This window comes from Pseudomonas sp. FH1 (assembly GCF_000510895.2).
Taxonomy (GTDB): Bacteria; Pseudomonadota; Gammaproteobacteria; order Pseudomonadales; family Pseudomonadaceae; genus Aquipseudomonas; species Aquipseudomonas azotoformans_A.
This window is the reverse complement of record NZ_AOHM01000058.1, coordinates 170,476-227,083: the sequence shown is the minus strand read 5'-3', so window position 1 is coordinate 227,083 and position 56,608 is coordinate 170,476. Positions and strand designations below refer to the sequence as shown.

Annotated in this window: 57 protein-coding genes (2 of these 57 running past the window's edge); 6 read left to right on the top strand and 51 right to left on the bottom strand. The window is 60.5% G+C overall.

The features are described 5' to 3' along the window. The 3 genes from H096_RS18985 to H096_RS18975 form a co-directional block, all read left to right on the top strand. Window positions 1-1,231, top strand: partial view of an acetyl/propionyl/methylcrotonyl-CoA carboxylase subunit alpha gene (locus H096_RS18985; protein WP_033900804.1) — the 3' portion only. The gene continues 653 nt to the left of window position 1, outside the view; only the last 1,231 of its 1,884 coding nucleotides appear in the window; the start codon falls outside the window, past its left edge; it ends in the stop codon at window positions 1,229-1,231. Between the two features lie 73 nt (window positions 1,232-1,304). After that, a complete protein-coding gene (locus H096_RS18980; protein ID WP_033900803.1) occupies window positions 1,305-1,847 on the top strand; it encodes an exonuclease domain-containing protein in 543 nt (180 codons plus the stop codon). Window positions 1,848-1,910: 63 nt separating this feature from the next. Further along, the gene (locus H096_RS18975) at window positions 1,911-2,195 is read left to right on the top strand and encodes a pyrimidine/purine nucleoside phosphorylase (RefSeq protein ID WP_010208796.1); all 285 of its coding nucleotides are present in this window, start codon (window positions 1,911-1,913) and stop codon (window positions 2,193-2,195) included. Window positions 2,196-2,261: 66 nt separating this feature from the next. Here the strand turns inward: H096_RS18975 and H096_RS18970 are convergent, their stop codons facing one another. Together H096_RS18970 and H096_RS18965 are read right to left on the bottom strand one after the other, a co-directional pair. Next, on the bottom strand, window positions 2,262-3,068 hold the full coding sequence (locus H096_RS18970) for an MOSC domain-containing protein (protein WP_033900802.1): 807 nt from the start codon (window positions 3,066-3,068) through the stop codon (window positions 2,262-2,264). A gap of 39 nt (window positions 3,069-3,107) precedes the next feature. Then, the gene (locus H096_RS18965; RefSeq protein ID WP_010208794.1) at window positions 3,108-4,043 is read right to left on the bottom strand and encodes a chemotaxis protein CheV; all 936 of its coding nucleotides are present in this window, start codon (window positions 4,041-4,043) and stop codon (window positions 3,108-3,110) included. Between the two features lie 540 nt (window positions 4,044-4,583). Between H096_RS18965 and H096_RS18960 the strand changes: the two genes are divergently transcribed. The 3 genes from H096_RS18960 (at window position 4,584) to H096_RS18950 (ending at window position 6,941) form a co-directional block, all read left to right on the top strand. Continuing rightward, window positions 4,584-5,033: a hypothetical protein gene (locus tag H096_RS18960; protein ID WP_191983013.1), complete on the top strand. Its 450-nt coding sequence runs from the start codon at window positions 4,584-4,586 to the stop codon at window positions 5,031-5,033. Between the two features lie 361 nt (window positions 5,034-5,394). Next, window positions 5,395-6,285 (top strand): sensor histidine kinase, encoded by an 891-nt coding sequence (locus tag H096_RS18955; protein ID WP_033900800.1) that lies wholly within the window; start codon window positions 5,395-5,397, stop codon window positions 6,283-6,285. Continuing rightward, entirely contained in the window at window positions 6,282-6,941 is a 660-nt protein-coding gene (locus tag H096_RS18950) for a response regulator transcription factor (RefSeq protein ID WP_033900798.1), read from the top strand. Before H096_RS18955 ends, H096_RS18950 begins: the two co-directional genes overlap by 4 nt. On the opposite strand, the gene yegS is transcribed toward H096_RS18950, so the two are convergent. The 49 genes from yegS to flgG form a co-directional block, all read right to left on the bottom strand. Next, window positions 6,900-7,820 (bottom strand): lipid kinase YegS, encoded by a 921-nt coding sequence (gene yegS / locus H096_RS18945; protein ID WP_033900797.1) that lies wholly within the window; start codon window positions 7,818-7,820, stop codon window positions 6,900-6,902. The two genes, H096_RS18950 and yegS, sit on opposite strands and share 42 nt — an antisense overlap. Before the next feature lie 791 nt (window positions 7,821-8,611). Further along, window positions 8,612-9,004, bottom strand: a complete 393-nt coding sequence (locus H096_RS18935) for a DUF2802 domain-containing protein (protein ID WP_033900790.1) — start codon at window positions 9,002-9,004, stop codon at window positions 8,612-8,614. After that, window positions 9,005-9,487 (bottom strand): chemotaxis protein CheW, encoded by a 483-nt coding sequence (locus H096_RS18930; protein WP_010564003.1) that lies wholly within the window; start codon window positions 9,485-9,487, stop codon window positions 9,005-9,007. It abuts the gene before it with no gap. Window positions 9,488-9,567: 80 nt separating this feature from the next. Continuing rightward, on the bottom strand, window positions 9,568-10,365 hold the full coding sequence (locus H096_RS18925; protein ID WP_033900788.1) for a CheW domain-containing protein: 798 nt from the start codon (window positions 10,363-10,365) through the stop codon (window positions 9,568-9,570). Then, complete coding sequence (locus tag H096_RS18920) at window positions 10,365-11,153, bottom strand: ParA family protein (protein ID WP_028617310.1); 789 nt, start codon at window positions 11,151-11,153, stop codon at window positions 10,365-10,367. Before H096_RS18920 ends, H096_RS18925 begins: the two co-directional genes overlap by 1 nt. Before the next feature lie 51 nt (window positions 11,154-11,204). Further along, window positions 11,205-12,092 carry a flagellar motor protein MotD gene (gene motD, locus H096_RS18915; protein WP_033900786.1) on the bottom strand — a complete coding sequence of 296 codons (888 nt, stop codon included), beginning with the start codon at window positions 12,090-12,092 and terminating at the stop codon, window positions 11,205-11,207. 15 nt (window positions 12,093-12,107) lie between these two features. Then, window positions 12,108-12,848, bottom strand: a complete 741-nt coding sequence (locus tag H096_RS18910) for a flagellar motor protein (RefSeq protein WP_033900785.1) — start codon at window positions 12,846-12,848, stop codon at window positions 12,108-12,110. Beyond that, window positions 12,848-13,978 (bottom strand): chemotaxis response regulator protein-glutamate methylesterase, encoded by a 1,131-nt coding sequence (locus H096_RS18905; protein WP_033900783.1) that lies wholly within the window; start codon window positions 13,976-13,978, stop codon window positions 12,848-12,850. Before H096_RS18905 ends, H096_RS18910 begins: the two co-directional genes overlap by 1 nt. Window positions 13,979-14,026: 48 nt before the next feature. After that, a complete protein-coding gene (locus H096_RS18900) occupies window positions 14,027-16,219 on the bottom strand; it encodes a chemotaxis protein CheA (RefSeq protein WP_033900781.1) in 2,193 nt (730 codons plus the stop codon). A gap of 11 nt (window positions 16,220-16,230) precedes the next feature. Further along, entirely contained in the window at window positions 16,231-17,019 is a 789-nt protein-coding gene (locus tag H096_RS18895; protein WP_033900779.1) for a protein phosphatase CheZ, read from the bottom strand. An 18-nt stretch (window positions 17,020-17,037) separates the two neighbouring features. Beyond that, window positions 17,038-17,412: a chemotaxis response regulator CheY gene (locus H096_RS18890; protein ID WP_015885173.1), complete on the bottom strand. Its 375-nt coding sequence runs from the start codon at window positions 17,410-17,412 to the stop codon at window positions 17,038-17,040. 167 nt (window positions 17,413-17,579) lie between these two features. Continuing rightward, window positions 17,580-18,320, bottom strand: a complete 741-nt coding sequence (fliA, locus tag H096_RS18885; RefSeq protein ID WP_016976604.1) for an RNA polymerase sigma factor FliA — start codon at window positions 18,318-18,320, stop codon at window positions 17,580-17,582. Continuing rightward, window positions 18,317-19,150: a flagellar synthesis regulator FleN gene (fleN, locus tag H096_RS18880; protein ID WP_003192912.1), complete on the bottom strand. Its 834-nt coding sequence runs from the start codon at window positions 19,148-19,150 to the stop codon at window positions 18,317-18,319. Before fleN ends, fliA begins: the two co-directional genes overlap by 4 nt. A 105-nt stretch (window positions 19,151-19,255) precedes the next feature. Beyond that, window positions 19,256-20,572 (bottom strand): flagellar biosynthesis protein FlhF, encoded by a 1,317-nt coding sequence (flhF, locus tag H096_RS18875; protein WP_033900777.1) that lies wholly within the window; start codon window positions 20,570-20,572, stop codon window positions 19,256-19,258. Between the two features lie 12 nt (window positions 20,573-20,584). Beyond that, a complete protein-coding gene (gene flhA, locus H096_RS18870; RefSeq protein WP_033901079.1) occupies window positions 20,585-22,714 on the bottom strand; it encodes a flagellar biosynthesis protein FlhA in 2,130 nt (709 codons plus the stop codon). A 144-nt stretch (window positions 22,715-22,858) separates the two neighbouring features. Then, a complete protein-coding gene (locus H096_RS18865) occupies window positions 22,859-23,062 on the bottom strand; it encodes a cold-shock protein (RefSeq protein ID WP_033900775.1) in 204 nt (67 codons plus the stop codon). Window positions 23,063-23,415: 353 nt separating this feature from the next. Further along, complete coding sequence (gene flhB, locus H096_RS18855) at window positions 23,416-24,552, bottom strand: flagellar biosynthesis protein FlhB (protein WP_033900771.1); 1,137 nt, start codon at window positions 24,550-24,552, stop codon at window positions 23,416-23,418. Between the two features lie 3 nt (window positions 24,553-24,555). Then, the gene (fliR, locus tag H096_RS18850) at window positions 24,556-25,341 is read right to left on the bottom strand and encodes a flagellar biosynthetic protein FliR (protein WP_033900769.1); all 786 of its coding nucleotides are present in this window, start codon (window positions 25,339-25,341) and stop codon (window positions 24,556-24,558) included. 4 nt (window positions 25,342-25,345) lie between these two features. Beyond that, window positions 25,346-25,615 (bottom strand): flagellar biosynthesis protein FliQ, encoded by a 270-nt coding sequence (fliQ, locus tag H096_RS18845; RefSeq protein ID WP_010208761.1) that lies wholly within the window; start codon window positions 25,613-25,615, stop codon window positions 25,346-25,348. A gap of 4 nt (window positions 25,616-25,619) precedes the next feature. Further along, complete coding sequence (fliP, locus tag H096_RS18840; protein WP_016976565.1) at window positions 25,620-26,363, bottom strand: flagellar type III secretion system pore protein FliP; 744 nt, start codon at window positions 26,361-26,363, stop codon at window positions 25,620-25,622. Further along, window positions 26,363-26,806, bottom strand: a complete 444-nt coding sequence (gene fliO, locus H096_RS18835) for a flagellar biosynthetic protein FliO (protein ID WP_033900767.1) — start codon at window positions 26,804-26,806, stop codon at window positions 26,363-26,365. The genes fliP and fliO overlap by 1 nt, the downstream gene beginning before the upstream one ends. Window position 26,807: 1 nt before the next feature. After that, on the bottom strand, window positions 26,808-27,275 hold the full coding sequence (gene fliN / locus H096_RS18830) for a flagellar motor switch protein FliN (RefSeq protein WP_033900765.1): 468 nt from the start codon (window positions 27,273-27,275) through the stop codon (window positions 26,808-26,810). 34 nt (window positions 27,276-27,309) lie between these two features. Beyond that, window positions 27,310-28,278 (bottom strand): flagellar motor switch protein FliM, encoded by a 969-nt coding sequence (fliM, locus tag H096_RS18825; protein WP_027603859.1) that lies wholly within the window; start codon window positions 28,276-28,278, stop codon window positions 27,310-27,312. 9 nt (window positions 28,279-28,287) lie between these two features. After that, the gene (gene fliL / locus H096_RS18820; protein ID WP_033900763.1) at window positions 28,288-28,788 is read right to left on the bottom strand and encodes a flagellar basal body-associated protein FliL; all 501 of its coding nucleotides are present in this window, start codon (window positions 28,786-28,788) and stop codon (window positions 28,288-28,290) included. Between the two features lie 237 nt (window positions 28,789-29,025). Continuing rightward, complete coding sequence (locus tag H096_RS18815; protein WP_033900762.1) at window positions 29,026-30,366, bottom strand: flagellar hook-length control protein FliK; 1,341 nt, start codon at window positions 30,364-30,366, stop codon at window positions 29,026-29,028. Between the two features lie 755 nt (window positions 30,367-31,121). Next, window positions 31,122-31,469: an Hpt domain-containing protein gene (locus tag H096_RS18810; protein ID WP_033900760.1), complete on the bottom strand. Its 348-nt coding sequence runs from the start codon at window positions 31,467-31,469 to the stop codon at window positions 31,122-31,124. A 30-nt stretch (window positions 31,470-31,499) separates the two neighbouring features. Further along, window positions 31,500-33,218: a fused response regulator/phosphatase gene (locus H096_RS18805; RefSeq protein WP_033900758.1), complete on the bottom strand. Its 1,719-nt coding sequence runs from the start codon at window positions 33,216-33,218 to the stop codon at window positions 31,500-31,502. Then, window positions 33,215-33,520 (bottom strand): STAS domain-containing protein, encoded by a 306-nt coding sequence (locus H096_RS18800; RefSeq protein ID WP_033900756.1) that lies wholly within the window; start codon window positions 33,518-33,520, stop codon window positions 33,215-33,217. The genes H096_RS18805 and H096_RS18800 overlap by 4 nt, the downstream gene beginning before the upstream one ends. 65 nt (window positions 33,521-33,585) lie before the next feature. After that, window positions 33,586-34,035, bottom strand: a complete 450-nt coding sequence (fliJ, locus tag H096_RS18795) for a flagellar export protein FliJ (protein WP_016975640.1) — start codon at window positions 34,033-34,035, stop codon at window positions 33,586-33,588. A 3-nt stretch (window positions 34,036-34,038) separates the two neighbouring features. Beyond that, the gene (gene fliI / locus H096_RS18790) at window positions 34,039-35,397 is read right to left on the bottom strand and encodes a flagellar protein export ATPase FliI (protein WP_010208746.1); all 1,359 of its coding nucleotides are present in this window, start codon (window positions 35,395-35,397) and stop codon (window positions 34,039-34,041) included. After that, the gene (gene fliH, locus H096_RS18785) at window positions 35,387-36,151 is read right to left on the bottom strand and encodes a flagellar assembly protein FliH (RefSeq protein WP_033900754.1); all 765 of its coding nucleotides are present in this window, start codon (window positions 36,149-36,151) and stop codon (window positions 35,387-35,389) included. The genes fliI and fliH overlap by 11 nt, the downstream gene beginning before the upstream one ends. A 10-nt stretch (window positions 36,152-36,161) precedes the next feature. Then, window positions 36,162-37,181: a flagellar motor switch protein FliG gene (fliG, locus tag H096_RS18780; RefSeq protein ID WP_010563975.1), complete on the bottom strand. Its 1,020-nt coding sequence runs from the start codon at window positions 37,179-37,181 to the stop codon at window positions 36,162-36,164. Continuing rightward, a complete protein-coding gene (gene fliF, locus H096_RS18775) occupies window positions 37,174-38,952 on the bottom strand; it encodes a flagellar basal-body MS-ring/collar protein FliF (RefSeq protein ID WP_033900752.1) in 1,779 nt (592 codons plus the stop codon). The genes fliG and fliF overlap by 8 nt, the downstream gene beginning before the upstream one ends. A gap of 16 nt (window positions 38,953-38,968) precedes the next feature. Further along, the gene (gene fliE / locus H096_RS18770; protein ID WP_015885194.1) at window positions 38,969-39,298 is read right to left on the bottom strand and encodes a flagellar hook-basal body complex protein FliE; all 330 of its coding nucleotides are present in this window, start codon (window positions 39,296-39,298) and stop codon (window positions 38,969-38,971) included. 132 nt (window positions 39,299-39,430) lie between these two features. After that, the gene (locus tag H096_RS18765) at window positions 39,431-40,807 is read right to left on the bottom strand and encodes a sigma-54 dependent transcriptional regulator (protein WP_033900750.1); all 1,377 of its coding nucleotides are present in this window, start codon (window positions 40,805-40,807) and stop codon (window positions 39,431-39,433) included. Between the two features lie 7 nt (window positions 40,808-40,814). Then, window positions 40,815-42,026, bottom strand: a complete 1,212-nt coding sequence (locus H096_RS18760) for an ATP-binding protein (protein ID WP_033901078.1) — start codon at window positions 42,024-42,026, stop codon at window positions 40,815-40,817. Window positions 42,027-42,136: 110 nt separating this feature from the next. Further along, window positions 42,137-43,612: a sigma-54 dependent transcriptional regulator gene (locus H096_RS18755; protein WP_033900748.1), complete on the bottom strand. Its 1,476-nt coding sequence runs from the start codon at window positions 43,610-43,612 to the stop codon at window positions 42,137-42,139. A gap of 168 nt (window positions 43,613-43,780) precedes the next feature. Beyond that, window positions 43,781-44,077 carry a flagellar protein FliT gene (gene fliT / locus H096_RS18750; protein ID WP_033901076.1) on the bottom strand — a complete coding sequence of 99 codons (297 nt, stop codon included), beginning with the start codon at window positions 44,075-44,077 and terminating at the stop codon, window positions 43,781-43,783. Window positions 44,078-44,102: 25 nt separating this feature from the next. Further along, window positions 44,103-44,507: a flagellar export chaperone FliS gene (gene fliS, locus H096_RS18745; protein ID WP_033900747.1), complete on the bottom strand. Its 405-nt coding sequence runs from the start codon at window positions 44,505-44,507 to the stop codon at window positions 44,103-44,105. Between the two features lie 113 nt (window positions 44,508-44,620). Then, window positions 44,621-46,012 (bottom strand): flagellar filament capping protein FliD, encoded by a 1,392-nt coding sequence (gene fliD, locus H096_RS18740; protein WP_033900746.1) that lies wholly within the window; start codon window positions 46,010-46,012, stop codon window positions 44,621-44,623. Between the two features lie 80 nt (window positions 46,013-46,092). Then, a complete protein-coding gene (locus tag H096_RS18735) occupies window positions 46,093-46,446 on the bottom strand; it encodes a flagellar protein FlaG (protein ID WP_033900745.1) in 354 nt (117 codons plus the stop codon). Between the two features lie 75 nt (window positions 46,447-46,521). Then, a complete protein-coding gene (locus H096_RS18730; RefSeq protein ID WP_033900743.1) occupies window positions 46,522-47,922 on the bottom strand; it encodes a flagellin in 1,401 nt (466 codons plus the stop codon). A 264-nt stretch (window positions 47,923-48,186) separates the two neighbouring features. Further along, on the bottom strand, window positions 48,187-49,116 hold the full coding sequence (locus H096_RS18725) for a ketoacyl-ACP synthase III (RefSeq protein ID WP_033900741.1): 930 nt from the start codon (window positions 49,114-49,116) through the stop codon (window positions 48,187-48,189). A 275-nt stretch (window positions 49,117-49,391) separates the two neighbouring features. Beyond that, the gene (locus H096_RS18720; RefSeq protein WP_033900740.1) at window positions 49,392-51,005 is read right to left on the bottom strand and encodes a flagellar hook-associated protein 3; all 1,614 of its coding nucleotides are present in this window, start codon (window positions 51,003-51,005) and stop codon (window positions 49,392-49,394) included. A gap of 14 nt (window positions 51,006-51,019) precedes the next feature. Continuing rightward, complete coding sequence (flgK, locus tag H096_RS18715) at window positions 51,020-53,074, bottom strand: flagellar hook-associated protein FlgK (RefSeq protein WP_033900739.1); 2,055 nt, start codon at window positions 53,072-53,074, stop codon at window positions 51,020-51,022. Window positions 53,075-53,084: 10 nt separating this feature from the next. Further along, complete coding sequence (gene flgJ / locus H096_RS18710; protein ID WP_033900738.1) at window positions 53,085-54,356, bottom strand: flagellar assembly peptidoglycan hydrolase FlgJ; 1,272 nt, start codon at window positions 54,354-54,356, stop codon at window positions 53,085-53,087. A 4-nt stretch (window positions 54,357-54,360) separates the two neighbouring features. Further along, on the bottom strand, window positions 54,361-55,449 hold the full coding sequence (locus tag H096_RS18705; RefSeq protein ID WP_033901075.1) for a flagellar basal body P-ring protein FlgI: 1,089 nt from the start codon (window positions 55,447-55,449) through the stop codon (window positions 54,361-54,363). 27 nt (window positions 55,450-55,476) lie between these two features. After that, a complete protein-coding gene (gene flgH, locus H096_RS18700) occupies window positions 55,477-56,172 on the bottom strand; it encodes a flagellar basal body L-ring protein FlgH (protein ID WP_033900737.1) in 696 nt (231 codons plus the stop codon). A gap of 53 nt (window positions 56,173-56,225) precedes the next feature. Next, window positions 56,226-56,608, bottom strand: partial view of a flagellar basal-body rod protein FlgG gene (gene flgG / locus H096_RS18695; protein ID WP_005790105.1) — the 3' portion only. The gene runs 403 nt beyond the window's last position; 383 of the gene's 786 nt are visible here — the last part of the coding sequence; the start codon falls outside the window, past its right edge; the stop codon is at window positions 56,226-56,228.

The following is a 56,608-nucleotide window of genomic DNA, read 5'->3' as shown; positions in this document are numbered from 1 at the left end:
CAGCCACGGCCACCTCATTTACCTCGGCGAGCGCGACTGTTCGATCCAGCGCCGCCATCAAAAGGTCATCGAAGAAGCCCCCTGCCCTGTCATGACGCCCGAGTTGCGCCAAGCCATGGGCGAAGCCGCGCTGAAGGCTGGACGTGCGGTGAACTACGTCGGCGCTGGCACCGTGGAGTTCCTGCTCGACCGCCACGGCCGTTTCTACTTCCTGGAAATGAACACACGCCTGCAAGTGGAACACCCAGTGACCGAACTGATCACCGGCCTCGACCTGGTGGACTGGCAGCTGCAGATCGCCGCCGGCCAGCCGCTGCCCCTGACACAAGCCGACGTCACCCTCAGTGGCCACGCCATGGAAGTGCGCCTGTACGCCGAAGACCCGACCCAGGGCTTCCTGCCGCAAACTGGCGATGTAGTGCGCTGGGAGCCAGCCACTGGCGTGCGTATCGACCACGGCGTGATCGAAGGCCAACGCATCAGCCCGTTCTATGACCCGATGCTGGGCAAGCTCATCGCCCATGGCGCCACCCGCGAAGAGGCGCGTCGCAAATTGCTCCGGGCGGTGGAAGACACGGTGTTGCTGGGCGTCGCGACCAATCAGCCGCTGCTGGTGAGTTTGCTCAAGCATCCGGACTTTGTTGGCGGCGATTTCAGTACCGGGTTTATCGCTGAGCACTTCAGCGATATCCCAACCCTGACGCCGTTACCCGAACAACTCGCCCTGGCCGCCGCGCTGTTTTACCAGCACAGCGCCAACCAGCATCCCCAAGGCCTGGCGGGGTGGCGCAACAACGCCAGCGCGCCTTGTATTTATCGCTTGGAGATCAACGGAGACATCCACACCGTCAGTGCCGAACCCCTGCAACTCACCACCGACGGCCGCCACGCCACCCTGGTATTCAACGGTATCCGCCGCCGCACCGCCTATCACCTTGACGGCAACCAACTGTGGCTACCCGGTCTCAGGGTGATCGACTGCACCCAGCAAGTCGCCAGCCGCCAGGCCGACGCCAGCAGCGGCACAGTCAAGGCGCCGATGGACGGCGCAATCGTCGATGTGCGGGTCAGCGCCGGCGACAGCGTGACCAAAGGCCAACTGCTACTGGTGCTCGAAGCCATGAAAATGGAGCATCCGCTGACAGCCGGTATCGACGGCGTGATCAAAGGCGTGCAAGTGATTGCCGGTGATCAGGTGCGCAATCGTCAGGTTCTGCTGGAGATCGTCTGACCCCTAGGCGGAACTACAGGGCCGGGCTACGCTCTATCCCCAACAGAAAGGGAAGAGTACGGGAACCTGCACGATGCCTCATTGGCTGATTATTGACCTTGAAGCCACAACGGATGAAGGCGGCTGGCCCGTGACGGAGATGGAAGTCATCGAGATCGGCGCGAGCCTGGTCAACCGCCAGGGCCGCGAACTGGACCACTTCCAGCGCTTCGTGCGGCCGCTGCGCCGGCCATTGCTGACGCCCTTTTGCCGCCAACTGACGCACATCACCCAGGCCAACATCGATGGTGCGGCGCCGATTACCGAGGTGTGGCCGCTGTTCGAGCGCTGGCTGGGCCAGCATCAGCCGCGCCTGGAAGGCTGGGCCAGCTGGGGCGACTATGATCGCCGGCAGCTGGAACTGGAATGGCAACGCCATGGCCTGGCCAGCGCCCTCGCCACCACGCCCCATGTGAACCTCAAGCAGCGCTTCGCCAAGGCTCGGCGCCTGGACAAGCCCCTGGGGCTCAATGGCGCCCTGCAATTGGCGGGGATGCAGTTCCATGGCCAGCAACATCGGGCGCTGGAGGATGCACGCAATACGGCGCGCCTGCTGCCGCTGATATTGCCGGTCTAGGCAGCTTCCCTGCCCTTGGGCATACTGGCCGACCTTTCCAGACCCTTTTCCGAGGAATCGCCCATGTTTAAAGTCAACGAGTACTTCGACGGCACCGTCAAGTCGATCGCTTTCGGCACCGCAGAAGGTCCGGCGACCATCGGCGTCATGGCCCCCGGCGAATACGAGTTCGGCACCGCCCAGCGTGAAATCATGCACGTGGTGTCCGGCGCCCTGACCGTCAAACTGCCGGATGCCAGCGAGTGGGAAACCTTCGCCGCCGGCAGCCAGTTCAACGTGCCGGCCAACAGCAAGTTCCAGCTGAAGGTTGCCGTGGACACCGCTTACCTGTGCGAATACCGCGGCTAAGGGTTTCCCGGAAGCAAAAAAATGCCCGTCTCGCAGGAGACGGGCATTTTTTATGCGTGAAGAAAACTATTCCAGGATCGTCACCGGCATCCCGACTTCCAACTGCCCAATGCCATCGTTGACCAGGTTCTGGCCGAAAATCGCGCCGTCTTCGGTCTTGCGGTAAGCCTCCAGCGTGGCGAAGGGTTCGCGGTCTGCGCTGCGCTCGCCGGTTTGCGGGTCGATGGTGGTGAGGATACAGCGCGAACACGGCTTGACCGCACGGAACTCCACGTCGCCAATGCGCAGGCGCTTCCAGCCATCTTCGGCGAAGGCTTCACTGCCTTCGATGACCAGGTTGGGACGAAAGCGCAGCATTTCCATGGGACGACCGATGCGCTGGGAAAGGTCGTCCAGCGACGCCTGGCCGATCACCAGCAGCGGGTAACCGTCGGCAAACGCGACCTGGTCGTCGTCCTTGCCGTAACCGGCCTGGGTGGTGCGAGCGCGTTCGACGGGGATTTGCACCAGCCGCGTCGGTTTGCCAATAAAGTCGCTGACCCAAGCGGCGGCCGCGTCGCCCGCGTCGGGCACGCGCAAGGTGTCGCGCCAGATAGTCACGCCACGCAACTCGGCGTCGTTGCCGGGCAGCGCCACGTCCAGCGGCGTGTAGCCCGGCGAGCTCAAGGTGAGGCCGCCGCTGCTGTTCCACAGCGCCGACAGTTGGCTCATCTTCGCCACGGCACGCTGCGTGAGGAAACGCCCACTGCCTTCATCCACCAGCATCCAGCGTCGGTCCCCGTCCACCCCGAGCTTATCCAGGCCGACCTGTTGCAGGGTTTCGGCCTTGCCGGACTTCAAGGGGTAACGGTACAACGCGCTGAGACGAAGCATGGGCCTGCATTCCTGAGGGGCAAAGCCATCACCCTAAGGTCAAGCGGGCACTTCGTCCAGCATCAGACGCTGACGCACCACATCCACCAGTTTGTCGGGCTGGAATTTGGACAGGAAATTGTCGCAACCGACCTTCTTCACCATCGAGTCGTTGAAGCTGCCCGACAACGAGGTGTGCAGCACCACATACAGGCCACGCAGGCGCGGGTCGTTGCGGATCTCGGTGGTGAGGCGATAGCCGTCCATCTCAGGCATTTCGGCGTCGGTGAAGATCATCAGCAGCTTGTCGGTCATCACCTGGCCGCTGTCGGCCCAGGCCTTGAGCATGTTCAGCGCCTTGAGGCCGTCGCTGGCGATGTGCATCTTCACCCCCAGTTGACCGAGGGTGTCGCGCAGTTGCGAGAGAGCCACATTGGAGTCATCCACCAGCAGCACTTCGCGGCCACGGGCACGCTCCAGCACCGGGTCTTCGAGTTTTTCACGGGAGACCTTGGCGTTGTACGGCACGATCTCGGCCAGGACTTTTTCCACGTCGATGATTTCCACCAACTGGTCGTCGACTTTGCTGATGGCCGTGAGGTAATGCTGGCGACCGGCGCTGGTCGGCGGCGGCAGGATGGCTTCCCAGTTCATGTTGACGATGCGGTCCACGCCACCCACCAGGAACGCCTGCACCGAGCGGTTGTACTCGGTGACGATAATGGTGCTGTTGGGGCCCGGCACCAGCGGGCGCATGCCGATGGCCTGGGACAGATCGATTACCGGCAAGGTCTGGCCCCGCAGGTTGACCACGCCACACACGAACGGATGGCGCTGTGGCATCAAGGTCAGCTTGGGCAGTTGCAGCACTTCCTGCACCTTGAACACGTTGATCGCGAACAGCTGACGCCCGAACAGGCGGAACATGAGGATCTCCAGGCGATTCTCACCCACCAGTTGCGTGCGTTGATCTACCGTGTCGAGAATGCCGGCCATTAAAAGCTCCTGATGCGCTAAGGGATTGTGCAGCTCACTTAAGGCTTGTTATCGGCGGCAAGCGCCAGACCTTGACCCGTGTAAAATGCCACGTAAACTCATTGATGTCACACTGACATCATGGTTTACTGCGCTGGCCTCTCCAGAGAGGGGTACAGCGACGTTGCGCGACATTCAATTCGACGCAAGGTTCCGCCATGTAAGGGATTCCCCTACGCACAATCAGGCCCAACCTGATATTCGCAATATCTAATAGCCATTAATGTGACGCCATTCTCAATGCATGAATGGAGTCAGGCTTTTGTTTGCCATCCCAAGCCCTCGGCCCACGGGCCTTCCAGACATTCAACTGTCGGCAATTGAAGGTGTGCAATTGACCCCGTTCATGAGGGCCGCGCACAGCCGTCGCCATCACTCTAATAAGCTTCCTACTGATTATTCAGAAGCGACCTACAGATTCCAGTCATATTTCAGCGCTAGTTTTAAGCCATTCACCCGGTGCGACATCTCATCACCCGACCTTATGTTGTGGAGACTTGCATGATGAACGACGGTAACGAGTGGCAACTTGCACTTCCCGAATTCCTTCAGGAAGCTGAAAAGCTGCTGATCAAATCGGAAGAGTGCCTGAGCCACCTGCATTTGATCCGAAACGACAGTGACGCTATCGACTGCATGAAAATCAGCCTGATCAAGCTCGCCGAAAGAGCAGATTGCCTTGCCCTGCAGGCCATCAGCGAATTCTCGCGGCACATCCAGTACCTGATCGCCAATGCCGAAAGCCCGCTGCAACTGAATGATCAAGCCTTGGACGCCTTGGAAGAATGCCTGAAGTTACTGGCCTGGCAGTTGGAGTTGATTGATGTAAAGACAGGCCAACTGGCATTGGATGAAGCGGAGCAAACGACATTGATCGCCACAGTGACACTGCATATTCCGCAGAAAGACTTCGCCTTTAAACCGCAGCAGCGGGTGCATCACGTGTCTTGAGCGGATATCAGGTCGCATTTAAATCAAAAGTTATCTGAAAACGACTCATCCAGTGGAATTGAATCACGCAGGCAAAGATATCAATTAGCCATTAACGGTAATAACGATACAACCGAACAGAAATAATATAACTACCCCACTCCATGAACTCTGGGAATACCGCCCGGAGCATTTGCGCGGCTAATAACCCAGTCGGACACAGCACCAGGCGACCAACGGTAATAGTGGTGGTACTATGCCCCGCTCGAAGTGACTCAACTTCATCATGCATAAAAACGATTCGATAACGCATTCCAAACAGAGCCCTGTCAGCGGCCGTGACCGGACTTCCCGCAGCGAACCTTCATTGGCTCCATCCGCTATGTACGCCTACCTCAAGACACTCATCGCAAGGTCCGCGTCCCGCAGCAATGCACGCCGTCTGATCCTCGCCCTGTGCCTTGGCTCGCTGCTGCTGAGCCTGTGGGCCTACAGTTTCTCCGCCGCCTTGCCGTTGCTGGTGCTGCTCAACCTGGCCACGCTGCTGGTGGTTGGCCTGCAACAGTGGCACTCGCGCAAATCCATCAAGTTCCAGCCTCAGGAACTGGCCGATCGCCTGTTGCAAGTGCAGGAAAACGAACGCCACCGCCTGAGCCGTGAGCTGCATGACGATATCGGCCAACTGCTCACCGCCGCCAAGCTGCAAAGCGAATGGCTCAAGCGCCGCCTGCCCGAAGACCTGCAAAGCCAGTGCACAGTGCTGTGCAACACCCTGAATGAAACCCTGGCCAAGGTGCGTGACGTCTCGGCCATCCTCAACCCTCGCCAGCTGGCCAGCCTGGGCCTGGAAGCCAGCCTGCGCGCGCACCTGCTCAAGACCCTGGAAAACACCCCGATTCACTGGAGCCTGGAATGCCAACAGCGGCTGACCGGCATCCCGGAAGAAATGGCCGTTGCGGCCTTTCGCATCACCCAGGAAGCGGTGACCAACATGCTACGCCACGCCCAGGCGCGCAATCTGTTGGTACGCCTGCAACGCCTGCCCGAGGGCCTGTCGCTGAGTATCTGCGATGACGGCCAGGGTTTTTCGCCGGCCATCAACCCTGGCCTGGAAGGCCAGCGGGGCATGGCCGGCATGTCAGAGCGGATTGATCAGCTTGGCGGTTCGTTATCCGTCAACAGCCAACCAGGCAAAGGGACACGGATCGACGCGCTTTTCCCCTGGGCGCCACGCGCCCTCGAACGGGCCAGTTCCCCTAAGGTTCTCGAGTGACCTGCACATTACTCCTGGTGGATGACCATGCACTGATCCGGGCCGGCGTACGCGCGCTGGTCCAGGACATTCCCGGCTACACGGTGGTCGGTGAGGCCAGCGATGGCGCACAGTTGCTGGAGCAGTTCAGCACCCTGCTGCCCGATATCGTGCTGTTGGACCTGTCGATGAAACACACCGGCGGCCTGGATGCCCTGCAGCAACTCAAGCGCGCCTACCCCAAGAGTCGCGTGCTGATCCTGTCGATGCACACCGACCCGGAACTGATCATGTGCGCGCTGGAGTCCGGCGCCCATGGCTACTTGCTCAAGGACACCACCGCCAACGAGCTGGAACATGCGCTGCTGGCCCTGCGCAACAACGAGCGCTACCTGAGCCCGGCGATTGCCCACACCGTGATCAACCAGGCGCTGGTACGCAGCCAGGGCCCCACTACCCCGGCTGGCCACAGCCACAACCTTACGGCGCGGCAGTTGGAGATCCTGCGGTTGATTGTGCGCGGCAAGTCCACCCGGGAAATCGCCCACGGCTTGGGCTTGAGCATCAAGACCGTGGAAGCTCACCGCTCGCAGATCATGAAACGCCTGCAGATTTTCGACGTGGCCGGCCTGGTGTTATTCGCGGTGCGCGAGCAGATCATCAGCCTGGACGACTAACGGCGAATCCACCGGCAAGTGCACGCGCAAGGCCTTGGGCAAGGCCTCGAAGTGCAGGTCATCGCCCTCCAGCGGTTCGCCATCCAGGTTGATGTAGAGGCCCTGTGCGACCTTGATATTCACCCACGGCAGGCGCGCACGGACGAACATGGTGTCCAGGCCCCAGCCGTTGTTCATCAGCTCTCGCAACGTCCCCACCACTTCCTGGGGCGCGGGCAGGATGCTGACATCCAGCAAGCCGTCATCGGCCATGGCGCCGGGGCATAGCTCATGGCCGCCGCCCGCTTGGCGACCGTTGCCGATGCCCAGGGCGAGCAGCTCGCCTTTCCAGTGGAAATCGGGGCCATCGAGTTCGGCGTAGGCAGTCTTCAGCTCGCTGAAACGGGTCAAGCCGGTGAACAGGTAGGCGGCGCCGCCGAGGACTTTCTTCAAATCTTCGGAGGTGTTGGCGGTGACTTGGCTGCCGAAACCGCCGGTGGCCATGTTGAGGAAGATTTGCCCGCCGACCTGGCCGAGGTCGATGGCCCTTGGTGGCACGTCCAGCAGCGCCAGGGCCGGGGCGGGTTCGAGCGGCACGCCGGCGGCCCTGGCGAAGTCGTTGGCGGTGCCCAGGGGCATCAGCACCAGACTGGCGTCGGTCTTGGCCTGGGCCATGGCTTCGGCCACGTCGCGCAAGGTGCCGTCGCCGCCGCCGGCGATGATATGGGTGTAGCCGTCTGCCAGGGCTTCGTTGACCAGGCGTTGGGCATCGCCGCCTTCCCATGTGACCCGCACCGCCAACTCGCCGCCCTGCTTGCGTCGGGCCTGCACGGCAGAGCGTACGTCCTCGTTGAGGGCTTGCTTGCCGTGGAGGATCAACAGGGCTTTGGGGGTGGTCATTGAGGGAATCTCCTGATTCAAGGGTGCTTGGAGGATGTGGACCTTGGGCGGGGAGAAAAAAGCCATTGGGGTTGGAAATTATTTGTTGGTCTTTGGGTACATATCCGTTATTTGGGTAACGGCTGAAATTGGTTCCGCCCTTACGGCGGGTCACTTTGCAAAAGCGGCAAAGTAACCAAAACGCTCTTGCCCCAACACTCGGCACCTCGCTTAGGCTCGGTGTGCCCGTAATCCGACAGTGATTTGGGGGGCCGCCGCCACGCGCCATCCATGGCGCGGGGCGGCTAAACCGGCATCCCTGCCGGTTTACCCCCCAAATCCCTGCCGAATTCCGGCCAGCGTGTTTGACGGGGCGCCTAAGATCAAAATCAAAAGCAAAAGCACAGCGGCCTGACAGCCGGCTTGAGTGGTGTAGAGCATCTGGATAAACACGGCGTCCTCACGTTTTTCGCCGGCAAGCCGGCTCCTACAGAGGACAAAAAACGTATCCACGATGCGAAGCGAGTCGCTCTTGATCTTGATTTGAGGCGCCCCGTTAAACACGCTGGCCGAACGCAGGCTTTGGAGCGTGGGTAACCCGGCAGGACGCCGGGTTAGCCGCGCTGGGCCAAGGATGGCCCATCGCGGCGGCCCACGCTCCAAAGCCGGAGTGAGGGCACACCGAGCCTAGGCGAGGTGCCGAGTGTTGGGGCAGAGACCTTTTGGTTACTTTTGGGGCGTTTGCCAAAAGTGACCCGCTGTAAGAGCGGAACCACAGGCGGCCGTTACCTAAATAACGGATATGTACTCAATCAACTCTTATGCAACTTACTCATCAGTTGCGCCTCAGCCTGAGTCAACCCACAAGACTGCGTCAACTCATCCACCGTAGCACCCATCCCCACCAGCTTGGCAGCCTGGGCAAACGAAAGACTCGAAGGATCCCGCTGCTCAATCTGCGCCAGTTTGTCAGGCAACGGCGCAAGAATCGCGCGCAATTCATGCACCTCGTCCCCGACCTTCACCGCACTCTGCTGAAAGTGATCAACCCGCTTCACCAACTCCAGCATCCGCCGATCACGCACAGCATCACGCTCAGCCTGCTGCAACAACAGTTCACGCTGCTGACGCACATAGCGCAACAGAAATGCCAAAGTCCCAGCCCACAGCAGGGCCAGGACAATCACCGCGGCCTCAAGGAACAATCAGATGCTCTCCAGTTCCGACCATTCTTCTTCGCTCATCATCTTGTCCAGCTCAACCAGAATCAGCAGCTCGCCGTTCTTGTTGCACACGCCCTGGATGAACTTGGCGGACTCTTCGTTACCCACGTTCGGCGCGGTTTCCACTTCCGATTGGCGCAGGTAGACCACTTCGGCCACGCTGTCGACCATGATCCCGACCACTTGCTTGTCGGCCTCGATGATCACGATACGCGTGTTGTCATTGACTTCAGTCGGCACCAGGCCGAAACGCTGGCGGGTGTCGATCACCGTCACCACGTTGCCGCGCAGGTTGATGATGCCCAGCACGTAGCTCGGCGCACCCGGCACCGGGGCGATCTCGGTGTAGCGCAGCACTTCCTGCACGCGCATCACGTTAATGCCGTAGGACTCGTTGTCCAGTTTGAAGGTCACCCATTGCAGGATCGGATCATCCAAACCTTGTGCGGACGCTGACTTGTTCATACCCCTGACCCCTTCAAATGCCGCATGACACGGCGTGTGTGCTTCACTGACCGCATTCGCATGCGGCCCTTATTGTTCAATCAACTGTGTTTGTTCAGTGGCATCGACTTGACGGCACCGCTGGCGATCAACTCGGCCAGTTCGGCAACGTCGAGCAACGCGCACATGTGTTCGATCACGGTGCCCGCCAGCCAAGGCCGTTGGCCGCGGTGGCTGCGCCATTTGATTTCGTTCGGGTCCAGGCGCAACGAGCGGCTGACTTGATGCACCGCCAGCCCCCACTCGTAGCCCTGCACCGAGATCACGTATTGCAGGCCCTGGCGGAAATCATCGCGGTAGCGGTCGGGCATGACCCAGCGCGCGGTGTCCAGGACCTTGAGGTTACCGGCCTGGCTGGGCAGGATGCCGAGGAACCACTCCGGTTGCCCGAACAGCGGCGTCAACTCCTGGCCTTCCAGGGAATAGATCGAGCCCAGGCACACCAGCGGCACCGCCAGGGTCAAGCCGGCGACGTCGAACAGCAGGCATTCGAACGGTTCGGCAGCCCAGCTTGGGCGGCCATCACCGGTCACCGGCGGCGGCGTGATGCTCGGCGGCAAATGCACTTCCACCACCGGCTCGACCACGACAGGAGCAGGGGCAACCACCACAGGCGCCATCACTACCGGCGTAATCGGCACTACGACCTGCGCATCACGGGCTTGTTCTTCCAGCACCGCCAACTGGAATTCATCCAGCGCGGCTTCGGGTTCAACAGCCGGTTCCAGCACCAGGATCGGCTCCGGCAAATCTTCGGCGGTCGCATCTTGCAGCAGGGCATCCAGGTAGGATTCCAGCGCCAGTTGCGGCCGGGTCTTGAGTTCGACAGGACGGTTCATCACGCCACCTGCGCCACAAGCTGTTGCGACAACAGGTGCTTGAGCAGCGCGCGGTAGGCGAGTACGCCACGGCTCTTGCCATCGAACTGCGACGGCGCAAGGCCCGCGCGGCTGGCGTCACGCAGGCGCGTGTCCACCGGGATGTAGCCGTTCCAGATGGTGTCCGGGTAGGCATCGCGCAGCACGCGCAGGGTGCCAAGGGACGCTTGGGTGCGGCGGTCGAACAGGGTCGGCACGATGCTGAACGGCAGCGCTTGTTTGCGCGAACGGTTGATCATCGCCAGGGTGCTGACCATGCGCTCCAGGCCTTTGACGGCCAGGTGTTCGGTCTGCACCGGGATCACCAACTGCTGGCTCGCCGCCAAGGCGTTGACCATCAACACGCCCAGCAACGGCGGGCTGTCGATGATTGCGTAGTCGAAGTCCTGCCACAGTTGCGCCAGGGTCTTGGCGATCACCAAGCCCAACCCGCTCTGCCCCGGCGACTGACGCTCAAGGGTGGCCAGGGCGGTGCTGGACGGCAGCAGGGAAATGCTTTCGTTGCTGGTAGGCAGCAGCAGTTGCCCCGGCAGATCAGCCGGTACGCTGCCCTTGTGCAGGAACAGGTCGTAGTTGCTGTGCTCCAGCGCGTCCGGGTCGTAGCCGAAATAGCTGGTCATGGAGCCGTGCGGGTCCAGGTCCACCACGACCACGCGCTTGCCCGCCTCGGCCAGCAAGCCGGCTAAGGCGATGGAAGTGGTGGTCTTGCCGACCCCACCTTTTTGATTGGCAACTGCCCAGACTCTCATTCGGTTGGTTCCTCCCGGCAGGCACAGGCGCGACCGAGACATTGCATAAGGTTATTGAGCCGGCGACGGAGAATTGACGGCGCTCTGACGAACCGGCGGTTTTACAGGGGGCGGTGCAGTTTGTGTGCCAGCCCGCTTCAAGGCGGCATCCGGTGTTGCATTGGCGGTGCCGGTGCCGGTCAGGCTGCGGCGCACATCCAGGTTGCGCGACACCACCAACACCACCCGGCGGTTCTTTGCGCGGCCCTCTACGGTGGCGTTATTGGCCACCGGCTGGAACTCGCCATAGCCTACCGACGCCAGGCGACCTGGGTTCACGCCCTGCATCGCCAGCATGCGCACGATGCTCGCGGCACGCGCTGACGACAGTTCCCAGTTGGTCGGGTACTGCGCCGTGCTGATCGGAAAATTGTCGGTAAAGCCTTCGACATGGATCGGGTTCTCGAACGGCCGCAGAATCGCCGCCACCTTGTCGATAATGGTGAACGCCTGGTCGCTGGGCATCGCATCGGCACTGGCGAACAGCAGGCTGGAATTGAGCTCGATCTCCACCCACAACTCGTTGCCGCGCACGGTCATCTGGTTGGAGCTGATCAGGTCGCCAAACGCCGCGCTGATGTCATCGGCGATGCTTTTCAGCGGATCGCTGGTACCGCCCACGCCGGCAGCGGTTTCGTCGCTGTCGTTGACCAGCGGCTTGGCTGGGGTCACGGTCTTGGGCCGCTCTTCACCGATGGGAATCGGCTTGAGCGAGCGGTCGGCGTCGTTGAACACGCCGATCAACGCCTGGGAAATAACCTTGTACTTGCCTTCGTTGATCGACGAGATGGAGTACATCACCACGAAAAACGCGAACAGCAAGGTGATGAAGTCCGCGTAGGACACCAACCACCGCTCGTGGTTGACGTGTTCTTCAGGCTCGCGACGGCGACGGCTCACAATGAATACCTCCCATCAATCCATGAAGCCCTGGAGCTTCAATTCGATGGAGCGCGGGTTCTCACCCTCGGCAATCGACAAGATGCCTTCGAGCAACATCTCGCGGTAACGCGACTGGCGCATGGCAATCGACTTGAGTTTGCTCGCCACCGGCAACAACACCAGGTTGGCACTGGCCACGCCGTAGATGGTGGCGACAAACGCCACGGCAATGCCGCTGCCCAGTTGCGAAGGGTCGGCCAGGTTGCCCATCACATGGATCAGGCCCATCACCGCACCGATGATGCCGATGGTCGGCGCGTAGCCGCCCATGCTTTCGTAGACTTTGGCAGCGTTGATGTCGCGGCTTTCCTGGGTGTAGAAATCCACTTCGAGGATGCTGCGGATCGCTTCCGGTTCGGCGCCATCGACCAGCAATTGCAGGCCTTTGCGCGCGTAGCTGTCGGGTTCTGCATCGGCCACGCCTTCCAGGCCCAGCAGGCCTTCCTTGCGGGCGGTGAGGCTCCAGTTGACCACACGGTCGATGCCACCCGGCAAGTCGACACGCGGCGGAAAAATGATCCAGATAAGGATCTGCATGGCGCGCTTGAAGGAGCTCATGGGCGACTGCAACAATGCCGCGCCCACGGTGCCGCCGATCACGATCAACGCGGCCGGACCGTTGGCCAGGGCGCCGAGGTGACCGCCTTCGAGGTAGTTGCCGCCAATGATCGCGACAAACGCCATGATGATACCGATCAGGCTCAAGACATCCATTAGAGGCAGGCCTCCACCAGATGCTTGCCGATGTCGTCCAGGCTGTAGACGGCGTCGGCCAGATCGGCCTTGACGATGGCCATGGGCATGCCATAGATCACGCAGCTGGCTTCGTCCTGGGCCCAGATGGCGCTGCCGCCCTGCTTGAGCAGGCGCGCGCCTTCACGGCCGTCGGCGCCCATGCCGGTGAGCACCACCGCCAGAACTTTGTCGCCGTAGGACTTGGCCGCCGAACCGAAAGTGATATCCACGCACGGCTTGTAGTTCAGGCGCTCATCGCCCGGCAGGATTTTGATCGCGCCACGGCCGTCCACCATCATCTGCTTGCCACCCGGCGCCAGCAACGCCAGGCCCGGACGCAGGATGTCGCCATCCTCGGCTTCCTTGACGCTGATGCGGCACAGCTTGTCCAGGCGCTCGGCGAACGCTTTGGTGAAGGCTGCGGGCATGTGCTGGATCAACACGATTGGCGCCGGGAAGTTGGCCGGCAGTTGGGTCAATACGCGTTGCAGGGCCACCGGGCCGCCGGTGGAGGTGCCGATAGCCACCAGCTTGTAGGCTTTGCGTTTCGGCGCAGGCGAATGGGCCGCCGCAGGCGTAGCGGCGCGAACCGGCGCCACGGCAGGCCGTGCAACCGGCGCAGGCGCAGGGCGAGCAAACGATGACGTCGGCGCAGCCGGTGCCGCAACCGGTGCAGGCGTCGGCGCGGGCGCGCTGAACAAGCTACGACGGTTACTGCGCGAAATGCTGTGCACTTTCTCGCACAGCAGTTGCTTGACCTTCTCAGGGTTGCGCGAGATATCTTCGAAATTCTTCGGCAGGAAGTCCACCGCGCCCGCGTCCAGCGCATCCAGGGTGACCCGGGCGCCTTCGTGCGTCAGCGAGGAGAACATCAATACCGGGGTCGGGCAGCGTTGCATGATATGCCGGACTGCGGTGATGCCATCCATCATCGGCATCTCGTAGTCCATGGTGATCACGTCCGGTTTCAACGCAATGGCTTGATCAATCGCCTCTTTGCCGTTGGTGGCCGTGCCGACCACCTGGATCGTTGGATCGGCGGAAAGAATTTCCGAGACGCGGCGGCGGAAGAAACCCGAATCGTCCACCACCAGGACCTTGACTGCCATAAACACTCCGTTAGGCGGGGCGGGCAATACCGCCCTGCCCCACCAGAATCAAATACGCCGAGCGGCGTAACGCTTGAGCATGCTCGGAACATCGAGAATCAGCGCGATCCGACCGTCACCGGTAATGGTCGCACCCGACATGCCCGGGGTTCCCTGCAGCATTTTGCCCAAAGGCTTGATGACCACTTCTTCCTGGCCCACCAGTTGATCGACCACAAACCCGATGCGCTGGGTGCCCACGGAGAGAATCACCACATGGCCTTCGCGCTGCTCTTCATGCTTGGCCGATGCCACCAGCCAGCGCTTGAGGTAGAACAGGGGCAACGCCTTGTCGCGCACGATCACCACTTCCTGGCCGTCCACCACGTTGGTGCGCGACAGGTCGAGGTGGAAGATCTCGTTGACGTTGACCAGCGGGAAGGCGAACGCCTGGTTGCCCAGCATCACCATCAGGGTCGGCATGATCGCCAAGGTCAACGGCACCTTGATCACGATCTTCGAGCCCTGGCCCTTGGTCGAGTAGATGTTGATCGAGCCGTTGAGCTGGCTGATCTTGGTCTTCACCACGTCCATGCCGACGCCACGGCCGGACACGTCGGAAATCTCGGTCTTGGTCGAGAAGCCCGGGGCAAAGATCAGGTTGTAGCACTCGGTGTCGGTCAGGCGGTCGGCGGCGTCCTTGTCCATCACTCCACGCTTGACCGCGATGTTGCGCAGGATGGTCGGGTCCATGCCTTTACCGTCGTCAGTGATCGACAGCAGGATATGGTCGCCTTCTTGCTCCGCCGCCAGGATCACTTTGCCGCCACGGGACTTGCCCGAGGCTTCGCGTTCTTCCGGGGTTTCCACGCCGTGGTCAACGGCGTTGCGCACCAAGTGGACCAGCGGGTCGGCCAGGGCCTCGACAAGGTTCTTGTCGAGGTCGGTTTCTTCACCCACCAGTTCCAGGTTGATTTCTTTCTTCAGCTGACGCGCCAGGTCGCGGACCAGGCGTGGGAAGCGGCCGAAGACTTTCTTGATCGGCTGCATCCGCGTTTTCATCACGGCGGTCTGCAGGTCGGCTGTCACCACGTCGAGGTTCGACACGGCCTTTTGCATGGCTTCATCGCCGCTGCTCAGGCCCAGGCGCACCAGGCGGTTACGCACCAGTACCAGTTCGCCGACCATGTTCATGATGTCGTCCAGGCGTGCGGTATCAACCCGTACGGTGGTTTCGGCTTCACTGGCAGGCTTCTCGGCAACCGGAGCGGCGGCGGCGCGTGCCGGAGCAGGCGCTGCTACAGGCGCTGGCTTGGCGGCCGGAGCCGGCGCAGCGGCTTTGGCGGCAACCGGTGCAGCCGTGGCCACCGCTGCGGCCGGGGCCACTTCGCTGAACTTGCCCTTACCGTGCAATTCATCCAGCAGCGATTCGAACTCGTGATCGGAGATCAAACCATCGCCAGCCGGTGCTGCACTGGCAGCGGCAGGCGCTGCGGCCGTGGCGGCGACTTCCGGCAAGGCGTCGGCCACGAAGGTGCCCTTGCCGTGCAGTTGGTCGAGCAACGCTTCGAATTCGTCGTCGGTAATGTCGGTGCTGGCTTTAGCAGCAGGCGCCTCGGGCGCAGCGGCCGGTGCCACAGCGTCGACCGCGAACTGGCCTTTGCCGTGCAACTGATCGAGCAGGGATTCGAACTCAGCGTCGGTGATGTCTTCGCTGGTTGGCGCAGCGACAGGCGCCTTTGGCGCTTCTGCCTCGGCCTTCACGGCACTGAGGGAGTTGAGCAGCTGTTCGAACTCGCTGTCGGTCACATCCGGTTCGGCTTCGGCCACAGGCTCGGGCGCCGCCTCGACCACAGGCGCAGCCGAGGTGTCGGCCGGTTCCGCCAGGCGCGCCAGGGCGGCCAGCAGTTCCGGGGTGGCGGCAGTGATCGGTGCACGGTCGCGCACCTCGCTGAACATGCCGTTGACCGCATCCAGTGCTTCGAGAATCACGTCCATCAATTCCGAATCAACGTGACGCTCACCCTTGCGCAGGATGTCGAACACGTTCTCGGCGATGTGGCAGCACTCCACCAGCTCATGGAGCTGGAGGAAGCCGGCGCCCCCTTTTACAGTGTGAAAACCGCGAAAAATTGCATTGAGCAGGTTCGCATCATCCGGTCGGCTTTCCAGCTCGACCAGTTGCTCGGACAACTGCTCTAAAATTTCGCCGGCCTCTACAAGGAAATCCTGAAGGATTTCTTCATCGGCGCCGAAGCTCATGTGGGTGCTCCTTAGAAGCCTAAACTGGATAACAGGTCATCGACATCATCTTGACCCGATACAACGTCTTCACGTTTATCGGCATGAATCTGCGGACCTTCACCCTTGGCGAGATGTTTTTGTGGATCTTTTTCCGAGAGGATCGCTTCGCGGTCATGTTCAATGCCGGCAAAACGGTCTACCTGGCCTGCCATCAGCACTAATTTGAGCAAGTTGCTTTCCACTTCGGTGACCAACTGGGTCACACGCTTGATCACCTGACCGGTGAGGTCCTGGTAATCCTGGGCGAGCAGAATGTCGTTGAGGTTGCTGGAAACCGTGCGGTTTTCCTGCTCGCTGCGTGACAAGAACCCTTCGACCCGACGCGCCAATTCACGAAACTCTTCAGCGCCCACTTCGCGGCGCATGAAACGGCCCCAGTCGTTGCTCAGGGCCTGGGCTTCGTTGGCCATGCCGTTGACCAGGGGCGTGGCGTTTTCCACCAGGTCCATGGTGCGGTTGGCCGCCGCCTCAGTCAGCCTGACCACATAGGACAGGCGTTCGGTGGCATCGGTGATCTGCGAGATTTCCTCGGCCTGGGGCATATGCGGGTCAATCTGGAAATTGACGATCGCACTGTGCAGCTCGCGTGTGAGCTTGCCCACTTCCTGGTACAGGCCGCGGTCACGGGTCTGGTTGAGCTCATGGATTAACTGCACCGCGTCGCCGAACTGGCCTTTTTCAAGGCTGTCGACCAACTGGTGAGCATGCTTTTTCAGGGTCGACTCGAAGTCTCCCTGTGACGTTTCTTTATGCTCCATAGCTCCCCCGCGATGGCATTAGCCGTGGATGCGTTCGAAGATTTTCTCGATCTTCTCTTTCAAGGCCAATGCAGTGAATGGCTTGACCACGTAACCGTTTACCCCGGCTTGGGCGGCTTCGATGATCTGCTCACGCTTGGCTTCGGCGGTCACCATCAGCACAGGCAGGCTGCGCAGTTTTTCGTCGGCGCGCACGTGGCGCAGCAAGTCGATACCGGTCATGCCCGGCATGTTCCAGTCCGTTACCAGAAAGTCGATGCTCCCGCTGTTGAGGATCGGAATCGCCGTAATGCCGTCATCCGCCTCGACCGTGTTAGTGAACCCAAGGTCACGCAACAGGTTTTTTATGATCCGCCGCATCGTTGAGAAGTCATCAACGATGAGGATTTTCATGTTCTTGTCCAATTCGACCTCCAAGCAGTCTTAAACGCGCCCAGCACCTGGACGCGCCATTTCAATCAACAGGCATTACACAAAAAGGACTGCCGGGGCACCACGGGTCGAACCCGCAAAGGCTGGTTGCCCTCGCGGTCTCGTCTGCAGTGTCCCCACACTGCCTGTCAGCGCGCTCGCCACTCTCCCAAACGCCCCCGCAAGCGGGCTGCGCACTGGCTGTGCAACTGGCTGACCCGCGACTCGCTGACCCCCAGGACCTCACCGATTTCCTTGAGGTTCAGCTCTTCGTCGTAGTACAGCGCCAACACCAGCCGCTCACGCTCCGGCAAATTGGCAATCGCGTCCGCCAACGCCCCCTGGAAACGCTCATCTTCCAGGTCACGCGATGGCTCCATATGAGCGCTCGCGCCGTCCTCGTGCAGCCCCTCGTGTTCGCCGTCCTGCAACAGGTCGTCGAAACTGAACAGGCGGCTGCCCAAGGTATCGTTCAAAATCCCGTAGTAATCGTCGAGACTCAATTGGAGTTCGGCCGCAACTTCGTGATCTTTAGCGTCGCGACCGGTTTTTGCTTCAATTGCGCGAATTGCGTCACTGACCATGCGTGTATTGCGATGCACCGAACGCGGCGCCCAATCACCTTTACGCACTTCATCGAGCATCGCGCCACGGATACGGATACCCGCATACGTCTCGAAACTCGCACCCTTGCTCGCGTCGTACTTGGTCGACACTTCGAGCAGGCCGATCATGCCCGCCTGGATCAGGTCTTCGACCTGGACGCTGGCGGGTAGGCGTGCCAGCAAGTGATAGGCGATACGCTTGACCAAGGGCGCGTAGCGCTCGATCAACTCGCCCTGACTGTCACGGGCAGACTTCTTGTACGCGTTGTAGCCAGTCGCTGTCATAGCACGGGTCCTGCGCTCGTCTGATGCACCAATCGCTCGACGAAAAACTCCAGATGCCCACGCGGGTTGGCAGGCAACGGCCAGGTATCGACCTTCTGGGCAATAGCCTTGAACGCCAATGCGCATTTGGAACGAGGGAACGCTTCGTAGACTGCACGCTGCTTTTGCACAGCCTTGCGCACACACTCGTCGTAGGGAACTGCGCCGACGTATTGTAAGGCGACATCGAGGAAGCGATCCGTGACCTTGGTCAACTTGGCGAACAGGTTGCGCCCTTCCTGCGGGCTCTGGGCCATGTTGGCCAGGACGCGGAAGCGGTTCATGCCGTAGTCACGGTTAAGCAGTTTGATCAGGGCGTAGGCGTCGGTGATCGAGGTGGGTTCATCGCAGACCACCAGCAACACTTCCTGCGCGGCGCGCACGAAGCTGACCACGGACTCGCCGATCCCGGCGGCGGTGTCGATCACCAGCACGTCGAGGTTGTCGCCGATATCACTGAACGCCTGGATCAGGCCGGCATGCTGCGCCGGGCTCAGGTGCACCATGCTCTGGGTGCCGGAGGCGGCCGGCACGATACGGATGCCACCGGGCCCCTGCAGCAGCACATCGCGCAGCTCACAGCGGCCTTCGATCACATCGGCAAGCGTATGTTTGGGCGTCAGCCCCAGCAGAACGTCGACGTTCGCCAGCCCCAGGTCAGCATCCAGCAGCATGACGCGACGGCCAAGCTCTGCCAGGGCCAGGGACAAATTCACTGACACGTTAGTTTTCCCGACGCCACCTTTGCCGCCGGTCACCGCGATCACCTGTACGGGATGCATGCTGCCCATTTTATTTCTTTACCTTGTCTTGCTTAGACGCAGGCTACATGGCTTGGCCGCGTGAATCGCTTGCAGACCATCGATGTAGATACATTTCACGGTGTTCATCCTGCCTCAACCCACCCGTTTTGCCGGGTTGTGGTAGAGGTCGGCGAACATATCGGCCATCGCTTCCTCGCTAGGCTCTTCTTGCATTTGCACGCTGACTGCACGGCTGACCAACTGATGACGGCGCGGTAGATGCAGATCATCCGGAATCCGCGGCCCGTCGGTCAGGTAGGCGACCGGCAATTCATGACTGATGGCCAGGCTCAGCACCTCGCCCAGGCTCGCGGTTTCATCGAGCTTGGTGAGGATGCAACCGGCCAGGCCGCAGCGTTTGTAGCTGTGGTATGCAGCGGTAAGAACCTGTTTCTGGCTGGTGGTTGCAAGCACCAGGTAATTTTTCGACTTGATGCCACGCCCGGCCAGGCTTTCCAGCTGCATGCGCAACGCCGGGTCGCTGGCTTGCAGGCCGGCGGTGTCGATCAAGACCACGCGTTTGCGCAGCAGCGGGTCGAGGGCGTTGGCCAGGGACTGGCCCGGGTCTACATGGGTCACCGACACATTGAGAATGCGGCCCAGGGTCTTGAGCTGTTCCTGGGCACCAATACGGTAGCTGTCCATGCTCACCAGCGCGATGTTCTGCGCGCCGTATTTGAGTACGTAGCGGGCCGCGAGCTTGGCCAGGGTGGTGGTCTTGCCCATGCCGGCAGGGCCGACCATGGCAATCACACCGCCTTCTTCCAGGGGTTCGATTTCCGGGGTGACGATCATCCGCGCCAGGTGGGCCAGCAACATGCGCCAGGCCTGGCGAGGTTCTTCGATTTCGGTGGTCAGCGCCAGCAGGTCGCGGGACAACGGGCCGGACAGGCCGATGCGTTGCAGGCGACGCCACAGGTTGGCTTGTTGCGGCTTGCTGCCTTGCAGCTGGTTCCACGCCAGCGAGCCCAACTGCACTTCCAGCAGTTCACGCAGGCCGTTGAGTTCAAAACGCATCGAATCGAACACCCGCTGGTCAACCGCAGGCGCCGGAGCAGGCGCAGCAGGACGCGGCGGTTCTTTGAAGGTCGGCTCGACCAGCGGCTCGGCAGCGGTCAGCGGCAAGCCGGCGAACAACTGGCGATTGGTGGTGGCATCGCTGTCGCCGCGCATGCTCAGTTCAGCCTGGGCCGAGACAATGCGCGAAGCGGTCTTGCGCAGCTCGTCTTCGAGCTCCATGTTCGGCACACGCGGCGCCAAGGCCTGGGGGGTGTAATCCAGGGCAGCCGTCAGCTCGACACCGCCGGCAATACGACGGTTTCCGATAATCGCGGCGTCGGCGCCCAGCTCATCACGCACCAGTTTCATGGCCTGACGCATATCGGCGGCGAAAAAACGCTTCACTTGCATAACCCACTACCCTCAGCCGTTGGGCCCTACTGTCGCGACGATAGTCACTTGCTTGTTGTCAGGAATTTCCTGATAAGCCAAAACGTGCAAATTCGGTACTGCCAGGCGTCCAAACCGCGACAACATCGCCCGGACGGGGCCTGCCACCAGCAGAATCACCGGTTGGCCCTGCATTTCCTGGCGCTGTGCGGCGTCGATCAACGAGCGCTGCAGCTTCTCAGCCATGCTTGGCTCCAGCAGAACGCCCTCTTCCTGGCCTTGTCCTGCCTTCTGAATACTATTGAGCAATATTTGTTCCAACCTTGGCTCCAAGGTGATCACAGGCAGCTCGGAGTCAAGCCCTACAATGCTTTGGACGATTGCGCGCGACAATCCGACGCGCACCGCGGCCACCAGGGCGGCAGTATCTTGACTCTTGGCGGCATTGTTGGCGATGGCCTCGGCGATGCTGCGAATGTCGCGCACCGGCACCTGTTCGGCCAGCAGTGCCTGCAACACCTTGAGCAATTGCGACAGCGACAGAATGCCCGGCACCAGTTCTTCGGCGAGTTTTGGCGACGCTTTGGCCAGCAAACCCATCAATTGCTGGACTTCCTCGTGGCCGATCAGCTCGTGGGAGTGCTTGTACAGGATCTGGTTGAGGTGCGTTGCGACCACGGTGCTGGCGTCCACCACGGTGTAACCGAGGGATTGCGCCTGGCTGCGCTGGCTGATTTCGATCCATACCGCGTCCAGGCCAAAAGCCGGATCTTTGGCGGTGATGCCGTTGAGGCTGCCGAACACCTGCCCTGGGTTGATCGCCAGTTCGCGGTCCGGGTAGATCTCGGCTTCGGCCAGGATTACGCCCATCAGGGTCAGGCGGTAGGCACTCGGCGCCAGGTCGAGGTTGTCGCGGATGTGCACGGTGGGCATCAAGAAGCCCAGGTCCTGGGACAGTTTCTTGCGCACGCCCTTGATCCGCGCGAGCAGTTGGCCGCCCTGGTTGCGGTCCACCAGAGGGATCAGGCGGTAGCCGACTTCCAGGCCGATCATGTCGATCGGGGTCACGTCATCCCAGCCAAGCTCCTTGGTTTCCTGGGCGCGGGCCGGGGATGGCAGCAGTTCCTGCTGGCGGGCAATCTCTTGCTGGGCGATGACTTTGACCTGGTTCTGCTTTTTCCAGAACAGGTAGGCAGCACCGCCGGCCAGGGCCGCCATGCTCAAGAACGACACGTGCGGCATGCCCGGCACGATACCCATGATCGCCATGATGCCCGCCGCTACGGCCAGCGCCTTGGGCGAAGCGAACATCTGCCGGCTGATCTGCTTGCCCATGTCCTCGGAGCCCGAAGCACGGGTCACCATGATGGCCGCCGCTGTTGATAACAACAGTGATGGCAATTGCGCCACTAAACCGTCACCGATGGTCAGCAAGGCGTAGACCTTGCCCGCATCGCCAAAGGTCATGCCGTGCTGGAAGATACCCACGGCCATGCCGCCAATGAGGTTGATGAACAGGATCAACAAGCCGGCGATGGCGTCACCGCGCACGAATTTGCTGGCACCGTCCATGGAACCGTAGAACTCGGCTTCCTGGGCCACTTCCAGGCGGCGCGACTTGGCCTGGTTCTGGTCGATCAGGCCGGCGTTGAGGTCGGCGTCGATAGCCATCTGTTTGCCGGGCATCGCGTCGAGGGTAAACCGCGCGCTCACCTCGGAAATCCGCCCGGCGCCCTTGGTCACCACCACGAAGTTGATGATCATCAGGATCGCGAACACCACGATACCAACCACGTAGTTACCGCCGATCACCACCTCACCGAAGGCCTGGATCACCTTACCGGCAGCGGCATGGCCGTCCTGGCCGTGGAGCATGACCACACGCGTCGACGCCACGTTCAGCGCCAGGCGCAATAGGGTCGCCACCAGCAGAATGGTCGGGAATACCGCGAAATCCAATGGCCGCAGGGCGTATACGCACACCAGCAAGACCACGACGGACAGGGCAATGTTGAAGGTAAAGAACACGTCCAGCAGGAACGGCGGCATCGGCAACATCATCATTGCCAGCATCACCAGCAACAACAACGGCACACCCAGATTGCCTCGCGAGAGGTCAGTCAGGGTGCTGCGGGCGTTGCCGAGCATTTGAGAGCGATCCACCACCGGTATTCCTCGTGTCCTTTGAAGCAAAGTTTTGACGCCTGGAGGCGTCCTGGAGGCGGTATTGCAAGAAGCCTTCCAACTTTTGCTCTAAGGGTCAGATCGCTCTCAGACATTGCCTTGAAAGCATCGATGAGGACGAAACTACAAGGGTTTGACGTTATCGGCCTGTGGGCCTTTTGGACCTTGAACGATGCCGTATTCGACTTTCTTGCCTTCTCCGAGGGTTCTGAAGCCATCGATTTTTATCGCGGAATGGTGGACAAATACATCTGCACTTCCATCGTTCGGCGAAATAAACCCAAACCCCTTCGCTGCGTTAAACCATTTCACCGTACCTGTTGCCATTGCCGTTCTCCTGACTTACGGGATAACGCGAACGTCGGATGCATAGACCGCGTCAGGCCCATGGACTCTCCGGACTTCCACCCGTAGGCCCACGGCTAGCCGAATGCCTCGCGAACCGATGAAATTCACTCGCACGTCATCTTCGCCATTTTCCAGGACAATCAAACCCACCCCGGATTGCTGGTTGTAATATTTGACAGCGCCTCTGACCGCCTTCAAAACCTCTCTCCCTGCATCTCATCTACAGCTTTCGCGCAGTGCTTCAGGCAATAGAACCGCGAGAACGGCCCTGTGACTACTGTCAAAGTTGACAGGTAGACAGGCATTCACGACGGGTGGTAGGGAGTAAGAAATCAGGAATCGCGGCGCAAATCCGGCGGAATCGGCAGATCCTTGAGCGGATCCGGCCGCTTGCCCTTGCCCGCGCGGTACTGGCGAATCTGATAGACATACGCCAGCACCTGGGCCACGGCCAGGTAAAGCCCGGCCGGGATTTCCTGGTCCAGGTCGGTGGAATAGAAAATCGACCGCGCCAATTCCGGCGACTCCAGCAACAGGATGTCGTTGGCCACCGCAATTTCACGGATCTTCAGCGCCGTAAAGTCACTGCCCTTGGCCAACAGCATCGGCGCGCCGCCCTTCTCCGGGTCGTATTTGAGGGCCACGGCGTAGTGGGTCGGGTTGGTGATGACCACGTCGGCGTCGGGCACCGCGCCCATCATCTTGCGCTGGGACATTTCCCGTTGCAGCTGGCGAATACGCTGTTTGACCTCGGGACGGCCCTCCTGGTCCTTGTGCTCATCGCGCACTTCCTGCTTGGTCATCAGCAGTTTCTTGTGGCTCTCCCACAACTGAATCGGCGCATCCACTGCGGCAATGATGATCAGCCCGGCGGCCATCCACAGCGCGCTCCAGCCCACCACCTGCACGCTGTGGATGATCGCCGACTCCAGCGGTTCATGGGCGATGCGCAGCAGGTCGTCGATGTCGGACGACAACACCATCAACGCCACAAACAGGATCAGGATGAATTTGGCCAGGGCCTTGAGCAGCTCCACCAAGGCCTTGGCGGAAAACATGCGCTTGAGCCCTGCAGCCGGGTTCATGCGGCTGAACTTGGGCGCCAGGCTGCCGGCGGCGAAAAGCCAGCCACCGAGGGCGACCGGGCCGATCAGCGCGGCCAGCAGCAAAGTGATCAGGATCGGCTGCACCGCCAGGATCGCGATCTTGCCCGAGTGCAGCAGGTACTGGCCCATGGCATCGGGGTTGAGCAGTACTTCACGGGGCAAGGTGAAGTTGTGTTTCATCAACTCCATCAAGTCCAGCGCCAGGCCACCGCCGTAGATCAGCAAGGCGCCAGCGCCGGCCATCATGGTCGCCACGGTGTTCAGCTCTTTGGAGCGCGCAATCTCGCCCTTTTCCCGGGAGTCCTTTTTGCGTTTCTCCGTGGGGTCTTCTGTTTTGTCCTGACCACTCTCGCTCTCGGCCATGGCTCAGCGCGCCCGTGCCAGATCACGTAAGAACTGCAAAGCGTCGGTCGCCAGCGGTTGATACTGATTGAGAATGTCGGTCAGGCCGATCCAGAAAATCCCCATGCCCAAGACCAGGGTCAACGGGAAACCAATCGAGAAGATGTTCAGCTGCGGCGCCGCACGGGTCATCACGCCGAACGCGATGTTGACCACCAGCAACGCGGTAATCGCCGGCAACACCAGCAACAGCGACGCGCCGAAGACCCAGCCCAGGCGCCCGACGATTTCCCAGAAATGATTGACCACCAGCCCCGAGCCCACCGGCAAAGTAGTGAAGCTTTCAGTCATCACCTCAAACGCCACCAAGTGGCCGTTCATCGCCAGGAACAACAAGGTCACCAGCATGGTCAGGAATTGCCCGATCACCGCCGCCGACACACCGTTGGTAGGGTCGACCATGGAGGCGAAGCCCATGCCCATCTGGATCGAGATGATCTGGCCGGCCACCACGAAGGCCTGGAAAAACAGCGTGAGGGAAAAGCCCATTAGTGCGCCGATCAGGATCTGTTCGGCAATCAGCAGCAAGGCGCTGAGGTCAATGGCATTGACCGGCGGCATCGGCGGCAAACCCGGCACGATCACCACGGTAATCGCCACTGCGAAGTACAGGCGCACGCGACGTGGTACGAGGGTGGTGCCGAACACCGGCATGGCCATCAACATCGCCGTCACGCGAAACAGCGGCAGGATGAAGGACGCCACCCAGGTGCTGATCTGGGTGTCAGTCAATGCCAGCAACGACTGCATCCGGTCAGCCGATCAACTGCGGAATACTGCCGTACAACTGCAGGATGTATTCCATGAAGGTCTGTACCAGCCACGGGCCAGCCACGATCAGGGTGACCAGCATCACCAGCAAACGCGGCAAAAAGCTCAAGGTCTGTTCGTTGATCTGGGTCGCGGCCTGGAACATCGCCACCAGCAGGCCCACCAACAGGCTGGGCACCACCAGCACGGCGACCATCACGGTGGTCAGCCATAGCGCTTCGCGGAACAGGTCGACAGCTACTTCTGGCGTCATCGCGCTATACCCCGCCGAAACTGCCGGCCAACGTGCCGATAATCAGTGCCCAGCCGTCCACCAGCACAAACAGCATGATCTTGAACGGCAACGAGATGATCAGCGGCGACAGCATCATCATACCCATGGCCATCAGCACGCTCGCCACCACCAGGTCGATGATCAGGAACGGGATGAAGATCATGAAGCCGATCTGGAACGCGGTTTTCAATTCGGAGGTGACAAATGCCGGCACCAGGATGGTCAGCGGCGCCTGATCCGGGGTGGCAATGTCGGTGCGCTTGGACAGGCGCATGAACAGCTCAAGGTCGCTGGAGCGGGTTTGCGACAGCATGAAGTCCTTGATCGGGCCCTGGGCCTTGTCGATCGCGTCCTGGGCGGTCATTTTCTCCGCCAGGTAAGGTTGTAGCGCTTGCTGGTTCACCTTGTCGAACACCGGCGCCATGATGAACAGCGTCAGGAACAAGGCCATGCCGGTGAGGATCTGGTTCGACGGCGTCTGCTGCAGGCCCAGGGCCTGGCGCAGAATCGAGAACACGATGATGATCCGCGTGAAGCTGGTCATCAGCATGACAAACGCCGGGATAAAGCTCAGCGCGGTCATGATCAGCAGGATCTGCAGGCTGACCGAATATTCCTGCGCGCCGGCCGCGTTGGTCCCCAGCGTGATCGCCGGGATCGACAACGGATCGGCGCCAAACGCCAATGGCGCGGCCAACAACAGCATGAGCGTCAATAAAACGCGCATTACTTCTTATCCTTCTGATCCTTGCCCAGCAACTCCATCAGGCGCTGGGCGAATTCTGGCGTGGCGGACTGGCTCTGATCCACGCTCACCGGGGTCTTGAGCACGTGCAGCGGGGTGATGCGACCGGGCGTGATGCCCAGCAGGATCTGCTCCTCGCCGACTTGCACCAGCACCAGCCGATCACGCGGGCCGAGGGCGCGGGAACCGATCATCTCGATTACCTGGCCATTGCCCGGCCCCACGCGCTGCACGCGGCGCAGCAGCCAGGCCAGTGCGAAGATCAAACCCACCACCAGCAACAGGCCCAGCACCAACTGGGTCAATTGCCCGCCGATGCCGCTGCTCACCACCGGCGTTGCGGCTGCGGTGGCTTGCGCAACCGGCTCAGCCGCCAGGGCGCTCAATGGCAGCGCCAGAAACAGTCCCGCCATCGAATACTTCATCTCAGCGCAACTTCTTGATGCGTTCGCTCGGGCTGATCACGTCGGTCAGGCGGATGCCGAACTTCTCGTTGACCACCACCACTTCGCCGTGGGCAATCAGGGTGCCATTGACCAGCACGTCCAGCGGCTCGCCGGCCAGGCGGTCCAGCTCGATCACCGAACCCTGGTTGAGTTGCAGCAGGTTGCGGATGTTGATTTCGGTGCTGCCGACTTCCATGGAGATCGACACCGGAATGTCGAGGATCACGTCCAGGTTCGGGCCATCGAGGGTCACCGGGTCGTTGTTCTTCGGCACGCTGCCGAATTCTTCCATCGGCAGGCGGTTGCCGGCCGGCGCGGTGGCGGCATCAGCGGCCAACAGCGCATCGATGTCGTCCTGGCCGACATCGCCGGTTTCTTCCAGGGCAGCCGCCCATTCGTCAGCCAGGGCCTGGTCTTCGGCGGAAGTGTTTTCGTGTTCGGTAGCCATTACATGTCCTCGGCGGAGCAGAAATTAGTGTTGATCAGCGACGATTGATCGGTTCAACCACTTGAAGAGCTAAGTTGCCTTTGTGGGAACCGAGCTTGACCTTGAATGACGGCACGCCGTTGGCGCGCATGATCATTTCGTCCGGCAATTCGACGGGGATGATGTCCCCCGGCTGCATGTGCAAAATATCGCGCAGGCGCAACTGGCGACGGGCCACGGTGGCGCTCAGTGGCACGTCGACGTCCAGCAAGTCTTCGCGCAGGGCCTTGACCCAACGCTCGTCCTGGTCGTCCAGGTCGGACTGGAAGCCAGCGTCGAGCATCTCGCGCACCGGCTCGATCATCGAGTACGGCATGGTCACGTGCAGGTCCCCGCCACCGCCATCGAGTTCGATGTGGAAGGTGGAGACCACAATGGCTTCGCTGGGGCCGACGATGTTGGCCATGGCCGGGTTCACTTCCGAGTTGATGTACTCGAAATTGACTTCCATGATCGCCTGCCAGGCTTCCTTCAAGTCGATGAAGGCCTGCTCCAGCACCATGCGCACCACCCGCAATTCGGTCGGGGTGAACTCACGACCTTCGATCTTGGCGTGACGGCCGTCGCCGCCAAAGAAGTTGTCCACCAGCTTGAACACCAGCTTGGCATCCAGGATGAACAGCGCGGTGCCGCGCAGCGGCTTGATCTTGACCAGGTTGAGGCTGGTGGGCACGTACAGCGAGTGCACGTATTCACCGAACTTCATCACCTGCACGCCGCCCACCGCCACGTCCGCCGAGCGGCGCAACATGTTGAACATACTGATGCGGGTGTAGCGGGCGAAACGTTCGTTGATCATCTCCAGGGTCGGCATGCGTCCACGGACGATGCGATCCTGGCTGGTGAGGTCATAACTTTTGACGCTGCCGGGCTCGGCAGCCATTTCGGTCTGTACCAGACCATCGTCGACGCCATGCAGCAGCGCGTCGATCTCATCCTGGGACAGCAGGTCTTGCACGGCCATGTCGTGATCCTACTGCAATACGAAGTTAGTGAAGAGCGCCTGCTCGACCACGACTTTGCCGAGTTCCTTCTGGGCCACTTCCTGCACGCTGGCGGTGACCTTCTGGCGCAGCATTTCCTGGCCCACCGGGGTGGCAAGTGTGTCGAAGCTCTGGCTGGAGAACAGCATCACCAGGTTGTTACGGATCACCGGCATGTGCACCTTGAGGGCGTCCAGGTCCGAGGCATTACGCGCCAGCAAGGTGATGCTCACCTGCAGGTAGCGTTGGCGGCCGTTCTGGTTGAAGTTGGCGACAAAGGCCGGAAGCATCGGCTCGAAGATTGCCGGTTGCTTGACGTTACTGGCGGTTTCGGCGGCAGGTGCCGGCTTGCTGGCACTGCTGTGCATGATGTACCAGGTGCCGCCGACCGAGGCGCCGATGGCCAGGAGCAGGCCCAGGACTATCAACAGGATAAGCTTGAGCTTACCTTTGCCTGCGGGTGCTTTTGCTGCGTCGTCGCTCTTCGCCATGCCAATAATCCGTCACTATTCGGGGATTCATAGATCTACGGAAAGGCAAGAGCAAGTGTTATGCCAGAGTTGTATGGGAGAAAGGGACACATGTCACGCTGGAGATCCCATGTGGGAGCGGGCTTGCTCGCGAATGGGGTATGTCAGTTGATACATCTGTCACTGATCCACCGCATTCGCGAGCAAGTCGAGTCGTCGCACCGCCGCTCCCACATTTAGGCCTGTGCAGGGCTCGAGTCAGGCGTAGTAGTCGACGGCGCTGGAGCCGATCACAGTAGAGGTCACGGGTGCCACGGCTTCAGCCACGTCAACGTGCGCGCCGCTGTCGCCGCTGTCACTACGTCCGCCGCTGCGGCTCACGCCACCGGTCTGGGCCTGCTGCTGTTGTTGCTCCTGGCCACGGGACTGGTCGGACACGTTCACATCCACCTGCCCCATGCCCTGTTGGGCGAACATCTCGCGCAAACGGCCGGACTGGCTTTCCAGCGCCTCACGCACCACCGGGTGGGCGCTCATGAAGTTGACCTGGGCTTGCTGGTCGGCGGTCATGTTGACCTTGATATCCAGGCGACCGAGCTCGGCCGGCTGCAACTGGATCTCCGCCGACTTGAGGTTGGCGCTGGACAGGTACATTACGCGGTTGACGATTTCGTCGGTCCAGCCGCTCTGGTGCATGGCCAACGGCGCATTGGTCACCGGCGGCAAGGCGTTGGCGGTTTTTGGCGTGGCGGCCTGGGTCAATGCAGCCAGGCGGTTGGCGAAGTCATCGACACGGGTGTCGCTGCTGGCGTTCTTCAGGTCCTTGAGGCCGTCTTCGATCAGCCCGCCGAAGGCCTTGTCACCGCCCGTGTCAGTGCTGTCCTTGGTGGCTTGCTGGTCGACCATATTGGCCAGGCCGGCGGCAAAGTTCTGTGCGGCAGTGGGCTGATCCTGGGTCGGGGCCGGGGCGGTTTTGGCCTGGGCCTGACTGCTGGCCGAGACGTGACCGCCCTGCTCCATCGCCAGGCGCACGGCGGGCATGGCGTCCAATGGGTCGGCTTCCGGGTCAAAGACTGGCTTGGCTTCCTCGGTCGCCGCTACCGGTGCTGCGACTACCGGCTGGGCCTTGTCATCCTTGACCGTGGTGACTGGCGCCGCCGGGGTTTCCACCGGCACTGGCACGGCTATCGGAGTGACGGTGGCAATCAGGGCCGGGTCGACCACCGGGTCAGCCGGAGGCTGCTGCACCAGGGTCGGGTCGGTTGGCGCGTCATCATCTTTGCTGGCGCTGTCGTCGGTCTTGGCCGGTGGGGTGGCAGGCAAGGTATTGCCGCTATCGGCAACGGCTGGCGTGCTGGCGGCAGGTTTGTCGCTGCTGGCCGCTGGCTTGACGCTGGCGTCGGAGGACTTGCCGGCGGTGGGCTTGGGCGAGTTGTCGTCGGGCTTGACCGTGGGTTTGGAAGCCTGGTTGGCGAACACTTGAGCGAAGCCAGGGCCCTTGTCCCGTGGGTCCGCAGCCACTGCCGGTGGGTTGGCGGCGGGCGCTTGAGGCTTGGCCGCGGGGGCAGCCTGAAGGAGCGAATTCGGGGCGACTGGCATAGGTAAAGGTCTCCACTGCATGGGGGTCGGGGATGCAGTATTGGGAGGTAGAGCAAGAGTTGGGCCAGGTTTGGGTTTTGGTGTGTATATCCGTTTTTTGGGTAACGGCTGGTATGGGTTCCGCCCTTACGGCGGGTCACTTTGGAAAAGCCGGAATGCCGGCCCAGCCCAAAGTAACCAAAGGGCTCTTGCCCCAACGCTCGGTGTGCCCGTAATCCGACAGGGATTTGGGGGGCCGCCGCTCCGCGCCATCCATGGCGCGGGGCGGCTAAACCGGCATCCCTGCCGGTTTACCCCCCAAATCCCTGCCGAATTCCGGCCAGCGTGTTTGACGGGGCGCCTAAGATCAAAATCAAAAGCAAGAGCACAGCGGCCTGACAGCCGGCTTGAGTGGTGTAGAGCAGATGCAAAGGCAAACGCGGCTCCTACAGAGGACAAAAAACGTATCCACGATGCGAAGCGAGTCGCTCTTGATCTTGATTTGAGGCGCCCCGTTAAACACGCTGGCCGAACGCAGGCTTTGGAGCGTGGGTAACCCGGCAGGACGCCGGGTTAGCCGCGCTGGGCCAAGGATGGCCCATCGCGGCGGCCCACGCTCCAAAGCCGGAGTGAGGGCACACCGAGCCTAAGCGAGGTGCCGAGTGTTGGAGCGAAGACCTTTTGCTTACTTTTGGGTCTTTCCAAAAGTGAGCCGCCGTAAGGATGGAACCCTAAGCAGCCGTTACCGCAGCAACGGATATGTACTCAACAAATCGTCAAATCTGAAACCGCTGCCGCTCCGTCTCATACAACGGCTTCACCAAAGCAAACTCCCGATCAATCTGATCCACCAACTCCCCCAGATCCCCAACCGCAGGCCCAACAGACTCAGCCTCCAACCGCTGACACAACTGCGCCAACCGCACCGCCCCAAGGTTCCCACTGCTCCCCTTGAAACTATGCGCAATCCGCCCCAACGCCTTCGCATCATCCCTAGCCTTGCGCAACGCCTCGACGCGCTTCTGGGAATCATCAAGAAAGGTATCCAGCAACTTCGGATACTCGCCTTCCATGACTTCCTGCAAACCCGACAGCACCTGCGGGTCCAGATGTAGATCAACCACTTGCTCGCTCCCTGATCAAGAATCGGCGGATTATGCCAGAGCCCCCCAGCAAAACTCCACGCACACACTGCGCCCGCCATCCGACCAGCCTACATGGCTGCTCAACTGACGGACCAGGCTCAAGCCCCGGCCAGACAGACGGTCGATATCCAGCGGCCGCGCCAGCACCTGGTCCACATCAAACCCCGGGCCGCTGTCTTCGATACGCAGGGTCATCCTCCCGCCCGCCTCAGTCGGCACCACCTGCACATGCACCCGGATATACCCGCTGTCGAGTTGCGCCAGGCGGTCATTACGCTGGCGGTAATACTCGGCAAACCCCAGGGCATCACGCTTTAGCCGCGAATCCAGCCCCAGCACCCCATGCTCAAGGGCATTGGAATACAACTCGGCCATCACGCTGTACAACGCCCCGCTCTGCTCGCGCAGGCCATGGATCTCCAACAACAGTTGCAGCAGATACGGCAACGGGTTGTAGCGTTTCAAGGTTTCGGCGCGGAACTCGAAACTCACCGACCAATCCAGCGGGCACGACTGCCCACTGTCCGCATACAACGGCCCGGAGGCACGCAGTGGCTGGCCAGGCTGCAAGGTGATTTCCACCAGGCTCACGTCATCGCGCACTTCACCGCGAAATGCCGCCAGGGCCTGTTCGATCTCTCCAAACAAACGATCAGGCTCGCGATTGGTGGCAAACACCTGCTGCAAACGTTCGGCGCCGAACAGTTGGTCGTTGGCATCGGCGGTATCCAGCACCCCATCGGACAACAGGAATACCCGGTCGCCCAGGGCCATCGGCCAGACTTCAGTACGATCATCAAAGGCTTCGGCCGAGAGCACCCCCAACGGCAAATGCCGCGATTCCAGCGGCGTGCGTTTGCCGGTGGCGATTTCATGCACGTAGCCTTCGGGCATGCCGCCGTTCCACACCTCCACGACTCGCCGCTGCGTGCTCAGGCACAACAGGGTGGCGCAGCAGAACATGTCCACCGGCAGGATGCGCTTGAGCTTGGCGTTCATCTCGCGCAGGGTCTGCGCCAGGCCGTAGCCCTTGGCCGTCATGCCGTAGAACACTTCAGCCAGGGGCATGGCCCCCACTGCCGCCGGCAGGCCATGGCCAGTGAAGTCACCAAGCAGCACGTGCATGTCGCCGGACGGCGTGTAGGCGGCCAGTAGCAAGTCACCGTTAAACAGCGCATAGGGCGATTGCAGGTAACGGATATTCGGCGCGGCATTGATGCAGCCCGAATGCGCGACCTTATCGAACACCGCCTTGGCTACCCGCTGCTCGTGCAGAAGATAGTCGTGATGCTTGGCGATCAGGTCGCGCTGCTGCAGGACCGTGGCCTGCAACCGGCGCAGGCGGTCCATGGCGTTGATCTTCGCCGCGAGAATCAGCTGGTTGTAAGGTTTGGGCAGGAAGTCATCGCCGCCGGCATCCAGGCACTGGGCCAGGGCTTCGCTCTCGCGCAGGGAGGTGAGAAAAATCAGCGGCACCAGCTCTTCACCTGCCAACTGCTTGATCCGGCGTGCCGCTTCAAAGCCGTCCATCACCGGCATCAGCGCGTCCATCAACACCAGTTGCGGGCGCTCACGGGTAAACACTTCGACTGCCTCAGCGCCGTTTGTGGCCGTGAGCACCTGATGACCCTGGCGCCGGATGATGGTCGACAGCAACAGCAGGTCGGCGGCGCTGTCTTCGGCGATCAGGATCGTCAGCGGTTCGATGATCGGGGCCAGGGCGCTCAACTGATGTCGAACAGTTTGTCGAAGTTGGAGATGGCGAGGATCTTGCGCACGTCGGAGTTGCTGTTGATCACCTGAACTTCAGCATTATCGCCACCGGCATGGTCGCGCAACAGCAGGAGCATGCCCAGGGCGGAACTGTCCATGTAGGTGGCCTCTTTCAGGTCGACGACATACAACTCAGGCACTTTATAGAAACGCTCGTAGGCATCACGAAATGCCTGATGGCTGCCGAAATCAAACCGGCCCTTGACCGCTATCGTCAACTTCGTCCCGTCCAGGGATACTTCTGACTCGACTGACATGCGACTGCTTCCTTGTCATTGGCAATGACACAAGGTTTAGCAGGAGAAGGACATGTGGGCAACTCTCAATAGACGTCTTTGCGCGGCATGCGCTGAGACAGCTCGTCGAGCAACTTCTGCTCGCGCTTGTCTTCCAGTGCCCGCGCTTCGTCGATATAACGCTGTACCAGCTTGCGCAGGCCTTCAACCCGTGCAAACGCGGCCTGCCAGCTTTCGCGGGCTTTATCGAGGTTGTTCTGGTGCCAGGCCAGGCTTTGGCGCTGCTGGCCGACGGCCGTTTCCAGTTGGTTGAGAAAGCCCTGGTAGCCCATCAGCCATTGGCCCGAGACGCCTTTGGAGCCCCGCTCGATCCACTGCTGTTGGTATTCGCCACGAAAGCGCTCGAGGTCGCCCAGCTTGCTTTCCGCCAAGCGCACCTGGCCCTGGAAGTAACCCAGGCGCTGCACGGCGGTTTTCTCGGCCTTTTCGGCCATGTCCACCACCGGAGCCAGGCGCGCGGCGCGGCTGTTGGCCATGGCTTAGCCGCCCGGCGCCGGGGCGAAGATCGACTGCAGGTGCGCTTCGCTTTCGCCCATGCTGATCTTGTCGTTGAGGCCCTGGCGCAGGTAGGTCACCAACTGCGGTTGCAGGGCAATGGCCAGGTCGGTGTCGCGATCGCCGCCCGCCACGTAGGCGCCGACGCTGATCAGGTCGCGGCTCTGTTGGTAGCGCGACCACAGCTGCTTGAACTGTTGTGCACGGATCATGTGTTCCGGCGTCACCACGGCCGGCATCACCCGGCTGATGGACGCTTCGATATCGATGGCCGGGTAGTGCCCCTCTTCAGCCAAGCGCCGCGACAGCACGATGTGACCGTCGAGCACGCCCCGCGCCGAGTCGGCAATCGGGTCTTGCTGGTCATCGCCTTCGGACAGCACGGTGTAGAACGCGGTGATCGAGCCGCCCCCGGCTTCGGCGTTACCGGCACGCTCCACCAGTTTGGGTAGCTTGGCGAACACCGACGGCGGATAGCCCTTGGTCGCGGGCGGCTCGCCGATGGCCAGGGCAATCTCCCGCTGGGCCTGGGCGAATCGGGTCAGCGAGTCCATCAGCAACAAGACATTCTTGCCCTTGTCGCGGAAATATTCGGCGATGCGCGTGCAGTACATGGCGGCGCGCAGGCGCATCAGCGGCGCATCGTCCGCCGGGGACGCAACGACGACCGAGCGCTTGAGGCCCTCTTCACCGAGGCTGTGCTCGATAAATTCCTTTACCTCGCGGCCCCGTTCGCCGATCAGCCCGACCACGATGATGTCGGCCTCGGTAAAGCGCGTCATCATGCCCAGCAGTACTGATTTACCTACGCCGGTACCGGCAAACAGGCCCAGACGCTGGCCACGGCCGACCGTCAATAATCCGTTGATGCTGCGAATGCCCACGTCCAGCGGCACGCTGATGGGGTTACGGTTGAGCGGGTTGATGGTGGGGCCGTCCATCGGCACCCAGTCTTCGGCCTTCATGCCGCCTTTGCCATCCAGCGCGCGACCGGCGCCGTCAAGTACACGGCCGAGCATGCTCATGCCCATCGGCAGGCGGCCGGTGTCGGCCAAGGGTACCACGCGGGCGCCGGGGGCAATGCCCGCCAGGCTGCCCACGGGCATCAGGAAAATCTTGCTGCCGGAGAAGCCCATCACTTCGGCTTCGACCTGCACCGGGTGGTAGCTGTCGTCGTTGATCACCATGCAGCGGCTGCCCATGGCGGCGCGCAGGCCTTCGGCTTCGAGGGTCAGGCCGACCATGCGCAGCAGGCGCCCTTCAAGGATCGGCTGGCCAGGCAACTCGGCGGCTTCGGCATAACCGCTCAAGCGCTTGGCGAAACTGGTGCGATCAAGGCGCATCAGGGGCGTCCAGGTCCACGCTCAGGTCAGGCTCGGCAGGGTTCAACACCTGCTCATGGGCCTGATCCAACAGCTTGGCCATGATCTGGCTGATGCGGGTTTCCACCGTGGCATCGATGCGGCTGTGTTCGGTCTCGACGCGGCAACCACCGGGTTGCAGCGACGCGTCCTCGACGATGCGCCAGGTTTCTTCATGGCGCTCGCGCAGGGCTTTGACCTGTTCGAAATCCTGCGGATTGATGTACAGCCGTACATTGCCGACGCCCAGGGGCAGCAGCTTGAGGGCTTCGCGCATCACGCTTTCGATATGGCTGGAGTCCAGCACCAGCTCACGCTGGATCACCTGGCGGGCGATGTGCTGCACCAACTCGACCATGGCTTTTTCGATCTGCGAGTCCTGCTCGGCGATGGGGTCGAACAGCCCGCCCATCAAGCGTTCAAGGCTGACCAACTTGACGCTCAGCGCCTCCTCGGCTTCCTGGCGGACCTTGAGGGTGGTGCTGCGAAAACCATCTTTTTCACCTGCCGCGAAGCCCTCGTTGTAGGCCTCCTGGCGGATGGCTTCCAACTCTTCCAGGGTCAGTGGCTGGACTTCATCCAGCGGCACTTCTTCCATTTCCGCCGGTGGCTCTTCAACCGGTTCAGGCTCGGGCTCGGGCACATGCGGATCGAAGCTGGGCAACGACCAGATGTCGAACCCACCGACGTCCCGTGCGCGAATCAGATCGCTGGGCGCCTCATCTTTGTTCGACATGAGAGGCGCCTTAGATCATTTCTTCGCCGCCCTTCCCGCCGAGAACGATTTCTCCGGCTTCGGCCATACGGCGGGCAATGGTGAGGATTTCTTTCTGCGCGGTTTCCACGTCGCTGACGCGTACCGGGCCTTTGGCTTCCAGGTCGTCGCGCAACAGTTCCGAGGCGCGCTTGGACATATTCTTGAAGATCTTTTCCTTGACGCCTTCGTCCGATCCCTTGAGGGCCAGCACCAGCACATCGGAGGACACTTCGCGCAGCAACGCCTGGATGCCACGGTCGTCGACATCGGAAAGGTTGTTGAACACGAACATGAGGTCTTCGATCTGGCCGGACAGGGTGTCGTCGATCTCGCGGATCGAGTCCATCAACTGGCCTTCGACCGAGCTGTCGAGGAAGTTCATGATGTCGGCCGCGCGCTTGATACCGCCCAGGGTGGTACGCGAGGCATTCGAGTTGCCGGAGAACTGCTTCTCCAGAATCGTGTTGAGTTCTTTCAGGGCCGCCGGCTGCACGGTGTTCAGCGACGACACGCGCAGGATGATGTCCAGGCGCACCTTATGGTCGAAGTGGCCAAGCACTTCACCGGCCTGGTCCGGGTCGAGGTAGGCCACAACGATCGCCTGGATCTGCGGGTGCTCGTAGCGGATCACATCGGCCACGGCACGCGGTTCCATCCATTTCAGGCTGTCGAGGCCGCTGGTGTTGCCACCGAGCAGGATGCGGTCGATCAGGCCGTTGGCCTTGTCTTCGCCCAGGGCCGAGGTGAGCATCTTGCGGATGTAGCTGTCGGAGCCGACGCCCAGGCTGGTCTGGTCGCCGACGATCTCGACGAACTCGCTCATCACCTGCTCGACTTGCTCGCGGTGCACATTGCGCATCTGCGCCATGGCCACGCCGACGCGCTGAACCTCTTTGGGGCCCATGTGGCGCAGCACTTGGGCGGCGTCGGTTTCACCGAGGGACAGCAGCAAGACTGCGGCTTTGTCGACCTTGGTGAGCTTGGCAACAGCGGCTCGATTATCACTCATCTGCGTTGATCCACTCTTTCACGACCTGGGCCACACGGCCCGGGTCTTCTGCCACCAGACTCTTGATTGCGTTCAGCTGAGCGTCGTAACCCTCGCTCGGGCTTGGCAACAGGATGCTTTGCGGGCCGCCAAGGCTGACGCGGTCGTTGGCCAGTTCGCCGTCGAGGCCGCCCATGCCACCCAATTCCACGTCGCCACCGGCCAGGGCCAGCTGTTTCTTGCCGTTGCCGGTGATGTTGTTGAGCACCGGACGCAGCACACCGAACACCAGCACCAGGATGAACAACACACCCAGCACTTGCTTGACGATGTCCCAGAACCACGGCTGCGAGTAGAACGACGGTTCAGCGATCACTTCGCCACGCTCGGCGGAGAACGGCATGTTGATCACGCTGACACTGTCACCCCGGCTGGCGTCAAAACCGACGGCGTCCTGCACCAGGCGAGTGAAGCGCGCCAATTCGTCGGCGGTCCAGGGGGCACGGGTAACGGCGCCATCGGCGGCATTGACCTTGACCTGGTCATCCACCACCACCGACACCGACAGGCGATTGACGCGGCCCTGTTGTTGCTTGGTGTGGCTGATGGAACGGTCGAGTTCGAAGTTCTTGGTGGACTGGTTACGTTTGTCCGCCGGGTACGGGGCGAGCATCGGCTGGCCGGTGGCCGGGTCCATGATCTGCTGACCGTTGGCGTCCAACAATGGCTGGCCTGGCTGGATCGCGCCAGCGCTGGCAGCGGTGCCACCGGTGGTTTGCGGGGCCGAAGCCGGGGCTGGCGGCTGGTTGCTCAGGGCACCCGGCACACCTTGCGGCGGGCCATTGGCGGCGGTGCGTTGTTCGCTGGTGGACTGCTCGCTGCGCAAAGCAGGCTGGTCCGGGTTGAATTGCTCGGAGGTCGACTCGACCGCGCTGAAGTCCACATCGGCGGACACTTCAGCCTTGTAGCGGTCGTTGCCCAACACCGGTTGCAGGATGTTGTGCACCCGCTGGGTGAGCATGCTTTCGACGCGGCGGCTGTAGTCAAACTGCTTGCCGGCTTGAGTCAGCGCGGAGTTTTCGCCCTGATCGGACAGCAGGTTGCCCTTCTGGTCCACCACGGTGATCTGCGATTTGCTCAGCTCGGGCACGCTGGTGGCGACCAGGTTGACGATCGCCAGGACCTGGCCAGGCTCCAGAGAGCGGCCGGCAAACAGCTCAACCAAGACCGAAGCACTTGGCTTGCGCTCGTCGCGCACAAACACCGAGCTTTTCGGAATGGCCAGGTGCACGCGGGCACCCTTGACGTTGTTCAGGCTGGAGATGGTGCGCGCCAGTTCGCCTTCCAGGCCGCGACGGTAGCGGGTGGCTTCCATGAACTGGGAAGTCCCCAGGCCCTGGTCCTTGTCGAGGATCTCGAAACCGATATTGCTGTCGGACGGGGTCACGCCAGCGGCGGCGAGTTTCATGCGCGCACGGGCCACGTCGTCGGCCTTGACCAGCAGGGCCCCGGAGTTGGGCTCCACGGTGTAGGCGATGTCGGCGGCGGCCAGGGTTTCCATGATCTGCTTGGAATCCATGCCCGCCAGGCTGCCGTACAGCGGCCGGTAATCAGGTTGCTGCGACCACAACACCACGGCAAAACCAATCGCCACGCTGGCCGCCAGGCCGACCATCAGGCCCACCTGACGCAGCATGGTCATTTCGGAGAGGTTTTCCAGGAACGACAGGCCAAACAGCGGCGGCTTGCCGTCTGCCTTGGCGGGTGCGTTGTCCACGACTGCTTCTGCCATGACTTAAATCTCGTCCTTAAACCGGCATCTGCATGATGTCTTGGTAGGCCTGAACCAGCTTGTTACGCACTTGGGTCAGGGCCTGGAAGGAAACGCTGGCTTTTTGCGAGGCGACCATCACATCGGTGAGGTCCACGCCGCTTTTGCCGATTTCAAAGGCGTTGGCCAACTGGCTGGAGGCTTGCTGGGTGTCACTGACTTTGTTGATGGCCTGGCCGAGCATATCGGCGAAGCTGCTTTGGCCCAATTCCGGCGCTGGCGCGACGGATTTCGGTTGAGCCATGGCATCCATTTGCATGGAGCGCATATCCAACATCAACCGATTGAACTCAATACCCTGGCTCATGAACTTCTCTCTCCGACAACCCGCATGTTTTTTGACGCTACGCCGCAATTACTAGGGGAGGTAGCAACAAGGGTGCCAGCTCTGTACCAACTCGTAAGAAAAGGCGACAAACCTTGTCGACCTTGTTACCGGTTATGTGGCGAATAGATACGCTTCCACATCCATCCCGGCATCACGCATCTGCGCCAGCTTGTAGCGCAAGGTGCGCGGGCTGATACCCAGACGTTCGGCAGCCTCTTTGCGACGGCCGCGCTCGGAGCGCAGGGTGTCGATGATCATCTGGAATTCACGGCGACGCAGGTCGTCGCCCAAGGCGCCAGCGGTCTCGGTTTCGACCACCACGGGCGCCGGCGCCAGGGTCGGCAGCGGTGCGACACCACTGCCCATGGCCAGGCAGAAATCCTGGGGCTGGATCAACCCGCCCTGTTGCAGGATCAACGCGCGCTGGATCGCGTTATCCAGTTCACGCACGTTGCCCGGCCATGGATAGGCGATCAGGCAGGCTTGGGCCTCGGCCGACAGGCGCGCCTGGGCATGCTTCATTTTTTTGACGTGGTTGTTCAGCAGGCGCTCGGCCAGCGGAATGATGTCTGCCGGGCGTTCGCGCAACGGGCGCCAGGCCAGCGGGAACACCGAGAGCCGGTAGAACAGGTCTTCACGGAAACGCCCCGCCGCCACTTCGCCCGCCAGGTCACGGTTGGTGGTGGCGACTACACGGATATCCAACTGGATCGGCTTACGCGCGCCGACGCGCTCAACCTCACGCTCCTGCAGCACCCGCAGCAACTTGGCTTGCAGGCCCAGGGGCATTTCCGAAATCTCATCGAGCAGGATGGTGCCGCCGTCGGCCTGTTCGAACTTGCCTGCCTGGGCTGCGATGGCGCCGGTGAACGAACCCTTTTCGTGACCGAACAGTGTGGCTTCGAGCATGTTGTCGGGGATCGCCGCGCAGTTGATCGCGATAAACGGCTGCTTGGCGCGGGTCGATTGCTGGTGGATGTAACGCGCCAGCACCTCTTTGCCCGTGCCGGACTCGCCGGAAATCAGCACCGTGGAATCGCTGCGCGCCACGCGCGCCGCCAGCTCCAGCAATTGTGCACTGGCCGGCTCAAAGGCAATCGGGCCTTCGCCTTCGTTGGCCGAGATCACACCCAAGGCATGCCGCGCGACCAGTTCGATCAGGGCCTTAGGTTCAAAGGGTTTGACCAGGTAATCCGCCGCGCCCTGGCGCATGGCGTCGACCGCACGCTCGACGGCGCCGTGGGCGGTCATCAGCAGCACCGGCAACTGCGGCTGACGCGCACGCAGCAGACCGAGCAATTGATGACCGTCCATGCCCGGCATATTCACATCACTGACCACCAGGCTGAAGGACTCCTGCTCCACCGCCTCCAAGGCGTCCTCGGCAGAACCGACCGCCCGGTAGTCATGGCCCGCCAACAGCAGCGTGTCAGCCAATGCTTCACGCAGGGCGCGATCGTCTTCCACCAACAGAACCTTGATAGCCATAACCGTTCTACTCCGCGCTTGCCGCGCTGGAAAACAGCGGCAAGGTCATCAATGCACAGGTGCCACGCCCGACACGGGAATGCAGCTGCAATTCTCCCTGATGGGCACGTGCCACTGCCTTGACCACGGTCAGGCCCAGGCCCGTACCGTTGGTCTTGGTGGTGAAAAACGGCTCGCCCAGGCGCTGCAACACAGCGGGCTCGATACCACTGCCGCTGTCGCTGATGCACAGGCGCAGGTTTTGCTCGCGGTTGTACAGGTGCACCTTGAGCCGTGCGCCGGGGCCGCTGGCCTGGGTGGCGTTTTCGATCAGGTTGAGCAGCGACCCCACCAGCGTGTCGCGGTTGCACAGCAACTCACCGAGATGGCTGTCGCACTGCCAGCGCACCTGGACGTCCTGAATATGGGTGGCAGCCGCCGCTTGCAGGGCCTGCATCAACGCGGACGGCGTGATGCGGTCGGTGAGCGGCAATTCGCCACGGGCAAACACCAGCATGTCGCGCACCTGGTGCTCCAACTCATGCAGACGCTCCTTGAGGCGACCGGCAAACCGTTGATGGGTGGCGGCGGGCAATTGCTCATCAGTCAAATGACTGGCGTAGATCAAGGCAGCCGACAGCGGCGTGCGGATCTGATGCGCCAAAGAAGCGACCATGCGCCCCAGGGAAGACAAACGCTCATGCCGCGCCAACTGGTCTTGCAGGTGACGGGTTTCAGTCAGGTCGTTGAGCAGTACCAGTTGACCCGGCTCCGCGTCCAGGGAACGGGTGGCGATGGACAAGCGGCGGCCGTCTTTCAGGGAAATTTCGTGACCGTCATCTTCACGCGGCGCAAAGCAGCGGGTGATGACATGCCGCCACAGCTCGCCTTCCAGCGGCAGGCCCAGCATGTCGCAGGCAGCCGGGTTGGCTTCGCGCACACGGCCTTCTTCGTCGATGACGATCACACCGCCGGGCAGCAGTGACAGCAGGTTTTGCAGACGGTTGGCCAGGCGCTCTTTCTCGGCCAGCTCTTCCATGCGCTGTGCGCTGACCACCGCCAACTCGCCTTTAAGCTCGGACACCCGGGCTTCAAGCAGGCTGTAGGAATCGGTCAATTGGCTGGACATCTGGTTGAACAGCGAAAAGGCCTGTTCCAGGCCCTGACGACTTTGCTGTTCGACAGAAGGAACCAGCCCCGCAATGGCAGGACTGGAAGAATGTTGGGCGGCGTGGGGCATCATGCTCTCTCGCTTGGCTGACCGTCAGTTAAACGGAACGTTGCGAGGGCTGTAGCAATACTTGTGCCGAAAAAAAACCGCTGATAAATCAGCGGCTTGAAAAACAGGCGTCAATCATCCGCCTGTTCATCACCTTCTTTGCGGCTCATACCGTACTTGCGCATCTTCTCCACCAGGGTGGTTCGGCGAATGCGCAGGCGCTCGGCGGCACGGGCGACGATGCCGTTGGCGTCGTCCAGGGCCTGTTGGATCAGGCCTTGTTCCAGGTTGCCGAGGTAGTCCTTCAAGTCCAGGCCTTCGGGCGGCAGCATGGCAGTGGAACCGAAGTCCGGGGTATGGCCGTTGATGGCTACCCGTTCTTCCATGTCGCTGCGCAGGCTGTCGACCAGCTGCTCGTCTTCGTCGTCGACGTAGCGGAACTTCTTCGGCAACTCGACCACGCCGATCACGCCGTAGGGGTGCATGATCGCCATGCGCTCCACCAGGTTGGCCAGCTCGCGGACGTTGCCCGGCCAGCCGTGGCGGCACAGGGACATGATCGCGGCAGAGTTGAAACGGATAGAGCCGCGCTTTTCGTGCTCCATGCGCGAGATCAGTTCGTTCATCAGCAGCGGGATGTCTTCCACACGCTCGCGCAGCGGGGCCATCTCGATCGGGAATACGTTGAGGCGGTAGTACAGGTCTTCGCGGAAGCTGCCGACCTCGATCATGCTTTCGAGGTTCTTGTGGGTGGCCGCGATGATGCGCACGTCGACGCTCTGGGTCTTGTTGCTGCCCACGCGCTCGAAGGTGCGTTCCTGCAGTACACGCAGCAGCTTGACCTGCATCGGCAGCGGCATGTCGCCGATTTCGTCAAGGAACAGCGTGCCACCGTTGGCCAACTCGAAACGCCCGGCACGGCTGGTGATCGCACCGGTAAAGGCGCCCTTCTCGTGGCCGAACAGTTCGCTTTCAAGCAGCTCTGCCGGGATCGCCCCGCAGTTGACCGGCACAAATGGCCCGTCGCGGCGCTTGGAATGATAGTGCAGGTTGCGCGCGACCACTTCCTTGCCAGTGCCGGACTCGCCGAGGATCAGCACGCTGGCGTCGGTGTCGGCCACTTGCTGCATCATCTGGCGCACGTGCTGGATGGCGCGGCTGGTGCCGACCAGGCTGCGGAACAGGTTGGGTTCGCGATGGCGACCGCGCTCGCGGGCCTGGTCGTACATCTCGCGGTAGACCTGGGCACGGTGCAGGGAGTCGAGCAATTTGCTGTAGCTGGGGGGCATTTCCAGGGTGGAAAGCACCCGGCGGCGCTGGTCTTCAGGCAGGTCGACGGAAGAAATATCGCCCATTAGCAACACGGGAAGGAACTCATCCCAGGTTGACAGTGTCTTTAACAAGCCCAAAACAGCGCCAGGAGCGTTTACCGTCCCGATCAGCACACAAATGACTTCACGGCTCGATGACAATGAGCTGACCGCCTGCTGCCAATCATGGCTGCCGCAGGGCAAATTTTCTTCGCCAAGAAAATTCAAAATCACCGCTAAATCGCGGCGGCGGACGCTATCGTCATCAATCAGCAGAATTTTGGTTTCACGCCACATGCAATAGCAACTTCCCTAGTTAACTCAAATGCCCTCGAGTCGGGGCAATCTAGATGGCTGTAGGTTTTTTCTGCCTACAGCCGTCTGAATTCTGAAAACAGCACTAGTTAAGTCAAAAAATCGCGCGCAGTCAAATTTATGACGCGCGTTCGGATTAACTGAGCCAGTTCAGCCGAACAGATGGTAAACCTTTGACGCATTTTTCGCTTGGTTGATCTGCGACATCTCTTCAAAAATCGCCTGGCGTTCGCCAGTCGTCACCTCAAGCAACTGCTGATAAACCGCCAGCAGGCTTTCAAGCTTTTCACGCAACGCATCCTCATCAACCGGCGCCTCACTGAGCACCTGCTCGATCACGTCGCGACAGCCCATGTCCAGTTCGCCGATGGCGTCCCAGTTACGGTCCGCCAGCGCGCCCATCAGCGCCTCACGGGTTTCATCAATGCGTTGCAATGCATGGCTCATGACGTGTTCCTCAAGGCCAATGGCCTTATTGTGCGGCGCCTTGCGGTGCCGCAATGGCATCCCAGCCTTCTTTTACGGTAATCAGCAAACGGGCGACTTCGTCGATCATGTCAGCATCGTTGTGCAGATTTGCTTCCATCAAGCGGTTGGTCATGTACGCGTACAGACTTTCCAGTTGCTGGACATAGGCTGGGTTTTCGCTTTTTTCGGCATCCAGTCCGTCGCGCAAGCCAATAATAATGTCCACAGCTTTGCCAAGCATCAGGCCCTTCTGCGCAACATCTCCACGAGCCAATGCACCTTTAGCCTGCGCCATGCGGTCAAGGCCGCCTTCCATCAGCATTTGCACCAGGCGATGCGGACTAGCCTCAGAGATCTGGGCATGGGAATTGACCTTCTGGTATTGGCGAAGGGCTCTCATGGGATTCATGTATCTACCTCGTGACAGGCATATCGAAAAAGTTTTCTGTTACCAATATGTCGTCCGGAGCATAAAAAGCTTTAGGTGGCTCTCTAAGCGATGCTAATGACTCCGGAACAATATCAATTGTTCTTCTGATTGTTCAAAGCGTTGAGCGTCCCAAGGATGTTGTTACTTTGCTGGCGAATTTGCGCAACCAGGGTGTCCATGGCGTTGTACTTGTCCTGCAGACTCTTTTGCAAAGCAGTCATCCGCTCATCCAAAGCCGACTGCTGGGTCACCAAGTCTTTCAGACTGTCGGACAAGCTCGTCGAACGCGTAGCAAGAATACCCGTTGCAGGCTTGGCGTAATCATCGGTTGCCGTCTTCAGGCGAGCGAGCAGGCCGGTCTTGCCAGTGAAGATACTGTTGATATCGGCTGCGTTATTAACCATGGCAGCGTCCCACTTTTTGTCATCCATCACCAACTGGCCAGTGGTCGAGTTGGTACTGATGCCAAATTGAGCCAGGGACTTCAGAGCCCCAGTCCCGCCCAGCGAATTGAATTCATTGCGCAGCGCTGTCTGCAGGGTACGCATCGTCGAATCGCCGGTGAGTGTTGACGCCGTGGTTGTGCCATCCGGGTTTTTCGTAACCTTAGTCTCTGCCGTCATCGCCGTCAGCAAGGCATTGTAGGTGTCGACAAACCCTTTGACCCCAGATTTGAGTGTCGCAGTGTTAGTGCTCACCGTGATCAGCGTGGCAATAGGTTTGCTTGTATCACCGGTTGTCGGGAACGGAGACGGCGAGAGCAATTTGATGCTTACACCACTTAACGCATCGGAGATGTCGTTGGTCTTGGACGTCGCTGGAATACCGTCGATGCTGTATTTGGCGTCTTTTGGCGTATCAACCACCGTGGAGCCGACGTCCAGGCCGGAATTACCGGACAATGTCAGGTCCGACCCAACCCCCATGGTGGTGGACGTCAGGATCAGACGCGAGCCACTGGAGTCAGTCAGGACGTTGGCACTCAAGCCTGCCGTCGCGAATTGAGTGTTGATGGAATCACGCACTTGTTGCAGGGTCGCTCCTGGCGGCACACTCACATCGAACTTCTTGCCCGACTGCGTGATCGTCAGCGTTGTCGCCTGATCACTTGCGTTGACGACAGATTGAGGGCCCGCCGCAAACGTCTTGCTTGACAACTTGGAAGCCACTGCCAGGTTATCGACTACCAGCCTGAAACTACCGTTGGAGGCAGTATTACTCGCCTTCATGGTGGCGACCTTTTCATCCGAAGATGAACCGGTAAGACCAGTAAAGCTGGCACTATTGGTCATTGTGTCTAGAGCGCCGCGGAAAGCATCCAGAGCAGCCTGAATTTTGCCGATCGAAGACAGCGTGGTGGTCGCTTTCTGCGTTTGGGTATTGATCTGAGTCTGCTTGGGCGCTCTCTCGGAGTCCACCAAAGACTTCACAATCGCTTGCGTATCGATATTCGAACCAATACCGCTAACCGTTGAACCCGCCATCATCTTTCTCCTAATCGGTGGCTGCCGTTTTCTTGACTAACAACACTTCAAGCATCGACAGCAACAAGTTTCATGCCAGCTCAGGCTTTGTCATCAAACAACACATGGCTTGCACTGGATAGGCTCTGAGCCAGTTTCAATGCTGTTTCCGAGGGGATCTGGCGGATCACTTCACCGCTTTCAGTGGCAATGACCTTGACCACAACCCGATGGGTGGAATCATCAATGGTAAAATCCAGTTTACGCTGGGCCGCTTGTACGAATTCGCGTATGTCGGTCACCGCTTTTTCCAGATCGGCTCGCTCAGGCTCGCCTCCAGATGGTGCTACCGCCTCTACTTTTGCCTTCTCTTTGTCAGCAGCAATGACAGGTGTCACTGCACTCTGAGGTGCAACCGGTGGATAAGACTGGTTCAACTTCACACTCATGTCCATGTCCAATCTCCTCTACAACTGAAAAGACGAAAGGGCACGTAAACGCGCCCTTCCGTCAGTTACCAAGCGCGCTGGTTACTGAAGCAGTTTCAGTACAGCGGATGGCAGTTGGTTAGCCTGCGACAGGATCGCAGTGGAAGCCGACTGCAGGGTTTGTTGCTTGGTCAGTTCGGCGGTTTCAGCAGCGAAGTCGACGTCCTGAACGGTGGAACGTGCAGCGGTGGAGTTCTTCTGAATGTTCTGCAGGTTATCTACAGTAGTGGTCAGACGGTTCTGGGTAGCACCCAGACCGGAACGCACGCCGTCGATGGTGCCGATGGCTTTGTCGATAACAGCCAGGGCATTCTGAGCACTGGTAGAGCTAGTGACGTCAGTCTGAGCAACGCTGGTTTTGGTCGATGCGGTAACGGCACCGAACACACCAGCAGCGCTTGTACCGGTCAGCGAGTAGCCGCTGGCCGAATCCAGGTTGACAGCACCGGTAGCGATCACGGCGTTGGCAACAGCCACGTCGGCACCGAACTTGCCCGAACCATCTTTGGTAGCGACGGTCACCGAGCCACCAGCAGTCACACCGCTGAACGCGATGTTCTCACCCGAGTCGGATTTTACAGTCAGTACATCTTTGGACTGATCGTAGCTAACACTGATGCCCAGTTTCGCAGCGTTGGACTTCAGTTGGTCAGCCAGGTTGGCGTTGCTGGTAACACCGATGAAGTCGACCTTCTGGCCACCCACATCCATGGTGAAAGTAGCAGGAGTAGCAGTAGCAGTAGCCTTGTCGACCTTGAACTGAGCTTCAGTGCTGGCAGTAGCGGTCAGGCCACCGATCGCGCCGTTCATGCCTTTGGCGATGTCTTTAGCCGAAGCGTTGGCAGCAACGTCAACGTCTGCGGTTTGACCGTTACCAGTCACGGTGATTTTGCCAGCTACAGCCAGGATGGTACCGGACTTGATTTGCTGCGAACCGATGTTGTTCGCTGCAACGTTGTCCAGGCTCAGGTTGATGGTTTCGTTAGCGTTGGCGCCAACCTGAATAGCTTTGGTACCGTACGAACCGTCCAGCAGCTTCTGGCCACCGAAAGTAGTGGTTTGCGAGATACGGGTCAGTTCCGAAGTCAGAGCCTGGTATTCGTCGTTGTTCGACTTACGGTCGTCAGCGCTCAGGGAACCGGTAGCGGAAGACAGAGCCAGGGTACGCATTTTTTGCAGGATGTCGGTCGAAGCCTGCATCGCGCCTTCAGCGGTCTGAGCGATGGAGATACCATCGTTGGCGTTTTTAACTGCTTGACCCAGACCGTTGATTTGGCTGGTCAGGCGGTTGGAGATCTGCAGGCCGGCAGCATCATCTTTGGCGCTGTTGATACGCAGACCGGAAGACAGGCGCTGCATGGAAGTGGCCAGGGAGCCGCCAGCTTTGTTCAGGTTGCCCTGAGTAGTGATCGAAGCAATGTTGGTGTTTACTGTTAAAGCCATGACGAAATCCTCGTTGGATGGATACTGCGGCTTCCGGCCCTGGCAACCGCCGGGTGTGGCCTGAGAACCTACGTAATAGTTATCGTCGTGGTGGCCGGTTGCTTGAGGATTTTTTTTGATTTTTTTACTGGCGCCGTGCCACCCCTTGCAATTCAAGGGTTTAGGTGGGTGTGAACCCCCGTTTTCACTGGGTTTTCTGGCGTCAAATAAAAAACGCCGAGAGTCTTTCGACCCTCGGCGTTTTTTATGGAAGCTATCAAGGCATCAAGGGCGATAGAGAATCGCCGAACCCCACGACAGGCCCACACCAAAACCACTGATCGCTACGCGCTTCCAAGAGGCGTCCATCACGTGCTTTTCCAGCAGCAGCGGAATGCTCGACGACACGGTATTACCGGTCTCGACCATGTCCTTGATGAACTTGTCCACGGGTGCATCTTCAAAACGACGCGCCACGGCGTCGACAATCGCCGCACTGCCCTGGTGGATGCAGAACGCGTCAATCTCGTCAGCCTTGAGGTCCGACTCATTGAGCAGCTCATGCAAGTGAGCCGGGACCTTGAGCAAGGCAAAGTTGAAGACCTGGCGGCCATTCATGAAGAACACGCCATCACTGACCTTCAGGTGCGGCGCACCGGAACCGTCGGTGCCGAACTTCGACTTGCCCAGCAACCACGGCGCGTCTTCGCCCATCCAGGTGGCAGTTGCAGCATCGCCAAACAGCATGGTGGTGTTGCGATCTTCCGGGTCGACAATCTTCGAATACGGATCGGCGGTGATCAACAGGCCGTTTTTCAGGCCCGCGGCTTCCATGAAGCCCTTCATCGCGTAGATGCCGTAGACGTAACCGGAACAGCCCAGGGAAATATCGAAGGCCGCCACGTGGGTCGGCAGGCCGAGTTTGTCCTGGACGATGGCCGCTGTGTGCGGCAAGCCCTCTTCATCACCGTTCTGGGTGACGACGATCAGCGCGTCGATCGACTCGCGCTTCAAATCCGGGTTGTTGGCAAACAAAGCGTTGACCGCCTCGACACACAGATCGGAAGTTTCCTGCGCGGCTTCCTTGCGCGGCAGGAACGCCGAACCGATCTTGCCAATGATGAATTCTTCATCCTTGGCGAATTTGGCACCCTGGGCGTAGTTATCGATCCCGTCTGCCGGCACGTAACTGGCGATGCTTTTTATGCCAATCATTGTGGCTTCCCAATACTAAATAGCTGGAGAACACCCCTGGGCCACGCCCGGAGTGCTGACAATAAAGGGGATAACCCCATAAAAATCTCGCTGAAAGCCGCCTCGCAAGGACCCTGTGACGACTTATCCTTTTCACACGATACAGTGAAGATGCGCTTTATGACTCACAGGTCACTCAATTTTGTGTGCTTTGTGCAAAACCTTCAAACAATTAAATCCCAGAAACGACAACGGCCCGCCCTGTTTCCAGAGCGGGCCGCTTGACGTAGTGCCACTTACATCTTGTTGAAGAGGCTCAACTGGGCGATTTTCACAAAAGCCAGCTGCGAGGCTTGGAGCATGGTTTGCTGCAATGCCAGGTTGATCGCTGCTTCGCCCATGTCGATGTTGGCCAGGTCGCTCATGGTGCTCTTGTTGGCCGTGCCAATACTGGTATTTTCCGCAGATTGGATATCCAGTGCGTTCATGCGCGCACCGATGGAGCCGCGCACGTTATCCAGTTGTGTGCGGGAGTTGGCAAGGTTGCTCAAAGAAGCATCCAGAGTGTCCTTGAGCTTGACCTGTGCCGCCGGGTTACCGTCCGCCGGCTCTTCCAGGGCCTGGCGCAATTGGCTGAGGGTGTCCAAGGCACTCTGTGTTTTTTTGGTGCTGGCCCCCACTGCGAACTGATCGCCGGCAGACGGCGTTCCCGGAGGAGTGCCACCACTTATATCAAACGTGATGCCGGCTGCAGTAACGGTGGTCGCCCCTCCGGTGTCACCACTGGCAATCGCCTTGCTGTTGGTTGTGTAGGGCTGGGCATACACTTCATAGGCGGTGGAACTGGTGAATTTGATCACCGCACCGCTATTAGGGAAAGTGCTGGCATAGTCTGCCTGACTACTGACTCGGGCACCTGTCAACTGGACGGTTGAGAGGTTGCTCGGGGTTCGTGAAACACTGAAGGTATCCGGCTTGGTCTCCAGGGTAAAGGCACGATCCTTGACCAACGCATCAGATTCCGCACCAGGCGTGACACCTTTGAGGTTCAAGGAGATATCAAACTTCACACCACGCAGCGCAACAGTGGAACTGCCTTCTTTGGTGGAGTCGAATGTGCCGTTGCCGGGAATTTCAGAGGTGACGTCGTTGCCATCTTTGTCCGACACCTTGTACTGGGTACTGCTGGTAAAGGTCAGCTTGTAGGGTTGGCCATCAGCAAATTTGCGGGTGTAGTCAGTGCCCGAGGTGACCAACCCAGCGGACAACGAAACCTTGTTGTCATTGACCGCTGGCGGAGCCGGCGGGACAGTAGCCGGCTGAATCCACTTGGCTTGCGTACGCCCAGAGTTGACCGCACCTTCCAGGACATTTTTACCGGTGTCACCTGCAGCGACGTTCAGGGTGTCAGACACTTGCAGGCTCAAGGGCGTTTCGTCGCCTTGATAACTGTAAGTACCATCGTTGTTACGAGAATACGGCGGTGTCTGAGTCTTTGACCCGGAAAATATATAGTTGCCAGATGAGTCCTTGCTGTTGAGCAGACCTAATACCTGATCCTCGATGGCACCGACTTCACTGGCAATGGACTTGCGATCGGCGTCACTGATTGAACCGCCCGCACGGAGCGCCAACTCACTGGCGCGCTGCATGGCGTCGTTGATTGCATCAAGCACACTTTGCTCGTTTGTCAGCGAGTTTTTCAAGCTGGTGATGTTGCCATTGAACTGACCCAGCATGTCCTTCTGCTGCTGCAACATCAGCAGGCGCGCCGCTGCAACCGGATCATCCGCAGCAGTTTGCACGCGTACGCCGGAACTCGCCTGATCCTGAGCCTTAACCACACCGGAGTAGTTCTCCGTGTACTTGGCGGAGCTGGTTTCAAAATACTGCTGTGTAGAAATACGCATCGTCCCAGACTCCTTTAAAGGGCATTGATCAGTGTGCTGAAGGTTTCTTGCGCAGCTTTGATGATCTGCGACGACGCGGTGTAGTACTGCTGAAACTTGATCATGTCGCCCGCCTCTTCATCCAGGTTGACCTGGGAGACCGAGTTGCGCGCATTCTTGTTGGCGGTCAGCAGTGCATTGGTCGCGGTGCTGTCCGTACCTGCGGCAGCAGCTTTGGCGCCGACGGTTGATACCAGCTTGCTGTTGGCGCCTATCAGGCTGGTGCCGCCACTGCCATCCGCAGCCGTACCAACAGTCGCCTTGGTCTGCAGGTTGAGCAGTTCCTGAGCATTGCGGTTGTCGGACTTGCCGGAGGCGTTGAAGGAAAAGGTGGTGCTATCACCGCCAGCTGGCGAGCCACCCACTGTAGTGTCGAAGCTGAAACTTTTGGCCGGCGTCACCAGCGCACCGTTGGCATCGCGCATAGGGACGTTGATCGTAATTTTATTGGCCTGTCCGGGGACAATGCTGCCGGTGCCGATCGGATTGCCCTGCGCATCATTGACCGTATACGACTGGGTGCCGTCGGCGGCCGGCTTGCCAAACACCATCTTCACCGGCATCGAATGCTCGATACCAGTACGCAATTGAGCGGAGTTGGCACCACCGTAGATGTCCACGGGCAGGGTCAGGGTCGGCGGCGTGAAGGTACCGGTACCCGAATTGGTCTTGCTGGCTTCACCCAGCAATGGCGCAGCAAACGCGATCTTGCTCGGGTCAGTGAGCACCGTGCCAATGTCCTTGGCACCATTAGCCGTCGGGCTGACTTTGAAGCTGTCACCCGTGGCCATCGGGCCCTTGCCATCGAGTGCCAGAGTAAAGCCATCGATCACTGCCGGTGGGGTGGCGTTGATATTGAACGTACCCATGGCCTTGCCATCGGAACGCACCACGGTGACGTTGTTCGGGTTGGCGCTGTCGCTGAAGGTGACTTTGTAATCGAAGTTGGTCAGCTTGCTGCTGTCCTTGATCGTCACGTTGAGGTTGCCGGAACCCGCACTGTTGCCACTTGACGCCTGGCTGCGCTGGGCAATGGCAGCAGCACTGTTAATGTCCTTGAACAGCGAGGCACCGAACTGGCCGTTGAGGTCCAGGCCTTGGCCTAACTGCTTGTTAACCGTGTCTGCAGTGACAACTGCAATACGGCCTAGGTCATTGATGGCCGGCATCAGCACATCGCTGCGATAACGCAACAGACCACCGATGCTGCCACCGCTGATCACGCCGCCCAGGTCGAGCGACTCGCCACCGCCCACGTTGAGCTGAATGGTGAACTGACTGGTGTCGCTCTTGCTCGGCACAGCGGAAATGGTGTTGGACTGATCGCCCAGTACCAGCGATTGGCCGGAACCGGTGCTGACGCTGAACACGCCGTTCTTTTCAGTGGCAGTCACGCCGACCAATTCATTCAGCGAGCGCACCGCTTCGGCACGCGCATCCAGCAGATTGGCCGGGGCCGAGTTCGACGAGCCCTGCACCTGGGCAATCTGTTTGTTGAGGGACGCAATCGAAGAGGTCAATTTGTTGACCTGATCGCTCATCGACGTCAGCTGACTGTTGATAGTTTCTTTCTGCTGGCCCAACTGGGTCGAAATCGAATTGAAACGATTGCTCAACGTCTGCGCGCTGGTGAGCAAGACCTGGCGGGCCGAGTTATCGCTCGGGTTGGCCGAGGCGGTCTGGACGGCAGCGAAGAACGCGCTGAGTACCGCCGACATACCGGTGGTCTTATCCGACAAGGTTTTGTCGACGGCACTGACCTGATCCAGATAAGCCTTGGCATCGCTGTTGAGCGAGGTGCTGTTCTGGTACGCCGCGTCGAGGAACTCGTTATACACCCGGCGCACATCAGCCAGGGTGGTGCCACTGCCAATGAACACACCACCGAACTGGTTCGCCGCGTTGGCATTCTGGGTAGTCTGCTGCCGTGAGTAGCCAGGCGTGTTGGCGTTGGCAATGTTGTTACTCAAGACCGACAGCGATCCTTGAGAGGCGTTGAGCCCCGACATCCCGATACTGAGCAAACTCATGGTTCAGACCTTATAAATGTGTGGTTGCGCCAGCGGCAGCGTAGTTCTGGTAACTGTCCATCGTTTTGGCGATCTGCGAAATCTTGCTGGCATAGGCCGGGTCGGTTGCGTAACCGGCTTTTTGCAACTCGCGAACAAACTGTTCCGGGTTGTCGGCCGACTTCACAACTTCTTTATAGCGATCATTGCTTTGCAGCAACGTCACCAGGTCGTGGAAGCTGTCCTGGTAAGAGTCGTAGGAACGGAACTGCGCCGTTTCCTTGACCATCGCGCCATCGCGGAACTCACTGGTGATTGCGCGAGCCTGGCCGCCCTGCCAACTCTGGCCGGCCTTGATGCCGAACAGGTTGTGGCTGCTGCTGCCGTCTTCGGCGCGCATCACCGATTTACCCCAACCGGTTTCCAGGGCGGCCTGGGCCACCAGGTACTTCGGATCGACACCAATCCGCGCGGCGGCCGCCTTGGCCATCGGCAACATGGTGGCGACAAATTCATCCTGCGAAGTGAAGGCTTTCTTCGCCGGCGCCAACGGTGGCTGGGCCACGGCGCGGCCGTAGACCTGCATGCGCCCGCTCGGCACGGCGAAGGTACGCGCCGCACTGTTGACGACGTTATCGTCAGCGGCGCTGTTGCGCAGTGGCGCGGCCTTGGCTTCGCCGGTCACCTGGGTGCTCGGCACGATGCCAGCCAACAGGCGATCGGTCAGCTTGCTCGGCAAGGCGATGCGCCGCTGGTTCATCAATTCCATGTCATTGCTGTGGGCCGACGGGGCACCCGCCTGTGGCTCAGCCACGCGGTAAGCCCACAGGGGTCGCTGGCCGTTGGAGCGGCCCAACGGGCCTTCGGCCTGGGTGCCCGCCGCGATCTCTGTCGGCACATCCACTTTTTTCGCAGGCTCCGCAGCCGCTGGGCCTTGCAAGGTGGCGGCCTGCGCCTCCACCGGTTTGTTCTTCTGCATCTGGCGCATCAGCACGTCGGCCAAGCCGATACCACCGCCTTCGCGGGACATCGAGACCGCCAGTTGCTGGTCATACATTTCCTGGTACTGCTTGGCGGCCGGCGTGTTCATCGGGTTGTCCTTGCCCAACGCCTCGGTGGCCGAACGCATGGACTTGAGCATCTCGCTCAAGAACAACGACTCGAACTCCTGCGCCACTTTGCGCATATTGCCTTCGCTGTTCTTGTCGGCACCGACCTTGAGCTGGTTAAGCCGGTTCAGGTCGGAGTAGGACCCCGAATCCGCCGTGCTGCTGATGCCGCTCTTGCGCATATCCATGGCCATGGCCTCAGATCACGATCAGGTCGGCTTGCAAGGCGCCGGCCTGTTTCAATGCTTCGAGGATCGCCATCAAGTCGCCGGGCGCTGCGCCCACCTGGTTCACCGCGCGGACAATCTCATCCAGGGTGGTGCCGGGGCCGAACTTGAACATCGGCTTGGCTTCTTGCTGGGCATTCACACGCGAACGCGGCACCACCGCCGTCTGGCCGTTGGACAACGGCCCAGGCTGGCTGACGATCGGGTCTTCGGTGATGGTCACGGTCAGGCTGCCGTGGGTCACCGCAGCGGGTGACACCTTAACGTTCTGACCAATCACGATGGTGCCGGTCCGCGAGTTGATGATGACTTTGGCGACAGCCTGGCCTGGGTCCACTTCTAGGTTTTCCAGGATCGACAGGTAGTCGACGCGCTGGCTTGGGTCCAGCGGCGCGGTCACACGGATGGAGCCGCCGTCGATGGCCTGGGCCACACCTGGGCCGAGCATGTCGTTGATCTTGTCGACCACGCGCTTGGCGGTGGTGAAGTCAGAACGGTTGAGGTTCAAGGTCAGGCTGTTGCCTTGGTTGAAGCCGCTTGGCACGGTGCGTTCAACCGTGGCGCCACCTGGGATCCGACCGGCCGACGGCACGTTGACGGTAATCTTCGAACCGTCACGACCTTCGGCGTCAAACCCGCCCACCACCAGGTTGCCCTGGGCGATGGCGTAGACGTTACCGTCGATACCCTTGAGCGGCGTCATCAGCAAGGTGCCGCCGCGCAGGCTCTTCGAGTTACCGATCGACGACACCGTGATGTCCACTACCTGGCCCGGCTTGGAGAACGCCGGCAAGTCAGCACTGATCGACACTGCCGCGACGTTTTTCAGCTGCACGTTGCCCGACCCCGCCGGCACCTTGATACCGAACTGCGAGAGCATGTTGTTGAAGGTCTGCAGGGTGAACGGGGTCTGGGTGGTCTGGTCACCCGTACCGTTGAGCCCCACTACCAGGCCGTAGCCGATCAACTGGTTGGAACGCACGCCGGAGATGCTGGCGATGTCCTTCAGTCGTTCGGCCTGGGCGACAGCGCTCAAGGAAAGCAGGAGTGCGGCCGCCATCAGCTGTTTGAGTTTCAAAGTGGCCACCTAGAAAGGGAACAGCGGGCTAAGGAAGAAACGGTCGAACCAGCCCGGCTGGCTCGCGTCAGCAAACGAACCCGTACCCGAGTAGGTAATGCGCGCGTCGGCGATTCGCGTCGACGGCACGGTGTTGTCAGTGGAGATGTCATCGGCGCGGACCATGCCGGCAATGCGCACCAGCTCGTCACCGGTATTAAGGGTCATCCACTTTTCACCGCGTACGGCGATGATGCCGTTGGGCAATACGTCGGCCACGGTCACGGTGATAGAGCCGGTCAGGCTGTTGCCCTGCCCTGCCGCGCTCTTGCCGTTGGTGGCGCGGTCGCCGCTGTAGCCGGCGCTGAGGCTGAGATCACCGTCACCTAGCGGGTTATTGGTGTTGGGCACTGCGCCGAACAACGAGGTCAAACCGATGTTGGCCTTGCTGGTCTTGCCGATCTGAGAGTTGGCGTTCTTGCTCGCCTGGGTACGCTCGTTCAAGGTGATGGTGATGATGTCACCGACCCGGAACGCCTTGCGGTCGCTGTACAGGTTCTGTTCGAAACCGGCCTGGTAGATCGAGCCATTGTTGGCGGCCGCCGGCAACGGCGTGCGTGGCAACACCGGCGCGTAGTACGGGTCATTGGGTTTTGGCGTCGGGGCGACACAGCCCGCGAGCACGGCAATCCCACTCAATGCCAGAACAGAAACATAGCGATTCATGACCCTTACCTCACGGTGTTGCAGGCGCCCTCAAGAGCGCCCCATAGACTTGATTACAGATTCTGCGTTACGAACGAAAGCATCTGGTCGGCGGTGGAGATCACCTTGGAGTTCATCTCGTAGGCGCGCTGGGTGGTGATCATGTTGACCATCTCCTCAACCGTGCTGACGTTGGAGGTTTCCAGGGTGCTTTGCAGCGTGGTGCCGAAACCGTTCAGGCCAGGGGTGCCGATTTGCGGCGCGCCGCTGGAGGCGGTTTCCAGGAACAGGTTGTTGCCCATGGCTTGCAGGCCGGCCGGGTTGATGAAGTCGGCGGTCTGCAGGTTGCCGATTACTTGCGACGCGGGGTTGCCGGCCACGGTGATGGACACGGTGCCGTCGTTGCCGACGGTGAAGGTTTTGGCGTCGGCGGGAACGACCACGGCCGGCTCCAGGG

What these genes read in the sequence shown, in the direction of transcription:
- H096_RS18955 (WP_033900800.1), top strand. Translation starts at nt 5,395, where the DNA reads ATGTACGCCTACCTCAAGACACTCATCGCAAGGTCCGCGTCCCGCAGC.
- H096_RS18980 (WP_033900803.1), top strand. Translation starts at nt 1,305, where the DNA reads ATGCCTCATTGGCTGATTATTGACCTTGAAGCCACAACGGATGAAGGC.
- yegS (WP_033900797.1), bottom strand. Translation starts at nt 7,820, where the DNA reads ATGACCACCCCCAAAGCCCTGTTGATCCTCCACGGCAAGCAAGCCCTC.
- H096_RS18930 (WP_010564003.1), bottom strand. Translation starts at nt 9,487, where the DNA reads ATGAACAAGTCAGCGTCCGCACAAGGTTTGGATGATCCGATCCTGCAA.
- fliT (WP_033901076.1), bottom strand. Translation starts at nt 44,077, where the DNA reads ATGAGCCATGCATTGCAACGCATTGATGAAACCCGTGAGGCGCTGATG.
- fliQ (WP_010208761.1), bottom strand. Translation starts at nt 25,615, where the DNA reads ATGACGCCAGAAGTAGCTGTCGACCTGTTCCGCGAAGCGCTATGGCTG.
- H096_RS18925 (WP_033900788.1), bottom strand. Translation starts at nt 10,365, where the DNA reads ATGAACCGTCCTGTCGAACTCAAGACCCGGCCGCAACTGGCGCTGGAA.
- fliG (WP_010563975.1), bottom strand. Translation starts at nt 37,181, where the DNA reads ATGAGTGATAATCGAGCCGCTGTTGCCAAGCTCACCAAGGTCGACAAA.
- fliD (WP_033900746.1), bottom strand. Translation starts at nt 46,012, where the DNA reads ATGGCGGGTTCAACGGTTAGCGGTATTGGTTCGAATATCGATACGCAA.
- H096_RS18865 (WP_033900775.1), bottom strand. Translation starts at nt 23,062, where the DNA reads ATGGCAACAGGTACGGTGAAATGGTTTAACGCAGCGAAGGGGTTTGGG.
- H096_RS18765 (WP_033900750.1), bottom strand. Translation starts at nt 40,807, where the DNA reads ATGGCTATCAAGGTTCTGTTGGTGGAAGACGATCGCGCCCTGCGTGAA.
- H096_RS18760 (WP_033901078.1), bottom strand. Translation starts at nt 42,026, where the DNA reads ATGCCCCACGCCGCCCAACATTCTTCCAGTCCTGCCATTGCGGGGCTG.
- H096_RS18920 (WP_028617310.1), bottom strand. Translation starts at nt 11,153, where the DNA reads ATGAGAGTCTGGGCAGTTGCCAATCAAAAAGGTGGGGTCGGCAAGACC.
- fliE (WP_015885194.1), bottom strand. Translation starts at nt 39,298, where the DNA reads ATGAGCCAGGGTATTGAGTTCAATCGGTTGATGTTGGATATGCGCTCC.
- H096_RS18735 (WP_033900745.1), bottom strand. Translation starts at nt 46,446, where the DNA reads ATGGACATGAGTGTGAAGTTGAACCAGTCTTATCCACCGGTTGCACCT.
- H096_RS18895 (WP_033900779.1), bottom strand. Translation starts at nt 17,019, where the DNA reads ATGGAGCATAAAGAAACGTCACAGGGAGACTTCGAGTCGACCCTGAAA.
- H096_RS18900 (WP_033900781.1), bottom strand. Translation starts at nt 16,219, where the DNA reads ATGAGCTTCGGCGCCGATGAAGAAATCCTTCAGGATTTCCTTGTAGAG.
- fliP (WP_016976565.1), bottom strand. Translation starts at nt 26,363, where the DNA reads ATGCGCGTTTTATTGACGCTCATGCTGTTGTTGGCCGCGCCATTGGCG.
- fliN (WP_033900765.1), bottom strand. Translation starts at nt 27,275, where the DNA reads ATGGCTACCGAACACGAAAACACTTCCGCCGAAGACCAGGCCCTGGCT.
- H096_RS18720 (WP_033900740.1), bottom strand. Translation starts at nt 51,005, where the DNA reads ATGCGTATTTCTACACAGCAGTATTTTGAAACCAGCTCCGCCAAGTAC.
- fliO (WP_033900767.1), bottom strand. Translation starts at nt 26,806, where the DNA reads ATGAAGTATTCGATGGCGGGACTGTTTCTGGCGCTGCCATTGAGCGCC.
- fliJ (WP_016975640.1), bottom strand. Translation starts at nt 34,035, where the DNA reads ATGGCCAACAGCCGCGCCGCGCGCCTGGCTCCGGTGGTGGACATGGCC.
- fliR (WP_033900769.1), bottom strand. Translation starts at nt 25,341, where the DNA reads ATGCAGTCGTTGCTGGCATTGACTGACACCCAGATCAGCACCTGGGTG.
- fliF (WP_033900752.1), bottom strand. Translation starts at nt 38,952, where the DNA reads ATGGCAGAAGCAGTCGTGGACAACGCACCCGCCAAGGCAGACGGCAAG.
- flgJ (WP_033900738.1), bottom strand. Translation starts at nt 54,356, where the DNA reads ATGGCCATGGATATGCGCAAGAGCGGCATCAGCAGCACGGCGGATTCG.
- H096_RS18890 (WP_015885173.1), bottom strand. Translation starts at nt 17,412, where the DNA reads ATGAAAATCCTCATCGTTGATGACTTCTCAACGATGCGGCGGATCATA.
- H096_RS18730 (WP_033900743.1), bottom strand. Translation starts at nt 47,922, where the DNA reads ATGGCTTTAACAGTAAACACCAACATTGCTTCGATCACTACTCAGGGC.
- fleN (WP_003192912.1), bottom strand. Translation starts at nt 19,150, where the DNA reads ATGGGCAGCATGCATCCCGTACAGGTGATCGCGGTGACCGGCGGCAAA.
- fliS (WP_033900747.1), bottom strand. Translation starts at nt 44,507, where the DNA reads ATGAATCCCATGAGAGCCCTTCGCCAATACCAGAAGGTCAATTCCCAT.
- H096_RS18705 (WP_033901075.1), bottom strand. Translation starts at nt 55,449, where the DNA reads ATGGCGGCCGCACTCCTGCTTTCCTTGAGCGCTGTCGCCCAGGCCGAA.
- fliI (WP_010208746.1), bottom strand. Translation starts at nt 35,397, where the DNA reads ATGCGCCTTGATCGCACCAGTTTCGCCAAGCGCTTGAGCGGTTATGCC.
- H096_RS18960 (WP_191983013.1), top strand. Translation starts at nt 4,584, where the DNA reads ATGATGAACGACGGTAACGAGTGGCAACTTGCACTTCCCGAATTCCTT.
- fliL (WP_033900763.1), bottom strand. Translation starts at nt 28,788, where the DNA reads ATGGCGAAGAGCGACGACGCAGCAAAAGCACCCGCAGGCAAAGGTAAG.
- H096_RS18800 (WP_033900756.1), bottom strand. Translation starts at nt 33,520, where the DNA reads ATGTCAGTCGAGTCAGAAGTATCCCTGGACGGGACGAAGTTGACGATA.
- flhF (WP_033900777.1), bottom strand. Translation starts at nt 20,572, where the DNA reads ATGCAAGTGAAGCGTTTTTTCGCCGCCGATATGCGTCAGGCCATGAAA.
- H096_RS18905 (WP_033900783.1), bottom strand. Translation starts at nt 13,978, where the DNA reads ATGGCAGTCAAGGTCCTGGTGGTGGACGATTCGGGTTTCTTCCGCCGC.
- H096_RS18970 (WP_033900802.1), bottom strand. Translation starts at nt 3,068, where the DNA reads ATGCTTCGTCTCAGCGCGTTGTACCGTTACCCCTTGAAGTCCGGCAAG.
- fliM (WP_027603859.1), bottom strand. Translation starts at nt 28,278, where the DNA reads ATGGCCGTGCAAGACCTGCTGTCCCAGGATGAGATCGACGCGCTGCTG.
- H096_RS18965 (WP_010208794.1), bottom strand. Translation starts at nt 4,043, where the DNA reads ATGGCCGGCATTCTCGACACGGTAGATCAACGCACGCAACTGGTGGGT.
- H096_RS18725 (WP_033900741.1), bottom strand. Translation starts at nt 49,116, where the DNA reads ATGATTGGCATAAAAAGCATCGCCAGTTACGTGCCGGCAGACGGGATC.
- fliH (WP_033900754.1), bottom strand. Translation starts at nt 36,151, where the DNA reads ATGTCGAACAAAGATGAGGCGCCCAGCGATCTGATTCGCGCACGGGAC.
- H096_RS18975 (WP_010208796.1), top strand. Translation starts at nt 1,911, where the DNA reads ATGTTTAAAGTCAACGAGTACTTCGACGGCACCGTCAAGTCGATCGCT.
- H096_RS18910 (WP_033900785.1), bottom strand. Translation starts at nt 12,848, where the DNA reads ATGGATGTCTTGAGCCTGATCGGTATCATCATGGCGTTTGTCGCGATC.
- flhB (WP_033900771.1), bottom strand. Translation starts at nt 24,552, where the DNA reads ATGGCCGAGAGCGAGAGTGGTCAGGACAAAACAGAAGACCCCACGGAG.
- H096_RS18815 (WP_033900762.1), bottom strand. Translation starts at nt 30,366, where the DNA reads ATGCCAGTCGCCCCGAATTCGCTCCTTCAGGCTGCCCCCGCGGCCAAG.
- fliA (WP_016976604.1), bottom strand. Translation starts at nt 18,320, where the DNA reads ATGACAGCGACTGGCTACAACGCGTACAAGAAGTCTGCCCGTGACAGT.
- H096_RS18755 (WP_033900748.1), bottom strand. Translation starts at nt 43,612, where the DNA reads ATGTGGCGTGAAACCAAAATTCTGCTGATTGATGACGATAGCGTCCGC.
- flgH (WP_033900737.1), bottom strand. Translation starts at nt 56,172, where the DNA reads ATGAATCGCTATGTTTCTGTTCTGGCATTGAGTGGGATTGCCGTGCTC.
- flgK (WP_033900739.1), bottom strand. Translation starts at nt 53,074, where the DNA reads ATGAGTTTGCTCAGTATCGGGATGTCGGGGCTCAACGCCTCTCAAGGA.